This is a genomic window from Corynebacterium sp. HMSC073D01 (assembly GCF_001815555.1).
Lineage (GTDB): Bacteria > Actinomycetota > Actinomycetes > Mycobacteriales > Mycobacteriaceae > Corynebacterium > Corynebacterium glucuronolyticum.
Window position 1 is genome coordinate 1 of record NZ_KV821070.1, and the last position, 55,860, is coordinate 55,860.

Below are 55,860 nucleotides of genomic sequence, written 5' to 3' on the forward strand. Positions count from 1 at the left end.
ATTTTTAAGCTCCGCATCTGGTCCTGCGGAGGGCTCCCGGGCCACCCATGAGGGTGGCCCGGGAGTTTTTGTCTGCACCGGCTACTGTTAGGGCTATGACACAACCAGCCGGACGCTACGCACCGAGCCCCTCGGGTGACCTGCACATCGGAAACCTCCGCACGGCACTGGCCGCATGGTTGGATGCGCGGGCATCGGGCAGACGCTTCCTCGTCCGCATCGAGGACGTCGACGAGCAGCGCAGCTCGCGGGAGGTGGCGGCCAGGCAGCTGGAGCACCTGGCAGCCCTCGGCATCGACTGGGACGGTGAGCCCGTCTACCAGCAGGACCGTTACGGCCTCTACGAGCAGGCGCTCACGCAGCTGGACACGTTCCCGTGTTATTGCACGCGCCGGGACATCCGGGAGGCCGCCCGCGCGCCACACACCCCGCCGAGTTTCTACCCCGGCACATGCATCGGTCGCACCGACATCCCGGAGATGGGGGATCGGGCACCCGCGATCCGCTTCCACGGCGGCGGGGAGATGACGCTTGTCGACGATCGTCACGGCACCGTCACCGGTCCGGTGGACCACTGCGTGCTTCGGCGTGGCGGGCGGGAGCCGGGGTGGGCATACAATCTGGCCTGCGTTGTCGACGATATAGAGCAGGGCGTGGACCGCGTCGTCCGCGGTGATGATCTACTCGCCTCAGCGCCGACGCAGGTGGCGATCATTACCGCCCTCGGCGCGACGCCGCCGACATACCTCCACGTGCCCCTCGTCGTGGGGGAGGACGGCGAGCGCCTGGCCAAGAGAAACGGTGCGACGACGCTGCCAGAGCTGACCCGCCACTGGTCCATCCGCGAGATCGTGGCGATGCTCGGCAGGTCGCTCGGCATCGAGGGAGCGAACACGGCCCGGGAGATGGTGGCGCGGTACAGCCCGCAGGCTATTCCCGCTGAGCCGTGGGAGTTTAGCGCCCCGCAATAAGGGCGTAGGCCAACCTGTGCAGCGGCACCGCTACGCCGTGTCGCTCCGCCTCGCGGATGACGGCTCCCACCTGGGCATCGAATTCCCCGGTAAGGCCGGCCATCCGGTCGCGCTGCATTGAGGTGGTGGAGCTGGCGGGCATGGCATCGGCGAAGGCGAGGGTGCGGGCGACCGCATCCTCCGGTATCGGTACTCCCGCACCGATACCGGCGTTGTGTACCTCGGTGATGAAATCCGTCAGCGACTCCCGGTACGTGGTGCGCAGGGTGCCGAGGTCGGCATCGGCGATGAGGCCAAGCGCGCCGCAGGGTTCGACGAACATGGCCTTCTCCCAGACGTCGACAAGCTCATCGTCCCGGACAGTGACGGTGATGCCCGTGGACTCCAGCGCCCGGGCAAGCGTCGGGGCACCGGGGCCCATGGTGAAGGAGCCGGGACCACCGTGCGTGGTGACCTCGGCGGGGCCGACATGGTGGAAATAGCCGCGCACCACGCCGGGCACGGTCCGTTCTTGGCCGACGACGGCGGCGATGAGCCGTGGAGCCTCGACGGAGTTCTGCGTCATCACAATCGGTGCATTCGTTCCGTCGAGGATTTCGGTAAGCGGCGCGCCCGTCGCCTTCGTGGCCAGCACGATGGCCGAGGCCTCCACCTCAGAGGCATGTGTCGCCACGGCAACCGGAACATCCACGCCGTCGGCACGGACCCCGCGCTCCCGCACCGCGCGGAGCGCCTCGCCACGGGCAACAACAGTCACATCCGCACCAGCCGCGGAGAGTTCGCTCGCCATTCAACACCCGACGGCCCCGGCACCAATAATCGCAATCGTCATAGCTGCCTACTTCAGCGTGGCGTACATGATCGCCTTGATGGAGTGCATGCGGTTTTCCGCCTCGTCGAAGACCCGGGAGCGGGGCCCCTCAAACACCTCGTCGGTGACTTCCATCTCGGTGAGCCCAAACTTTTCGGCGATCTCGGCACCGATGGTCGTCTTCGTGTCGTGGAAGGCGGGCAGGCAGTGCATGAAGATGGCGTTGTCGGCGGCCTTCTCCATCATCTCGGTGGTGACTTGGTACGGTGACATCGTCGTGATGCGGGATGCCCACAGCTCCTCGGGCTCGCCCATGGAGACCCAAATGTCGGTGTAGATGGCGTGGGCACCGGCGACGGCTTCGTCGACATCGCTGGTCAGCGTCACACTACCGCCGGTTGTGGAGGCGATCTCCGTGCATGTGTGCACGAGCTCGTTGTCGGGCATGTTCTCCGTCGGCCCACAGGCGACAAAATGCAGGCCTAGCTTGGCGCACACGACCATGAGGGAGTTGGCCACGTTATTGTGGGCATCGCCCATGAACACGAGTTTCTTGCCGGCGATGCCGTCGGGGAAGTTTTCCTCCAGGGTGAGCATGTCGGCGATCATCTGCGTGGGGTGGAACTCGGTGGTGAGGCCGTTCCACACGGGAACGCCTGCGTATTCGGCGAGCTCCTCGACAATCTCCTGCCCGTAGCCGCGGTACTCGATGCCGTCAAAGAAGCGCCCGAGCACGCGGGCGGTATCCGGCAGGGATTCCTTCTTACCCATCTGGGAGGAGCCGGGATCGAGGTAAGTGACGCCCATCCCCAGGTCGCGGCCGGCAACCTCGAAGGAGCAGCGGGTGCGCGTGGAGGTTTTTTCAAACAGCAGGACGATGTTCTTGCCCTCGAGGTAGCGGTGCGGGGTGCCGGTGAGCTTGAGTTCCTTGAACCGTCGCGAGAGGCGAATGAGGTAGCGGATTTCTGCGGGGGTGAAGTCCAGCAGTTTGAGGTACGACCGGCCGCTCAGGTTCATGGGCATGGGGTGGGAGTCCTTTCTGTTTCGTGGGTAAAGCATCATTGTACGGCGAAGATCGTGCTCCCGGTAGAGCTTCTGTTGCGCGCCCTGCGGGTCTATACTTAATCCTCGGCACTATCCTTTAACGGACCGCACAGAGAGGCGGGGAAGGAGGCGCTCGATGGTATCGGTTGTCGGTAGTGAAGAAATTTCACGGATGATCACCCACATCGCGCACCAGATTATTGAAAAACGTCGTTGCGACGGTGGCGAAGTAACCTTGTTGGGCATTCCCTCTGGGGGCGTGCCACTCGCGCAGCGCCTGGGGGAGGCCATCGCGGCCGAGACGGGGGTGTCGGTTCCGCTTGGGTCCCTCGATGTCACCCCCTACCGTGACGATCTCCGTCGTCGCCCGCACCGGGCGCTTCAGGAAACTGTCTACCCTCACGGTGGGGTGGAGGACAAGGTTGTTGTGCTTGTCGACGATGTTTTCTCCACCGGTCGCACGATTCGTGCGGCTCTTGATGCACTTGCCGACGTCGGTCGCCCCCGCCGCGTCGAACTCGCCGTTCTCGTCGATCGTGAGCAGCCCGAATTCCCCATCCGCCCCGACTATGTGGGCACCGCCGTCGCTCACCTGCCGGAGGACGCAAACGTCGTTTGTGAGCTCCAGCCACTCGACTCCGCCGACCGAATCACCTACTCCGAGGAACACAAATAATGAAGCACCTAATCAGCACCGAAGATCTTTCTGCTGAGGAAATCACCTACCTTCTGGATCAGGCGGACGAGTTCCGCAACACGCTGTCCGACCGCGAGATCCGCAAGCTCCCCACCCTCCGTGGGCGCCGGGTGGCCTCCCTGTTCTACGAGAACTCCACGCGCACGAAGAACTCCTTTGAGACAGCCGCCAAGTCGCTGAGCGCCGACGTGCTCAGCATCTCCGCCGCCAGCTCCTCGGTGAAAAAGGGCGAGTCCCTGCGCGATACGGGCCTGACGCTCACCGCCATCGGCGTGGAAGCTTTCATCCTCCGCCACCCCTCCTCGGGTGCGCCGCAGCTGCTGGCCGGGTGGGTTGCCCCCGACGGTGTCGGCCCCTCCGTTATCAACGCCGGTGACGGCTCTCACCAGCACCCCACCCAGGCGCTTCTCGACGCCGTCACCATGCGCCAGCACCTCGGCGACGTGAAGGGCAAGACCGTCGCCATCATCGGCGACCTCCTCCACTCCCGCGTCGTGCGCTCCAACGTGGATGTCCTGTCCATGCTGGGTGCCCGGGTGATCCTCGTCGCCCCGCCCACCCTCATGCCCGCCGGCGTGGAGACGTGGCCTGCCGAGACCTCCTATGAACTCGACCCGATCCTGAAGGATCTCGACGTGGCGATGCTGCTGCGCGTCCAGGAGGAGCGCATGCACGGTGGCTTCTTCCCCTCCGACCGCGAATACCGCGCCCTCTACGGCATGACCGCCGAGCGCCTAAACAAGCTGAACAAAAACGCCCTCATCATGCACCCCGGCCCGATGATCCGCGGACACGAGATCGACTACGCGGTTGCCGATGCCGAGCAGACCGTCGTCCTCGAGCAGGTCGCCAACGGCGTCTACCTCCGCATGGCGGTCCTCTTCGCGCTTCTTTCAGGAACGAACGAGGTCTAAAGCCGCGCTGGAATCTAGCGGTAAGAACTCGGATGCGATCCAGGATCGGTCCGAGTTTTCTTTTCTCTGCCCTTCCGAACTACCGCGCCGCCGAGCAACAACAGCGCCGCTACATCGGCGCAGGCAAGCCCGATGGCGATGGCGAGAAAGCCGAAAATGTTGATCGCGGTCTCCCCGTTGAGGACGAAGAAAGAGGCGACACCCGCCACGAGCAAAGCGATGCTCAGCACATACGAATACGTGAGGGGGCTGCGGCCGGGTAGTTGCAGGGCGGTGAACGTTCCCCACGACGCGAGGACCGCGCCGAGCACCAGAAAAACGGGGTAGAACCAGGGGGCAGCGAATAGCGGCACGACAGAATCATCGGAAAAGGCCGTCGCCACCACCGACGCCCATAGTCCGCCAAACATCGCGGTGAGCAGCAGTGAAGAGATGAGTGGAACGGCGAATCGAAACATTGGTTGCTCCATGGGGTGTAGAAATGTCGTGCCCGCCTCGATCCCTCCCACGAGCGTGAGGCGGTGGCGTGTGCGCCCAAGGATACACGCACACGCCATAAGTCCGCTGCGCCCCGAATAGAAAAAGGGGACCCCACACACCCGGTAGAGCTCGTTGACCCTTGCTGCATTCCTGCCCTGGGGGAGTTCACAAGATAACCGCCGTGCGGGATCCTGGTTCGTAAGTGTAACGGATTAGGCGAAGAAATGAAAACAGGCCATCCTTGTTTCTCCGGCCTGCCGTCTGCGGGGCGTTGGCCAGGCGTTTTGTGTTTTACCCCTAACATCGTCTACTCTTCTTTCTCGGAGGATTCGACTAGCGGCCTATGTCGCACGCCTGGAACGCGTGTTGGGAGCAATCCCTCAGGGGTTCAAATCCCCTATCCTCCGCAGTGAAAAATCCCCGGTTCTTCGGAACCGGGGATTTTCGCATGTCGAATGGGGTTTTCTGCAACTCGCAATGTTGGAGCTAAACCGCACGCGTGGGGATTGAGGGTGTGAATCCCACTGTCGTGGGTTTGATGAGGTAGTCGATGTTGCGGAAGCTTTGGCATCGGCGTGCGTTGTGCTCCGTACGTTGTTTCAAAAACGGGTTTCATCAAACGGAACAAAACCTGGGACACTTCATATCCCACCCCAGGCCTAATGACTTGGGTGCAGCGGCAACGCTCATCCGATTTAGGCAGAGTCGTTGCAGGATCCAGTGGGTCACCTGGTCCGTGGTCTTTGAATTGTCGGGCGCGCAGGCAAGGCCAGCACGGAAGATCTTCTGCAAGCAACGCTTGTTGGTGCACCGGTAGCGTGGAAGGCGCACATGAAGTTGTTGGGTGGCCGACGATGGGCAGATCGACCAGGCTGCGGATGACGTGGTCGCGGAATACTCCAGGCTGCCCGCAGGTAGGGCATTCATTGATCGGCTCGACGGGTTCGGCTTCAATAACAGTGACGTCACCGTTTTCTGTGGCACCGGTGATAGTAGTTCCTAGTTTTGCGGTGCGGCAGATGGTATCGACGATGACATTTCCGTTAGGCTGCACAGTAGGTCCTTAGTTTTGTACGGATGGATTAGATACCTTTTTCCTACAAAGCCAAGGACCCCAATATCTTGTGCCACGCCCGAACCCCCGGCGAACTAATCAATGCACTCTAAAACCGGAAGAGCCCTTTTAGTACTACTGGTGGATTTCGGTTTTGGTGGGGATTAACGCCGCCGGCTTCGGTTTTTCCGTTGAGGAGGTCGTTGACTACTTCCCGATGGTGAAATGGGTCGATGGTGAGGTAGAGAGGAACCAGTCACCTGGAAGAGATCGATCCAGTCGTTGGTGTGCAATCTGGGAGGTAGGGTCGCGGGGTCGATTCCTCGCGAGCGCAACCATGATTGTGTTTCTGAACGTGATGAAAACAACCCTGCCCTTCGGAGAATTTCCCCTATCCCGCGTCCCCGGGCGGTGAAAACGGTGTGCACCATCGCCTGAAAGGCTTTGCGTTGCTCTATCGGGATCTTCGGGTCACCCACCCGGCGGATCACTAAGATCCCCCCGTCAACGTTTGGCTGTGGCCGGAAAGCAGACCTTGGTACTCGGGAACCAAGGTGAAACGTGAACCATGGGGACCACTGAGCTGTCATCATCGTGCTTGCGCCTACCCCGGCCCGGCGGCGAGCGACTTCCCACTGCATGAGGAGTACAGCGTCAGTCCATGCTGGCGCATGCAGCAACTTTCGAAGAATGGCAGTGGTGAGGTGAAAGGGAATGTTTCCCACAATGACGCAGGGAGTGGCGGGTAACCGGAAGTTAAGGAAATCATCATGGACCACTTCGACCGCCGCCGAGGAGGTTTCTTGTGTGATTTTGGCAGCTAGTTTTGCGTCCACTTCAACTGCCGTTATCGCCCTCCCCAAGTGGGCCATCGGGTGAGTGAGGGCACCGCTTCCTGGTCCGATCTCAATGATGGGGCCGGAGGTTTGTTTCACAAGGTCGATGATGGAGTTGATGATCTTGTGGTTGGTGAGAAAATTTTGGCCATGCTCGTGACGGCCGTGTCCGTATGCAGACATCAGGTGTGCTCCTTGGATTTGAAAGGGAGCCGGGCATGACAAATAGACGCCCGGCTAAAGGACCGGAGCGGTTTTTAACCTACGGGGTAGGAAACCGCCTTAGCGGTTGGTGCGCAACCGCAAGAAAGCGGTACCTGAAATCAACATGGGTCTAATTATATCCAATATTGCTAGATTTTCCAGAATGATGCCACCGCCGCGCAGAATGAAGACGTACAGCTGGTTCGTCCCGCCCGCGCCGCCAGCGGACGATCCGGCGCGGCTCCACCCGGCGCGCTGGAGCAGCGGGAACCGCGTGGTCAGGGACATGGTTGGCGCCTACCCGGGCGTGCTGGTGCTGCACATTCTGAGCTACCTCATCGGCTCCGGCATCGCCGCGTTTGTGCCGGTGGTGGTGGGCATGATCGTGGACGGCCTGGTGGGGGAAGAAAAGTTCAACGCATGGTGGCTCTTCGCGGTGCTGGTCGGCATCTTCATCATCCAATTCATCGGCGAGGCCACCGGCGACGGCCTGGCCACAGCCTCGGTGCGCCGCGTGACCCACAACGCGCAGCAGCACCTGTCCTCGGGCGTGCTGCGCCGCGGGGCGGGAGCGATGAGCCCCGGCACCGTACTCAACACCATCGACGCGGACGCGAACACCGTCGGCCGCTACCGCGAGCTGCTGTCGTTTCCGCTCATGGCCATCGGCTACGCGGTCTGCGCGATGGTGGCGATGTGGTCGGTCTCCCCGTGGATCTCACTGGCCATCCCGGCCAGCGCGCTGATCATCGCTCTGTTCGCCGCGTGGACCGCGGGGCCGGTGACGCGGGTGTCGTTGAAGCGTCGCGCCGCGGAGGCGGATGTCGCTGGCTTGGCCACGGATGCGTCGCAAGGCATTCGCACCGTCAAAGGCCTAGGCGCGGGTGCAACCGTGGCAACACGTTTTCACGCCGAAACGGCGAAGGCGAAGCGCTTGATGCTCACGCACCTGCGTGTGGAGGTGTGGCTCGGTTTCGCCAGGTTTTGCGTGGCGTGGCTGTGCAACCTTGGCATCGTGGGCTTGAGCGCGTGGATGACGCTGCGCGGGGAGATCACCCCGGGGCAGCTGACATCCGTGGCACTGTTGGTGCAGCCTGCGTTGACCATGGCGGGCTTCGCGTTCGGCGACCTGGCCAGCGGGTGGGGCAGGGCCGTCGCGAGTGGCCAGCGCATCGAGCAGCTGCACCACGCGGGCGACGACACCGCGGGGCCCGAGCTAACAGACACACCGGTCCCAGGCGCGGGGCTGTGGATTCTCGAGCCGGCGGAGCGTTCCTACGCCACCGCCGCCGCGTGGGCGCAGCGCGCAGACGTGCTGTTCCCGCCGCACACCGTCAACGTGTTTGAGGGCACCATCGCAGACAACGTGAACCCGCGCGGGGATGTGCCGGAGGACGTCGTCAAGCAGGCGCTCGCCGCCGCCCACTGCCAAGACATCCTCCGCAGGCTCGGCGGTATCAACGAAGCAGGCGAGTTGCCGGACGCGCCGCTGGGGGAGGCCGGCCTGAACCTTTCCGGCGGGCAGCGCCAGCGCGTCGCGCTTGCCAGGGCGCTCGCCGCCGACCCGGAGGTGCTCATCCTGGACGACCCGACCACGGGGCTCGATTCCGTGACACAGGCGGACGTCGTGGCAGCCGTCGCCGCGCTCAGAGCAGACAAAACCACCGTGGTCATCACCGGAAACGCCGCGTGGCAGCACGCTGGAACCGAATTGGAGGTGGCGTAGATGGCGCCCGATTACGCACGCACAGACGCGGTCGCACCCGCAAGTGTGAAGGAGACCTTCGCGTACCTCTCGGCGCTGCCCAACGCGCTGGACAGACGCTGGTGGGCGGGTCTGCTGCTCATCCAGGCGCTCATCGTCGCCGTGTACACCACGCAGTCGAACCTGTTCGGGCGCAGCGTCGACCCGCTCACCGGAGGCGAGGTGCCGCTACTGGGCACCGGCACCCGCGCCTTTGTGTGGACTGTTGGACTGGCGTTGGCCTGCATGCTCGTCGAGATGTTCCTGCGCGCCCTCGGTAACTACGTGGTGGGCCTCAAGGTCGCCCGCGCGTCCATCGACTTGCGCCGTCGCTGCCTCGACGCGATCCTGCGCGCACCTGTGCCGCGGGTGATGGAGCTCGGCACCGGCAACGTGATCACACGCATGACCAAGGACATCGACGACGTCGTCCAAACCATCACCGCCATCGGCTCGCGCGTGCTCACCACCGTGTTCGTCTTTCCGATCACGTTTATCGGGCTTTTGCTTATCGACGTCCGCTTCGCCTTGATCCTGCTTTTGATCTGCATCTGCACGTACCCGTTCGCCCGCGCGGTGGTCCGCGCCATCCCGGATGCCTCCAACGCGGTGAGCGTGGCGGAGGCGCGTCGCAACGCGGTGCTGCTGGATACCGTCCGGGGCCTGCCCACGCTGCGCGCCTTCGACTTGGAGCGCTGGGCGTTGGCACGGATGCGGCGGACCTCGTGGGGCGCGGTGGAGGCGGAGATGGACCGTGTGCCCTGGTTCATCCGGCTCACAGGCATCGGCCAGGTCGCTTTCGCCGCGTGGGTGCTGCTCACGCTTGGCGTCGGCGCGTGGCTCGCGTCGGCCGGAGTTGTCACCCCGGGCCAGGCGAGCGCTGCGGTGTTCATGGTCATCCGCGCAGAGGTCATGGTGTTCAACGCGCTGTTCTTCGTCGGCGAGTTGCAGGGCGCTGCCACCGCCGTGGGTCGCGCGGTGAGCTTGGCCAAGCTCGCGGACGGACGCGACGCCACGGCCGTGCCGGCGGACCTTGCTGCACTCGTGGATGTGGAGGTGGACCACGTCTCGTTCGCCTACCCGGGCGGCGCCAACGTGCTGGAAGACCTCTCTGTCACGCTCGAGGCCGGAACAACCACCGCGCTGGTGGGCACTTCGGGCGCCGGCAAGTCCACGCTCGCCGCGCTCATTGCGGGGCTGGTGGAGCCCACAGCTGGGAGCATCCGGGTAGGGGCCGTGGAAACCTCGCAGGTCAGCGACACGTGGACCGCCAAGAACGTCACCCTGCTCACCCAGGACGTCCACCTGTTCGCCGGCACCCTGCGCGAGGACCTCTCGATGGCCGCACAGGATGCGACCGACGCGGACCTGCTGCGGGCGCTGGCAAGTGTCGGGCTCGACCCTGAAGGCACCCAGTTCGCGCGCCTGTTCCCGAAGGGGCTGGACACCGCCGTCGGCGCAGGCGCGGAGGACATACCCCCGGAGGTGGAGCAGCAGCTCGCGCTCGCACGCGTGGCGCTGTCGGGCCCGAAGGTGCTCATCCTGGACGAGGCCACAGCGGAAGCCGGCAGCGACGCCACGAACGCGCTGGAGGACGCCGCCGCGCGGATCACCGCAGACACCACGGCACTGGTGGTGGCGCACCGCCTAGACCAGGCGGCGGCCGCGGACCGGATCCTGGTCATGGACGCCGGGCGCATCATCGAGGACGGCACCCACACCGAACTCGTCGCCGCCGACGGGAGATACGCGCAACTGTTCGCTGCGTGGAGTGGCGGCGGTCACTAACTCTCCGGTAGGAATGGGGACATGACTGCAAATTATGTTTCCGACCGTTTCCCCGGCCCCGACCCGTACGCCGCGCTGGCGGACGTGCCGTCCTTCGACATCACGTCCGAGGACATCGTCGACGGCGAGCGCCTCGCCGACTCGCTGGCCGGCGACAATGCCACTAGCCCGCAGCTGTCCTGGTCCGGCGCCCCGGAGGGCACCAAGACGTACGCTGTGACCTGCTTCGACCCGGACGCGCCGACCGCCTCCGGGTTCTGGCACTGGTCCGCGTTCAACATCCCGGCTGACGTCACCGAGCTGCCCGCCGGCGCGGGCGCGAAGGACGACCTCGGCGTTGGCGCTGTGGTGCTCACCGGCGACAGCGGCGTCAAGGGCTACTACGGCGCGAACCCGCCGGCCGGCCACGGCCCGCACCGCTACCTGTTCGCCGTCCACGCGGTGGACACGGAGCTTCCCGCGGACGAGATTGCCAACCCCACCCAGCTCGGCTTCAACCTGAACTTCCACTCGCTCGGCCGGGCAATCATCTGGGGCTGGTACGAAAACCAGTAAGATTCGCCGAATGGTTCCAGTGCAACTCCGCGTCGGCGGCGCGTTCATGGGCATCGCACTCGTGCTCGTGCTCTACGCCGTGCTGGCGCTGCTTCGAGGCGACGCCGCGTTCCCCGTCACCCCGCAGGTGCTCTCCATCATCGTGGCGGTCGCCATCGTCGGCGCCTTCGCCACCTACAACACCAAGCAGGAAGGCTCACGCACCCAGGTCGGCGCGCTAATCGTGGCCGTGGTGCTCATCGGGCTCGGCTTCATCGCGCCCGACACCGAGCTGATGGCCACCACGCCGTTCTGGCTGATCGGCTGGGCGCTCGCCGCCGGCCTCTGCGCGGTGGTGCTGCGCCGCAGCGCAGCCGGACACGCTTAGAGCGCCTTCCACTCCAGCCCGCTGCCCACGGCCTGCTCGATCGAGTCCAGGCCGTGGGCTTTGATCTGCGCGGCGATCCCGCGGTGGATGCCGCGGATCCAGCCCAACCCGCCGTAGATGAACGGGGTGTAGCCCTGCAGCAGGCTCGCGCCCGCGGTGATGCGCTCCCACGCCTGCTCGGGCGTGGAGATGCCGCCGACGCTGACGAGCACCAGCTTGTCGCCGACTCGCTCGTGGAGGCGCTTGAGCACCTCAAGCGAGCGGTTCTCCAACGGGGCTCCGCTGATGCCGCCCGCGCCCATCTTCTCCACCTTGGAGGCGGGTGTTTTCAGCCCGGAGCGGGAAATGGTCGTGTTGGTGGCCACAATGCCGGCCAATTCCAGCTCGACGGCGAGGTCAGCCACGGCGTCGATGTCTTCGTCGGAAAGATCCGGCGCGATCTTCACCAGCACCGGGGTGGTGGTGGATTTCTTCACCACTTCCAGGATCGGGCGGAGTTCCTCCACCGCCTGCAGGTCGCGCAGGCCCGGCGTGTTGGGGGAGGAGACATTGACCACCAGGTAGTCCGCAAGCTGACCCAGAAGCGTCGAGGTGGCGCGGTAATCCGCCACGGCGTCCTCGGAGGTCTTGTTCTTACCGATGTTGATGCCCACCACGTCGCGGGAGCGCCGCGCGCGGAGGTTGTCGGCGACCACGAGCGCGCCCTTGTTGTTGAAACCCATCCGGTTCAAAATCGCCTTGTCCTCCGGCAGGCGGAACAGCCGCGGCGTGGGGTTGCCCGGCTGGGACTTCGGGGTCACGGTGCCCATCTCAGCGTAGCCGAAGCCGATCGCGCCCCAGGAGTCGATCGCCTCGGCGTTCTTGTCAAAGCCGGCCGCCAGCCCCAGCGGGGCGGGGAAGTCCACGCCGAAAACGGTTTGGCGCAGCACCGGGTCGTGCACGCGCACGGCCTTTTCCATCACGCGGTTGACCGGGGTGGCCAGGTGCAGCGTCTGCAGCGCGCCGCTGATGATGCCGTGGATGCGCTCCGGCGGCAGCAGGAACATGAGCTTGAGTGCGCGGTCGTAGAGCGTCATGGGTTTTTCTCCTAGTTGCTCTCGGTTTGGTCGGCGGGGGAGACGATCTGGATGCCGTCGCCGGATGCGGAGGCGGCGACCACGGTGCCGTCGTCAAGCGTAATGATGCTCTGGGCATCTGCGACGGTGGCGAAGTGCTTGCGCTTCACCGGAATGCCCTGGGAGATGTCGTAGCCGGTGGCGGTGTTGCTGGCCAGCGAGCTGACCCAGGCGAGGCGCTGCGCGGGGTCCCACGCGGCATCCCAGGGTCCTTCCGGCACCGGCGCGGACTGCTGGAGGCGGATGATGCCGTCGGTGGTGTAGACGTGGAGCTGGTTGCCGGTGGAATCCGCAGCCAGCACCAGGCCGTGCTCGCCGCCGCGCACCTTGCCCACTCCCAGGCCGACGCGCAGGGTGCCGCCTTGGCGCGAGCCGTTCCAGTCGATGTCCTGGATGGTGGTGTCGAAGCGGTTGGTTCGCACCACGGAGTCGCGCTGGCCGTCCACCTGCACCGCTTGGAGCTGATCGGTCTCGCGTGCGACGTCGATGGTGTCTTTCAGCTCTCCGCCGTCGAAGACCCACACCTTGCGCTCAGTGTCGCTGCCTGCGAGCACCTCGCCTGTCGACGCCACCGTGGCCACCGTGACCGGCTTATCCGTGGCGATAGTCTCCTCCCGGTCGCCGAAGAGCTTGATCTCGCCCGCGCAGGCAAGCGCGAAGGTGCCGGCGTTGGCGGATGCCTCGCCGCAGGATTGGTCCAGCTCGTGGCGGGCGGCCTTGCCTTGCTGGATCTCCTCGAGCGTGCCGATCGTCAGCGCGTTTTCCGTGCGGACGCCGATGCGGCCGTTCGTGACGTCCACATCGCTCACTGGCTCGAAGTCCACCACCGCGCCCGCCGGGTCCGACGACTGCGGGGACTGCACAGGCTTAGCGCTGCCCATGTTCGCAGCGGCCTCACCGCCAGCTTCCTCGATCTTGGCGGAAGGAGACGCGCCGCAGGCGCTCAGCGCCAGGGCAGCCGAGACGGCACCGGAAACTGCGGCAAAGCGGAGGCGGGAACTGGGGGCAAACAAACGAGCATTCACAAGGTCAAAGCCTAGCAACGCGCCCGTCGCGCACCGCGATGGCTAAGTAGGCGGGGTAGTGTCTTTCGCCATGACTGATCCCGCCACCACAATGTCCTGGGTTCAGGTGATCGTCCTGTCCATTGTCCAGGGCCTCACCGAGTTTCTGCCCGTGTCTTCCTCGGGCCACCTGCGCATCGTCTCCCAACTATTTTGGGGCGAAGACGCCGGCGCCAGCTTCACCGCTGTGATCCAGCTGGGCACGGAGCTGGCCGTGCTGGTGTTCTTCGCCAAAGACATCTGGCGCATCCTCACCGCCTGGTTCGCCGGCCTCGCGGACAAGTCCAAGCGGAACTTCGACTACCGCATGGGCTGGATGGTCATCGCCGGCACCATCCCGGTCGGTCTTGCGGGCGTTTTACTCAAAGACCTCATCCGCGAGAACTTCCGCAACCTCTGGATCACCGCCACAGTGCTGATCCTGTTCTCACTGGTGTTCATCCTGGCCGAGCGCCGCGGCAAAAAGACCCGCGGCTTCGAGGAACTGACTATGAAGGACGCGGTTGTGATGGGCCTGTGGCAGTGCCTGGCGCTCATCCCGGGTGTGTCGCGCTCCGGCGGCACCATCTCCGGCGGCCTGTTCCTCAATCTGGACCGCGAAGTGGCCACCCGTTTCTCCTTCCTGCTGGCCATCCCGGCAGTGCTTGCCTCCGGGCTGTTTTCCCTGCCGGACGCCTTCGACCCCCAGGCAGGCCAGGCGGCAAGCGGGCTGCAGCTGCTCGTCGGCTCCGGCATCGGGTTTGTGGTCGGCTACATCTCCATTGCCTGGCTGCTGAAGTTCGTGTCCAACCACTCGTTCGCGTGGTTCGCCGCCTACCGCATTCCGCTGGGCCTTCTCGTGATGGCGCTGCTCGGCACTGGCGTGATGGCCGCCTAGTTGTAGGGTTGTCCGCATGCATGCATGGCCCGACCCGTCCGTACCCGCAGTCGCTGGCACCCCGGTGCCGCTGAAGCTCTTCGACACCGCCGATCAGCGCGTCAAGGAAGTAGACACCACCCCGGATGCGAACGGGGAGGTGGGGATGTACGTCTGCGGCATCACCCCGTACGACTCCACCCACCTCGGCCACGCCGCGACCTACCTCACCTTCGACCTGGCGCAGCGCCAGCTGCTCGCCAACGGCCACAAGGTCCACTACGTGCAGAACATCACCGACGTGGACGACCCGCTGTTCGAGCGCGCAGAGCGCGACGGCGTGGACTGGCGCGAACTCGGCACCAGCCAGATCAACTTGTTCCGCAGCGACATGGAGATCCTGTCCGTGATCCCGCCGTGCGACTACATCGGCGCGATGGAGTCAGTCGACGAGGTGATCGCAATGGTGCAGCAGCTTCTCGACGCCGGCGCGGCCTACGAGCTCGACCAGGGCGACATCTACGCTTCCATCGACGCCACCGAGCAGTTCGGCTACGAGTCCAACTTGGACCGCGCCACAATGGAGGAGTACTTCGCGGAACGTGGCGGCGACCCGGACCGCGAAGGCAAGCGCGACCCGCTGGACGCGCTGGTGTGGCGCGGCCACCGCGAGGGCGAGCCCGCCTGGGACTCGCCGTTCGGCCCGGGCCGGCCGGGCTGGCACGTCGAGTGCTCCGCGATTGCCACCAACCGCCTGGGCAGCCACTTCGCCATCCAGGGCGGCGGATCTGACCTGGCATTTCCGCACCACGAGTTCTCCGCCGCGCACGCGGAGGCCGCGCTGAAGGTCGAGCGCATGGCCGGGCACTACGTCCACGCCGGCATGATCGCCCTCGACGGGGTGAAGATGTCCAAGTCCCTGGGCAACCTCGTGTTCGTGCACAAGCTCTCGGAGGCGGGCCACGACCCGTCGGCAATCCGCCTGGCCGTTTTTTCCGGCCACTACCGCGAGGACCGGGACTTCTCCGACGCGATCCTGGCTGAGGCCGAGGAGCGCCTCGCGCGTTGGCGCGAGCAGCTCGCCGGCGAGGTGAGCGAGGCGGGGGCGACGGATGTCGTCGATAAGCTTCGCGCAATTCTTGCGGACGATTTGAACACCCCGGAGGCACTTTCGCTTCTCGACGGCGCGGCAGGCGACTGCAATCAGATCATCGCCACCGCCCTCGACGGGCTGCTCGGGGTGCGCATTTAACGCGTCTCACGCACAATGGGGCGCATGAGCGCACCTGCGGACAACTCGATTCGGGCCCAGTTTCAGCCCGAGGTAGACGAATTCATCGACGACCTGACCACTTTCGCCACCGGTTCCTACCTGCAGGATGAGGACAAGGAACTGTGGGAAGAGCCCTTCGACCCGGCGGTGCTGCCGGATTTGAAGAAGCTCCTGGAGATGTTCCTGGACGCCCTCGACCTGCTCGGCGACGACCCTGAGGGCGATGCGCTGGTGAAGGTCGTCGCGCCGTTCTACGAGAACCTCGAGGCGTTCAACGAGAAGCACGCCAACGCGGTGCTCGAGCCGGAGGAGAAGGCCGACATCGAGACCCTGGTGTTCCGCGCGGCGGCCGCCACCGGCGCCACGGACGAGGCTCTCAACGAGCTTCCGGAACTTGAGTAGGCCCAAGGCCGTCCTCTGGGACATGGACGGCACCCTCATCGACACCGAACCGCTGTGGGGCAAGGCCACCTTCGAGCTCGGCGAGCTGCTGGGCCGCCCGCTCACCCCGGAGGTGCGCGCTAAAACTATCGGCGGCAGCTTCCCCAACACCTTGAGCGTGGTGGCCGAGTGGGCGGGCTACGAGCTTAAAGACGGCGACCTGGAGCGCTACCGCACCTGGATGTTCGCAATTGTGAAGTCATCGGACACCGGGTGTGTTTTTAAACCCGCCCGGAACTCGCCTCTGCAGCCACAACGCGTACGCACCTACGAAGACCGTGATGTCGATCAATACCGGTACCACGTACTCGTTCGCTAGGTCGTTCTCTCGGTCCTCGTTGGCAACGGCGTGGACGATGCCGTGGACTGCGATGTGCGCCCACACCCTGCCCCTTTTCTAGAAGATCGTGACAAAGAGGAAACCGCTGGCGGTGGGGTAGAGCACCTGGCACGGATTCTCCGTACGTCTCATGTCGCCGCCGTGGATCAGGTTCACCATGCGCCCCAGGCTGAACGTGAGCGAGGAAACGAGCATCTCAATTGTAGGTGCGCATCGCCTGGAAGAGGAGACCGTGGAAGATCAGTTCCTCAAGAAAACCTCCACGCACAGCATTGCACCTATAGAGCAGGCTATTTCACTGCCTGGGCGGTTGAGCTGAGCCCCGAACTACAGTGGACCGTGAACAGGATAATGAAGGGGACGTAGTGGAGGAACTGCGTGGCAAACACGCGGGGAGGGCGCAAGCCGTAGTGCTTGCGCCCATTATTTCTCGCACGAAGATAAGGAGCATGCAGGAGAGGGTGGCCAGGACTGGCAGCGTGATGCCTTTCTCGACACTGAGGGACCGCGAGAGCTCGTCGCCAAGAGAAACTGCGACACCGTAGATTGCAATCCACATCAGTGCGAAGGCAATCTCGTTTTTCGCTGTAGTTTCTCTGCGTTTCACAATCGTTGCACAGTGAGGCGAATCCACGTTGAACCTTTTTGACGAATGGCCTTGAGGTCAGAGCTTTCCTGCAATCTGGCGCAGTGGAGTCGCCTAGCGCATACGCACCTGCGGCGAGCTGTTGTAGATTTTCTTAAAAGTAGGAAGGCTGAGCAGTTGTGCGAGGAAAAGCAGGATGGTTCCGATAGCGATAGCGCCAAGGACTACCAAAGGACCCCCGACAGATTCTGGGTCTTCGATCACATAATCGGTACCAGCGCTGAAGGCACTGCCAGCCACCGTTCCCAAAGCCCATGCGCTTAACGTCGCAAGGACAAAGGGCACGATGTTTTCGATCCAATTCACTGAGATGATCGGTTGGGGACTAACTCCCATACGGTGAAGAGCTCGGATGTTTTGCTCACGGCTAAACTCTGCTGCGATTTGTGAGATCATGACAGACACCGAGTTGATGATGCAGGTGATGACGATAACCAGAAGCAGTCCCAGATTCAGGTCAGGCTTGAGGGCTTCCGTGACCGATTGAGCCGCCTGGGAGAGATCATCACCGGGAGCAAAGCGCATAAAACCAACGAATGCTGCCAGGAAAATCAAGAATGAAATTCCGGAGATCCGGCGCCACACCGTCCGGGGATTGTGCAGGACATTCCGGAAAGCCCACGACACCGTGACGCTTGGTATGCGTACCAATGGGCGAGCCAAAAGCTGCAGGATAAAGGGGCCCGCGATGTCGTTTGTCAACATCAGCAGTGCCACGACCGCGCAGCTGAAGAACAGCTGATTAAGAGTACTCTGCTCGTCTATAAAGCGAGGGAGAACATAGGCAACCGCCAGAACAGCAATCAAAATGAGCAAACGCCAGGCTCGCAGGCGTTTCGCTGCACTACGGCGTACTACTCCCAGTGGCGAAATACTCACCTGGATCAATCCCACGAATGTTGCCACGAGCGTGAACGCGACCAAGATGGCATCGATAAGTGGATAAAAATACCAGGGCATATATACTTCGTCGATGCTTACAGGCATCGATTGAAAGCTCAGACCAGTAAACAAAGGGGCACAAAGTAGCGCAAGAACTTGCCCCAACACGATCCCCGTTACGGCTTGCACGAGCACTTCGCAGGCACCCATGACGTTGACCTGGCGGCGATTCAAGCCGATAAGGCGCAGTACCGCAAGCCGATAGTGTTGCGATTGCGCTGTCACCAGGGCAGCTTGTGAGGCCAAATTGCAGGCGGGAATCACAATGAGAATACAAGCAAAAAATGCGAGACTGAGGTAGGTCTGGGGAATGATCGCGAATGTAGGATCGAGCTCCAAAGCGTCGGCTAGATTGCCATACGGGTGGTGATAGCGTTGGTAGAACATGTACGTTCCGCTGGCGGTGATCGTCGCAATGGAACTTACTATTGCAAAGGCAAGAACGCTTAAGAAGATGAGCAGACTGTCACGGTTCTTAGTGTGGGAACGTTGGATGGCCAACTCGGTGGTCAGACGCGCCAAAGAAGGGGTAGCCATCAGTTTTCCTCCTCGTGGCGGCGAAGCGTCTGATCAGAGTGAATGAATCCATCTCGGATTTCAACAAGTCGGTCACACCAGCGCGCCACCTTGGTGTCATGAGTGACCAAAACCAAAGCGCCACCGTAGTGCGACAGTGTCAAGGTAATCAGTTGCATTGCCTGGTGCCCGGAGGCCTGATCCAGTGCACCGGTAGGTTCGTCGGCGAAGACCACGCTCGGCTGGTGGACCAAGCCACGAGCTATCGCGACTCGCTGTGCCTGCCCACCGGAGAGCTCCGCAGGCAATTTGTGGGAGTGCTCACCCAGCCCTACATGGTGGAGGAGGGCATCCGCGCGATCGAGTGCGTCAGAAGTTTTCACTCCAGTCAGGCGCAAGGGCAGAGCCACATTTTCGCGAGCCGGAAGCTCGGGGATAAGCATGCTGTCTTGGAAGATGAACCCGAAGTCTCGCAGCCTGAGTGTAGAACGTTGGGCGTCGGAAGCTGAGGAGATGACCTTGCCTTGAAATGTTACCGTGCCCGAGGTCGGCGTCAAGATTCCGGCCAAACAATTGAGGAAGGTAGATTTGCCAGAACCCGAAGGCCCCATGATGGCTACTTTTTCTCCGGGGGCAACATGCAGGTCGATGCCACGCAGAACTGTGGCGCTATTGAATGCTTTTGTTATCTGTTCTGCTGCAAGTACGGGTGTTGTCATAGATGTTTATTTAAGTTGGTTCGCCAGCGAAGATGAATGGTGTTGGTTATAGAGTCACGGTAGACCCAGCTCTACCCCCACGCACGGTGGCATCAGTTAAAGTTAACGGCATGCGTTGGTTCCGGAAAAACAGCCACACCCGCAACAAGATGGAACATCAGCAGCTCCTCGAACAGCTAGTAACCTCGCAACGTGCTCTTGTCCATGCATACGAAATAGAGCGGCGTCGCATTGAGCGTGACTTGCACGACGGAGCACAGCAGTATTTGGTCAGCGCAGCATTAAAAATCGGGGAGGCTCAACTCACCGCTACTGGGCAGCAGGCAGAGCTGCTCGCAGAAGCTCGCGCTGCGCTGCAGCAGAGCTTAGACTCCCTGCGTGCTACGGTCCGCGGAATTCACCCGCAAATTTTGCATGAACGTGGACTTGTCGCAGCGCTCGAGGATGCTTGCGATAGTAAATACGTTCGCATTCGTTGTCCCATCCCGATTCCTCAAGTGCCGGAGGGCGTGCTAGCTGCCGCGTATTTCTTCACCCTCGAGGCAGTAACAAATGCACGCAAATACGCTTCAGACAGTTTGGTAGAAGTCTTAATTACCGTTGGAGAGGGCTTGAACATTTCAGTCGTTGACCACGGCCAGGGCGGTGCACGAGTGGTGCCCGAAGGAGGATTAGCAGGAATGCGTGAACGCATCCATGCAGTCGGGGGAACGTTGGAAGTCTATTCACCGCAAGGCGGCCCGACCCGCGTAGCGGCGACAATTCCGCTTCTTTTACACCGTGATGAGCCAGGAGTGGTGCTATGAAAATAATGCTGGCGGAAGATTCCGGTTTACTCCGTGATTCGCTTTCTGGAATGCTCAGGCGCCAGGGGATTGAAGTAATTTCCCAATGCGATAGCGCCACTCAGCTTCTGTCCGCAGTTGCAGGGCACCCGGATGTAGATGTTGTAGTAACAGATATCCGTATGCCCCCGCAGATGCGGGACGATGGCCTCCAAGCCGCAGCCACAATTCGCAAGGAATACCCGCACATTGGGCTGCTGGTGTGCTCCCAATACGCCACGCCGGCGTATGCGCGCGCCGTCCTCGAGCTGACGTATGGCCAGGCCAATGCTGGCGGTGTGGGCTACATCCTCAAAGACTCTATCGCGGATGTAGCAGAATTCCTGGACACGCTGCGTGCGGTAGGCCAGGGCAGGGTGGTCCTGGGCAGCGAGATTGCCGAAAACCTCGCCCGCCATGACCACCAAGGCGCCGCCATCGAAAGCCTGACGGTGCGCGAACGCGAGGTCCTTGAAGCGATGGCGCAAGGTTTGTCCAACTCCGATATCGCTGCTCACCTCTACCTTTCTGAAGCAGGCGTATCGAAGCATATTGCCTCCGTATTCCAAAAACTCGGCTTCGATGCTGCTGAGCCTAACCGCCGGGTGAAGGCGATTTTGCAGTATCTGGCGTATACATATCAGCGCCCGTTGTAGGAGCGTTTTGTTGGATCCTCGGCCGAGTCCCTGCAGACAACGGTGCTGACTGATACCTGCGCCACGTATCGGCCGGTGGGGTGGGGCATGAACGATGCCTTTTATCCTCAGCCTTTGTCGGAAACCGTGGAAGAGTTCGTTGACGCTGGCTTCGAGCTTGTCCGCGACCTCTCGGTCGCCACGTTCCAGATCTACAACGGTGGCCCGAACGGGGTGCCGGAGCTGCCGCCTTTGCTGGTGCCATCAGTACTTATTTGGCAGCATCAAATTTTCAGCTGAGCGTAGCGAAAAGTAGCTATGTGTCTACTAGAGTTTTTCTTCGAGGTGAGCGCACTTAGTAGGTGGTTCGAACGAACCGGTGGTTTCGTGGGGACGTCTCCCCGTGGGCGTCGACAAGCATCCTCGATCATGCGGTGCCGGGCAGGGGAGCGAGGGGGTAAGGTTGTCGGTGGACATAACCGGATTCATTTTGCTGGGAGGACAGCATGACCCACACTCTAGATTTAGCTGCACTCAAAAAACAGTACGACGAGCTCAAGGCCAAGAACCTGGACTTGAACCTCACCCGCGGCAAGCCGTCGACGGAGCAGCTCGACTTCTCCAACGCACTGCTGAGCCTGCCCAACTCCGTGAAGGATAAGACGGGCACGGACGTTCGCAACTACGGCAACCTCCGCGGCATCCTCGATATCCGCGAGATCTGGGCGGAGCTCCTCGGTGTCGATGTAGACAACATCATTGCACAGGATTCCTCCTCGCTGAACATTCAGTTCGACATCATTAGCTGGACCTACATCTTCGGCAACCAAGATTCCCCCAAGCCCTGGTCGCAGGAAGAAGACCTGAAGTGGCTGTGCCCGGTGCCCGGCTATGACCGCCACTTCACCATCACGCAGAAGTTCGGATTCGAGATGATTCCGGTGCCGATGAACGAGGACGGCCCAGACATGGATACCGTCCGCGAACTGGTCAAGGATCCGGCCGTGAAGGGCATGTGGTGCGTACCGATGTTCTCTAACCCGGGTGGACAGACCTACTCGGAGAAGGTCTGCCGCGAGCTCGCCGAAATGGAGACTGCCGCCCCCGATTTCCGCATCTTCTGGGACAACGCTTACGCCATCCACATCCTGCGCGGGGACTTCCCGGAGGTGTACCCGGTTCTGGACTACGCCGCCGAGGCGGGTCACCCGAACCGCTTTAATATCTTTGCCTCCACCTCGAAGATCACCCTGGCCGGTTCCGGTGTTTCCTTCTACGCCTCCTCCAAGGAGAACCTTGATTTCTGGGCATCCGTTGCTGGCGTACGCGGCATCGGCCCGAACAAGGTCAACCAGCTTGCCCACGCGGAGTTCTTCACTGATGCCGAGGGCGTGAAGAACCACATGCGCAAGCACACCGAGTCGCTGGCCCCCAAGTTTGAGAAGGTTGTCTCCATCCTGGACAACCGCCTCGGCGAGTACGGTGTCGCTAGCTGGACGAATCCGGACGGTGGCTACTTCATCTCCCTCGATGTTGTCGACGGCACCGCCTCCCGCGTCGTTGAGCTCGCCAAGGAGGCTGGCATCGCCCTCACCGGCGCCGGCAGTTCCTTCCCGCTGCACAAGGATCCAAACGATCGGAACATCCGCCTGTCCCCGTCTCTTCCGCCTATCGACGAGCTGGAGGAGGCCATGGAGGGTGTGGCCACCTGCGTTCTCCTCGCCGCCGCTGAGAAGCAGGCCTAACGCGCTTCAGCGTTAACGCCCTTTCAGCGTTAGCGTGCCCCCGCTTAACACGCGGGGGCGTTTTTATGTTGGGAACTTTCGGCTTCGAACTACCAAACAAGTAAACGGGGGTAGGTCAGGGGGAGACTAAGGGTTGGCTAAAAACGTGGTAAGGTGGGTAAATAAAAAACATCTGACATTTCGGGTGTAAGTACTCGGGCGTTAAGATTGCTCAACATGTTGTTTTATGGTGGGCGAAGTCACTAGTTTTTGTGGCATGAATTACACCGATGACTCGCAGACCCCCATGATCAGCATGGACGGCGTGAATAAGTACTTCGGCGATTACCACGCCCTCAAGGACATCCACCTTGAGGTACCAAAAGGGCAGGTCGTCGTTGTGTTGGGCCCAAGTGGCTCCGGAAAATCCACGCTGTGCCGCACCATTAACCGCCTAGAAACGATCGACTCCGGCACGATCGCCATCGCAGGCACCCCACTGCCAGAGGAAGGCAAGGAACTCACCGCCCTGCGCGCCGAGGTCGGTATGTGCTTCCAGAGCTTCAACCTCTTCCCGCACCTCACCATCCGCAAGAACGTGACACTCGCACCGGTGAAGGTGAAAGGGGTCGATGCCGGCGAGGCGAACGCCCTGGCAGACAAGCTCCTCGCTCGCGTCGGCATCGCCGAACAGGCCGACAAGTACCCGGCACAGCTCTCCGGCGGCCAGCAGCAGCGCGTCGCCATCGCCCGTGCGCTCGCCATGAAGCCCAAGGTTATGCTTTTCGACGAGCCGACGTCGGCTCTTGACCCGGAAATGGTGGGGGAGGTCTTGCAGGTGATGAGTTCCCTCGCCGCCGACGGCATGACCATGCTTGTGGTCACCCATGAGATGGGCTTCGCCCGCGAGGTCGCCGACCGCATCCTGTTCATGGCCGACGGCACGATCGTCGAAGACACCGACCCCGAGTCGTTCTTCACCAACCCGCAGTCGAGCCGCGCCAAGGACTTCCTGTCCAAGATCCTGGGGCGCTAATGATGAGAAGAATTTTCGCCATCATTTCCGCCCTGGCGGTCGCCGTCACAGCCACGGCCTGCGGATCCACAGAGCCCCGCAGCCTCGTGCGCTCCGTCGACAGTGGCCACGTGATCCTGGGAACCAAATACGATCAGCCGGGTCTCGGCATGCGCAACCCCGACAAGACCATGACCGGTCTTGACGTGGAAGTCGCCACCTACGTGGTCAACCACATCGCCGACCAGCGCGGTGTCGCTCACCCCGAGATCACCTGGCGCGAAACGCCATCCGCCACCCGCGAAACCGTCATCAAAAACGGCGAAGTAGACATGATCGCCGGCACGTATTCCATCAACGCCTCCCGCGCGAAATCCGTCAACTTCGGTGGCCCCTACTTGCTCACTCACCAGGCGCTTCTCGTCCGCAGCGATGACCACACCTTGCAGTCACTGCAGGACCTGGACAAGGGCAGGAAGCTGTGCTCCGTCACCGGCTCCACCCCCGCGCAGAAAGTGAAGAAATCCCTGCCCGGTGTGCAGCTGCAAGAGTATGACTCCTACTCCTCATGTGTGGAGGCGCTCCACCAGAAGAAGGTGGATGCCATGACCACCGACGCCACCATTCTCTATGGCTTTGCTCTCCAATACCCGGGCGAGTTCGAGGTTATCGAGATGACGAAGGAAGACGGCAAGCCGTTTACCAACGAGCACTACGGACTCGGCCTGGCCAAGGACGATGCCGAATCCACTGAGGCGATCAACGATGCCGTCCGCGCCATGCAGGACGACGGTTCGTTCCAGGCCATGGTGGATAAGAATCTCGGCGAAAACGCCTCCGTGGTGGAGGCCGATGAAGCCGGCAACCTGGACTTTGTAAAGGAGTAGACAGCCAATGACTGAACTGTGGGCAGACCTGTGGCCGGGACTCCTCGGAGCCTTCTGGGTCACCATCAAACTGACATTCTTCTCCGCCATCGGCGCGTTCATCCTCGGGGTCATCCTGACAGCGATGCGCGTCTCCCCGGTGGCGATCCTTCGCGGTATTGCGCGTTTCTACATCGAGACGGTGCGAAACACCCCGCTGACGCTCATCATCCTGTTCTGCTCGATCGGCCTGTACCAGAACCTGGGGCTGACGCTTGCGCCGGAAAACGACAACTTCATCAAGAACAACAACTTCTGGCTCGCCGTCCTCGCGTTCGTCCTGTACACCTCGACGTTCGTCGCAGAGTCCCTGCGCTCCGGCATCAACACCGTCCACTTCGGGCAGGCCGAGGCCGCGCGTTCGCTGGGCTTGAGCTTCACACAGACGTTCCGCTTCGTCGTGTTCCCGCAGGCCTTCAAGTCGGCTGTGGTGCCACTGGGGAACACACTTATCGCACTGACAAAGAACACGACGATCGCCTCCGTCATCGGCGTTGCCGAGGCATCGCTGCTGATGAAGTCCACCATCGAAAACCACGCTAACCACACGATCCTGGTGTTCATGATTTTCGCCCTCGGCTTCATCATCATCACGCTGCCGATGGGCCTGCTGTTCACCCGCTACACCCGCAGGAAGGCGGTGGCATAAAAAATGACAGTACGTGCAACAGTCCTTTACGATGCCCCGGGCCCCAAAGCCCGCCAATTCAACCGCATCGTCACCATCGCCACCTTCGTCATCGCTATCGCGGTGATCGCCTGGGTGCTCAAGGTTCTTGGCGATAACGGCCAGCTCGCCGCCGAGAAGTGGACCCCGTTCTTGAAGTCCACCACGTGGACCACCTACATCCTCCCCGGCTTGTGGGGAACGCTGAAGGCGGCACTTGTCTCCATCATCCTCGCCATCATCATCGGTGCGCTGCTCGGTGTGGGGCGCCTGTCCAAGAACAAGGCCATCCGCTGGTTCTGTGGCATCATCGTGGAGTTCTTCCGCGCCATCCCGGTGCTGATCCTCATGATCTTCGCCTACTCCGTGTTTGCCACGTACGCCATCGTCCCGTCCGCCCAGTTGGGGTTTGCGGGCGTGGTCTTCGGCCTGACGATGTACAACGGCTCCGTCATCGCAGAAACCCTGCGCGCAGGCATCCTCTCGCTGCCCACCGGCCAGCGTGAAGCTGCCGAAGCACTGGGCCTGTCCCACCGCCAGACCATCTGGAACATCCTTCTCCCGCAGGCTGTGGCCACGATGCTCCCGGCGCTGATCTCCCAGCTGGTCATCGCCCTGAAAGACACGGCACTTGGCTACATGATCCTCTACGTCGAGGTCGTCCGCTCCGGCCTGATGAGCGCGTCCTACTACCGCAACTACCTGCCTGCCCTCGTTGTCGTTGCGATCATCATGATCGCCATCAACTTCGGCCTCAGCCGCCTTGCCGAGCGTATCGAGCGTCAGCTCCGCGCCGGCCGTGCCCGCAAGAACATCCTTGCCCACGTCCCCGAGGTCGAGGACCAGGGCATCGAAACCAAGGACACCGATCGTCTCGACTGGCGAGATCCCTACCACCAGGATCTGCGACTCAAGTCCGAGTAGGGAGAAAATTTTCCAAATGCAATGCTCCCCGTTAGTTAGACTGAGAAATCAGCTTCTGGCTAATGGGGATTTTCCATTCTTGGACTTTAGCTTCGCTTAAAGCCCTGGTCTTTCGCAGAACTGGCTGCTTATGCAGAGAAAATCCCCTGAGTTGGAGACCAAGGATATGCTGAAACGGTGGAATCAACTCCAATTGTCTACGTGGACGAATCATTGATGCTTCGAGGTGAAAATTGCCAGGAGTATATGATCTGCGCAACTGTTTTGGAGCTTGACCAGTGTGAGAGAATACGCGACGCTCTGGTTCCTTTACTGTTACCCGGGCAAACAAAGTTGCACTGGACTGATGAGCAAAGTAAAAGACGTCGTGAAATAGCTAAGTCAATTTCTGCTCTTGGTTGTCACCATGTAATTGTTTCTACGCTCAGCCAAGAAAGTCGCAAAACGGAACGGTATCGGCGCAAATGCTTGGAGCGACTCTACTACGAGGTCTCGGAAATGAAGATTTCTCGCGTTACCCTCGAGAGTAGGCAGAAAACCCAGAACCAAAAAGATATTGAGCATATTGTTGCGTTGCAGGGCTCTGGGCTTTACAGGGATATTCGGCTTAAACATATCAATGGCAGCGATGAGCCACTTCTTTGGATTCCGGATGTGGTCCTTGGAATGTACAACGCAACTTTTCGAGGTGAACAGCAATACTGGAGGGAATTTGAGAGGAAGGTCGTCTGCCATGCGATCTAGACGCACGAAAGCCCTAGGTCCAGTCGTCCGGCTGGAGTTCTAGGGCTCTCTTCCTTTCCTGTCGTAACAGGCGGTTCAAAGTCACTGTACCATGGTTTCCAGAAAACCGGTAGGGCTTGAGAAAGCTCGATGAGGCTACGTCTGGCTCGTTAATTCTGCTTAGGTGTATGGGGCATTCGGCGCTGATGTATTTAGTTCTTTGGTAGCGTTCTGTTCTTGGTTCGCACTTAGCCCCCACAATTCCTCCAACTGGCTACACTGTTTCGTACCGGCACATGTTTTCCACCCAGGGGGTTTGCCAATGGATATCCAAGCCACGCAGTACTGGCTAAACACGCTTTTCACCTCGCCGTTTAACTTCCACTCGCTCTCTCACGGTTCCGACGAAGGAGGAACCGACGAAGGAGGGACCTCCGACGAAGGAGGAACCGACGAAGACGCCACCATCGGCACGAACGCGGACGGGGTCGTAGTCACGGCTGGCCTGGCGGAAAAGGACCTGGGGCTTGTCACCGGCGCGCAGGTGTGGGGGATGACGCAGAAGGAGGTCCGCGTGGAGCTCTTCAGCCTCGAGCTCTCCGCAGACGAGCTCGCCGAGCTGTTCACCCTCGACCTCACGGGCCTCCAGCCGGGCGCCCGCCTGCACGGCTACGTCTTCACCGCGCCGACCCTGTGGGAAGCGGGCCTTCCCCAGCTGACCGAGGACGACCGAATCACAACTCTCTTGAGTGTGGGTAGGGGAAGGTAGACTCTCTAACCGTGGCTTTATATCACAAGTATCGTCCGGCAACGTTCGCAGAAGTCCGAGGTCAGGAGCATGTAACGCGGCCGCTGTCCGTCGCGCTCGACAGCGGCAACATCGGCCATGCCTACCTCTTCTCCGGCCCGCGTGGCTGTGGTAAAACCAGCTCCGCGCGCATCCTCGCCCGGTCGCTGAACTGTGAACACGGCCCCACCTCCACCCCGTGTGGTGAGTGCGACTCCTGTCGGGCGCTTGCGCCGGGTGGCACCGGCAACTTGGATGTCACGGAACTTGACGCGGCCTCCCACGGTTCCGTCGACGATATGCGTGAGCTGCGCGAATCCGCCGTTTTCGCGCCGAGCGAGTCCCGCTACCGCATCTTCATCATCGACGAGGCGCACATGATCACCCCACAGGGTGCAAACGCGCTGCTCAAGATCGTCGAAGAACCGCCGGAGCACCTCGTCTTCATCTTCGCCACCACGGAGCCGGAAAAAATCATTGGCACGATCCGCTCCCGCGTTCAGCACTACCCATTCCGCCTGCTCACGCCGCCTGTTATGCGCGGTCTTTTGCAGGATGTGTGCGCGGGCGAGGGCGTCGAGGTGGAGGATTCCGTCTTCACCCCCGTCATCCGCGCCGGCGGGGGCTCGCCCCGCGATACTCTCTCCATCCTCGATCAGCTCCTGGCCGGCGTCCCCGCAGGTGAGAAGCTCAGCTACGAGCTCGCGGCACCCCTTTTGGGAGTCACGGATTCCACGCTCCTCGATTCCGCCGTCCGCGTCATCGCCACCCACGACGCGCCGGGCGCATTCTCGCTCGTCGGTCAGGTTATCGACCGTGGCATCGACCCGAAGCGCTTCACCAGTGATCTTCTCGACCGCTTCCGCGACCTCATGGTCCTCCAGGCCGTCCCGGATGCCCTCTCATCTGGGCTTGTCGACGCTCCTTCGCTCCTTCACTCCGAGCTCACCGAGGAAGTCCAGCTCTTCTCGGGGCAGGGGCTGCCCCAGATCACCGCACTTGTCAACACCGGCCTGGAGGACATGCGTGGCACCCTCGCCCCCCGCATCCTTCTTGAGGTCCTCATGGCCCGCCTCCTCTCCGTCGGCACGGGTGCCCCCGTCATCGATCCAGCTTCCAGCCCTGCAGCCCTTGCGCCCCCGGCCCCGGAGCAGGTCAGCGAGGCAGGCAAGAAATACCTCCGGCGCTCCCAGCGACCGGCCGCCCAGCCGCAGGCTCAGCAGCCTGTCCAGCCACAGCAGCCAGCGCAACCACAGTCCCAGCAGCCTGTACAGCGACCTGCCCAACCGCAGGCTCAGCAGCCGACCCAGTCGCAGCAGCAATCTGCACCGTCTGTGCCGGTGGAGGAAAAGCAACCCCGCCAGTACCAGGAATACGGCCAGCCGTCGCAGCCTGAACAGGAAGAACACGAAGTTCCGGAACCGCGGCAGCAGTGGGAGGCTGGGCGCGACGAGCAGCCACAGCAGGTGGAGTCTGCTCCCCAGGAGCCCGAAACAAGCACCGTGGACGTGGAAACCGTGCGGGCGAAGTGGGTCGATATCCTCAACTACATTTCGCGGGAAAAGAAGAACACGACCGCACGGATCCTGCTCCGCGGTGCGACGCTCCTCGACGTCCGCGATGGCACCCTCTACCTCGGCATCCTCACCGGGGCGATTGCCAACCGGCTCAACGATGCGAAGCACAACGCCGACATCGTCGATGCCGTGATGGCAGAGACCAACGCGTCGCTCGCCGTCGAATGCGTGCTGGGTAACAAGATCCCGGCATCCACGAAATCGACGGCTGCGCCTGCACCAGCGTCCGTGCCCGGTTCCGCTTCCACGGATGCGCCCGCGTCAGCGGACGTGCCTGCTTCCGCCCCCACGGGCGCGACGGCGCCAGCGCCAGCGCCCGCACCGGCACCGGAACCTGAGCGCCCGTCGGCTCCGACCGCGCCTGCAGCGCCTGCTCAGCCGATGCCCACGGTGACTCCGCCGGTGCCCACGGCGGGGCCTGCGGAAAGGAACAGGGAACCGGAGGCACAGGCGTCGGAAAGCACAGACGAGGAGAGCCACCAACCGGAGGCCTCCATCCCGCACTGGAAGCAGCGGATGAACGCCATCGTTGCCAAGAACAGGGAACCGGAGCCCGGGAACTATCCGCCGCCACCGCCCGTTCCACCAGAACCGGACATTCCGCTTCCTCCTGAACCCACTGACGAGGAGATGGAGGAAGAGATGGCCCGCGCCGCAACGGAGGACCCGGGCAACTTCGACCACCGGACACCGAAGGACATGGCGATGGACTTGCTCCAAACGGAGCTTGGCGCCAGGCCAATGTAGAATGTAACAAGCTTAGAAACTACAAGGAGAAACAATGACTCAGCCCGATATGAACCAGATCATCCAGCAGGCCCAGCAGATGCAGGCGAAGCTGCAGCAGGCGCAGGAAGAGATCGTGAAGTCCAGCGTCGTCGGCGAGGCCGGCGGCGGACTCGTCACCGTCACCATGCGTGGCTCCGGCCAGATCTCTGACCTCACCATGGACGAGCGCGTCGTCGATCCGGAGGACATCGACGGCCTCAAGGACCTCATCATCGGTGCCTTCGCTGATGCCCACCGCAAGGTGCAGGCCATGGCCCAGGAGAAGATGGGTCCGCTCACCCAGGGTCTCAACGGTGGCGACCTCGGGGGCATGCTCGGTTAATGTTCGAAGGTCCGTTTCAGGAGCTTATCGACGAATTCTCCCGCCTCCCCGGCATCGGACCGAAATCCGCTCAACGCATCGCCTTCCACCTCATCAACGCGGAAGACGACAGCGTTGAGCGGCTTATTTCTGCGCTCACCGGGGTAGTCGGCGGCGTCAGCTTCTGCAGAATCTGCTGCAACATCTCCTCCGACGAGGTCTGCACCATCTGCGCCAACCCCGAACGCGACGCCACCACCATCTGTGTCGTCGAAGAGCCCAAAGACATCCAGGTCATCGAGCGCACCGGCGAATACACCGGCCGCTACCACGTCCTCGGCGGGGCACTCGACCCCCTCGGCGGCATCGGCCCCAAAGAACTCAACATCACCCAACTGGTTAGACGGGTTGGAGGAACGCTTCCCGACGTCTCGTCGGACGTCCCCGACATCGCCGAGGTAATCCTCGCCACCGACCCCAACACCGAGGGGGAGGCCACCGCCAGTTACCTCGCCCGTCTGCTCAAAGACTTCTCTGGGCTCACCGTTTCTCGGCTTGCCTCCGGCATGCCCCTCGGTGGGGATTTGGAGTTTGTCGACGAGCTTACGCTCTCCCGCGCTCTCTCCGGTCGCCTGAAAATCTAACGGCTGCGCCGGCACTGTCGGTGTGAAATAATTCAAGAGGATAAGTTTTTCCTCTTGGAGGCAGCGATGGGCACCACACGGCAGGCCGCCGCGCGCGCAATCAACCTGCGCAAAATTTACGGGCAGGGTGAGACCACAGTCCGCGCCCTCGACGGCGTGACTGTTGCCATCGAGCAGCACACGTTTACCGCCATCATGGGCCCGAGCGGCTCCGGCAAGTCCACCCTCATGCACTGCATGGCGGGCCTGGACAAGCCCACATCGGGTCAGGTGTTCATCGGCGACACTGACATTTCCACACTGTCCGATAAGAAAATCACCGCCTATCGCCGCGACCGCCTAGGCTTCATCTTTCAGGACTACAACCTCGTCCCCATGCTCACGGCCAAGGAGAACATCCTGCTGCCCCTGGCCATCGCCGGCCGGAAACCGAACCCCAAGTGGTTCCGGCTTATCGTCTCCCGCCTGGGGCTGGACAAGCGCCTCGACCACCGCCCGAGCGAGCTTTCCGGCGGCCAGCAGCAGCGCGTCGCCTGCGCCCGCGCCCTCGTCACCCGCCCCGAGTTGATCTTCGGCGATGAGCCAACCGGCAACCTTGATTCCACCTCCTCCCAGGAGGTGCTCACTATCCTGCGCGCCTCGGTGGATCATTTCGGCCAGACCGTCGTCATCGTCACCCACGATGCGCACGCGGCAAGCTTCGCCGACCGCGTCATCTTCCTTGCCGACGGCAAAATCACCGCCGACCTGAAAAAACCCTCCAACGAGGAGATCATGTCCACCATGGCCACACTTGCGGAACTGTAGCCATGCGCACCTTCGCCCTCATCAGTTGGCGGTCAGCACGCAGCCACCCCGTGCGCATGCTCATGTGCATCCTCGCGGTGGTGTTGGGCACGAGCTTCGTCTCCGGCGCGTTCATGCTCACCGCTACCATGACCAAAGCCTTCGACGACATCATTTACGCCGAGTATGAGGGCGTGGATGTCGTCGTCACAGGCACAAAGGACTACCAGCTCACGCTGTCCATGCTCACGGATCTGGAGAACATCGACGGCGTGAAAGAGGCCCACCCGGTGGACACCGTCCCCATCATCCTGCTGGATAAGGACGGCGAGGCCGTCGGTTCCGGTGGCGCGGGCACGTGGATCATCGCCGACCACAAGCACCCCGACGAGTACGCCATCAACACCGACGCCGCCGCACGCACCGGCATCAGCCCGGGCGACACCGTCACCGTCATGTACCCGGGCGGGCGCCAGGAGATCACGTTGGAATCGACGGTTGAGGAGGAGTTCGCCACCGGCGGCTGGGTGGGCATCAATGTGCCCCGCGCGGACATGGAAAAGATCTACACCGACGGGATCCATACGTCCACCATTGAGATCGTCGCCGAAAACATCCCCGCGTGGGAGCTGCGCGACATGGTCAAACATAAATTCCCGGAGGCGAAGGTGAAAACCGGGGTAGAGGCGGCCAACGACGAGTCCCAATCCTTGCGCGAGCAGCTCTCGTTTATCACCTACATTGTTCTCGCCTTCGGCCTTGTCGCCATGTTTGTGGCCACGTTCCTCATCGCGAACACGTTCTCCATGCTCGTGGCGGAGCGCACGCGCGAGTTCGCGCTCCTCCGCGCGATCGGCGCGTCCCGTGGCCAGGTTACAACTAGCGTCCTGTTCGAGTCGGCGCTCATCGGCATCATCGGCTCTGCTACGGGCATCGGTTTCGGGATGGTCATCGTCCGCGTCATCTACTCGCTCATGAACAGCGCGGGCTTCGGCCTGCCCGACGCCGGGGTCGGTCTCGACACCGCCAGCGTCGCCGTCCCGTTCCTCGTCGGCATCCTCGTGACCTGCGTCTCCGCTCTCGCCCCGGCGATGCGCGCCGGCCGTCTCCGCCCGATCCAGGCGATGAACACCACCGCGCCGCGCCCGCTCCGGGTCCGCACAGCCGTCGGCATCGTCCTGCTGCTCGCCAGCGTCGCGTTCCCGCCCCTGACTCTGGTTGCTGTTCTGCTTGTCACTCCCGCCCTCTTCAAGAGGCTTTTCGACGTCCGGGGCGGTGGCATCATCGGCCTCCTCGCCCGCACCAACCTGAGCCGCAACCCCACCCGCACGGCGACGACGGCCTTCGCCCTCACCCTCGGCGTCGGCCTCGTCGCGGCGGCGAGCGTGTTCGGCCAGTCGATGGCGGCGAGCACCACCGGCACGGTGACCACGAAGCTGGCCGCCGACGTCGTCGTCACGCCGGCGAGCCTCATCTCCTCGTCGGGCGTGCCGGAGGCCGTCAACAAGGACCTCCGCGATGTCATCGGGGTCGAGGCGATCTACGCGGATGCCTCCGTCCCCGTCCGCATCGCGGGCACCGGCACCGGCTCCAACGGCGAGCACCCGCTCAACTCGGTGCTCACCAGCGACCCCTCCCAGCTCATGGAGATTTCGCTTGTCGACGGCTCCTTCGACGAGGTGTCCTCAGAACTGGGTGTCGGTCTCAACACCATCGCCGCACACGACCTGGGGGTTACCGTCGGCGACACCGTGCGCGTCGATTCCGACCACTCCTCGGAGGTGCTCGACGTCCCCGTCCTCGCCATCTGGGAGCCGGGCTCCGTCCTCCCCAAACAGGCGGTCACCTTGCCCGTGGCGGAACGGCTCGTTTCTGACCGCAAGGATTGGTTCAGCTCCGCCACATATGTCAAGCTTGACGACGCGTCGGAGGCCACCCGCGCCGACATTCAGGACATCATGGACGACTACAAAGTCGTCGAACAGCTAACGCTCGACGAGTACGCCGACGCCAAAACCGAGCAGATCTCCCAGTTCCTCTACGTCGTCTACGCCCTCCTCGCCCTCGCCGTCATCATCGCCATCCTCGGTATCGTCAACACCCTGGCGCTGTCCATCATCGAGCGCGGCCACGAGTTCGCCATGCTCCGTAGCGTCGGGCTGCAGCGCACGCAGATGTGGCGCATGGTGACCACCGAGTCGATCCTCATCGCCCTAGCCGGTTCGACAATCGGCGTCGTCGTCGGTGGTGTCATCGGCTGGTGGTTCGTGCGCTTCATGGCCACACGTGGCATCGATGTCCTCGTCATCCCCTGGGGCACCCTCGCCCTCCTCGCCCTCGCCGGTGTTGGTGTGGGGCTGTTCGCCTCGCTGGTGCCCGCTGCACGCGCCGCGCGCACCGACCCTCTGACCTAGAAGCGCTCCATTCGCTTGGCTGCCAGCCGCTCTTTCCGCAGCTGCTCGACCTCCGGCAGGTTGAGCGGCTCCAGCTCCATGCCGGTTGCCCGCTCAAGCAGGACATCCGCCAACTGTGGGTTGCGTGCGAGCACCGGCCCATGCAGGTACGTGGCGATGACGTTGCCCTGCACGACACCTTCTGCCGATAGTTGCGCCGAGGGGTCGGCCATGTCGTAGGTGCCGGACGAGTCGGAGTTGCCCACGCCCACGAGCACCGTTCCCAGTGGTGCGGCATCGGCACCCAAAAGCGTGGCACCCATGTGGTTTTCGAACCCGGTGAGCGTCTCCGTCAGCCCTGGCAGGCCCGTCGGCCGGGTGCGGATCTCCCCGATGGCGCGTTTCTTAAGCGTCGTCGTGGTGGCGTCGATAAGCCCGACACCGTCGATGACCCGACCGTTAGCGCGGAAGCTTTCGCCGAGCACCTGCAGCCCGGCGCAGATGGCCAGGATCGGGGCGCTCACGCGCGTTAAGTCCGCCAGGTGTTCGACAGCGAGCGTCTGCGCGGTGTCCTCGCCGCCACCCATGAGGTACACGTCGAGGCCGAGCGGCACGGGGTCGCCGAGTTTGACTTCCTTAATCGTGGCCGTCAGGCCACGCATTTCGGCGCGGCTGCGCAGCACGAGCGCGTTGCCATTGTCGCCGTATGTGCCGAGGACGTCGGGGAGCAGAAGACCGATGGTGAGTTCACTCATTTGTTCAGCGCTTTCTTGAGGTCGCGGAATGCGGTGTAGTTGGCGAGTACCTCTACCTTGCCGGGCGGGCACGCTTCGATGGCGGCGATGGGGTCGGGGATCGTTTCGTGCTCGATGCCGCCGTACAGCAGGCGCACGCCCAGATCGGCGGAGCGCTCGCCGGCGGCCTTGACGGCAATGCCCTCGAAGGATTCGAACCGCACGTCCCACAACCAGGAGAGGTCCTCGCCATCGGCGACCTGCCCGTTCACCGCAATGACGAGGCCATCGGCGGAGCGGTCGACCATGGACAGGGCTTCCTGCCAGCCGGCGGGGTTCTTCGCCAGCAGCATGTGCACCTGGTGCTCACCGTGCGTGATGGTGGAGTAGCGTCCGGCGACATTGTCCACGGTGCCGGTGGCGCGGGCGGCGTCTACTACGGGGATGTCGTAGCAGGAGACCGCCGCGGCGATCGCCTGGGTGGCGTTGCCGCGGTTGGCGTTGCCGGGCAGCTGCAGCTCCAGCGGTGTCACGTTTCCGGCGTGTGTGACACCCTCGGGCGTGATGAGCCACGAAGGCTCCGGCCTGCGGAATTCTTGGCCGTTGGGGAGTTTCTTCACGGCGTACCAGTCCCAGCCGTCGCGGATGACGGCGCCGCCGGTGCGCGGGCAGCTGACGGAGTCGCCGAGCCAGCCAACGCCGGCGGAGACCCAGATGACGTTGGGGGAGTCCCACGCGACGGAGGTCATGAGCACATCGTCGCAGTTGGCGATGACGGTCATGTCCGGCCGGGCGTTCACGCAGGCGCGCAGGGCGCGTTCGATTTTGTTGATCTCGCCGACGCGGTCGAGCTGGTCGCGCGACAGGTTGAGCAGCACCAAACACCCTGCATCCAACCGTTCGGCCACGTGGGGAACGTGCAGCTCGTCGCATTCCAAAACCACGTGCGTTGCGTCTTCGCCCGCCAGCAAAGCGGAGATGATGCCGGCGTCCATGTTGTCGCCGCCCTCGTTCGACACCACCGTGTAGCGGGTGCGCAGTGCCGCGGTGAGCATCCGGGTTGTCGTTGATTTGCCGTTGGTGCCGGTGACGAGCGCCACGGGTCGGCCGCCGCCGAGGTCGTTCATGATTGAGGGGTCGATGGCGTTTGCGACGAGCCCGCCGATCATCCCCCCTGCGCCTCGTCCTGTCGCGCGCGACGCGGTGGTTGCGAGGTTCGCGGCAGTGCGGGCTAGACGGCGACGGTACGTGCGGACGGCCTTAGGCAGCTTCATGGGTTCATACTAGCAAGGCGGAGAAATTCCTCGTCTGTAATCAGGGGGATGCCTTTCCGGTGTGCGTGCATTCCTTTCCCACGCCTCGGGCGTTTCTCGTTGCACACCACTAAAGACGTGGTGCGGGTGACTTTTTCGGAGTATGCGAGTTCCCCGTCGACGACGGCGTGGATGATGTCGTCAGGGTCGCGGGCGATCTCAGGCGCGACGACGACCTCCATCCCGGGTTTGAGTTCGCCGGCGAATTGTCCGGGGTTGGGCTTCTTAGCGGCCGCAGCGGCATCGACGCGGATGAGGGAGCGTTGCAGACCGAAGCGGTCGGCTTTGAGTTCCTTGGGGTCGCTGACTGCGTGCGTGTCGCGGAAGCGTTCGAAAAAGAGGCGCGCCAGGAGGAGGGTGTCCTCTCTAGTCAGCTCTGCTGCTGGTTGCTGTGCCCTGCTTATCGACGCTTTTTCGCTGACGTTGTACCCCAATTGGTGCGCGAGGCTTCGCAGCCGCGTGTCGGTGACGAAGATGCCCTCACGACGGGCGGCTCCTAGCGTGTCGACGACGGCGACCGGCCGTGGCACGTGCCCCACCCCGCGCCGCCTGCGCCCACCGCGCTTGCGACGGCGCGCCTTGAGGGTGCGTTTCGACTCACTGACGATGAACCCCCAGGTTTGCGGGGCGTTGTGGGTGATGAGCGTCCGACCGTCGAGAAGCGTGCAGAGCTTTTTGAGGAAGTGCCCGAACGGACGAGCAGCCTCGACCTCCGCGCGCGGGACCCCGTGCAGGTGGCGGGGCCCCGGGTCCGTCACAGGGTTGACCATGGTGAAGAACGTGTCCACGGGAGTGCCCTCCGCGTCGAACGTCACCGCATCGATGGTGACGATGCGGGCGGTGGAGGGGTGGAGGCCTGTCGTTTGGATCGTCAGGGCAATGAAAGGATCCTGCATACCAACAAACCTTACATTCCCCCGTCTCCCGTCGGCTCGCTTCGGCAGACGGGGGAATCGGGCCTAGGCCCTGTAGGCGCGGTTGATGGCGCTTGTCACTGCTTTGACGGAGGCGACGGTGATGGAGGAGTCGACACCGACACCCCAGAACCTACGGCCGTTGATGTCGGCGTGGATGTAGGCGGCTGCCTCGGCATCATCGCCGGCGGTGCGGGCGTGCTGGGTGTACTCCTGGATCTCCACATCAATGCCCACCTTCTCTAGGGCATTGGTGTAGATCGCCAGAGGACCATTACCGGTCCCCGTCAGCTGCTCCTCCTTCCCGTTCACCGTGACGCGGACATCATTGCCGTTGACGCTGGGCGTTGCCAGCGGGCCGTCTGCGCGGAGGAATTCGCCCTCGAACAGCTCCCACATGGTGGCGGAATCGACCTCGCCGCCCTCGGCATCGGTCTTCTGCTGGACGATCTGGGAGAAGTCCACCTGCACCGGGCGTGGCAGATCCATGCCGTGATCGGTCTTCATGAGGTAGGCTACGCCGCCCTTGCCGGACTGGGAGTTGACGCGGATGACAGCCTCGTAGGTGCGGCCGAGATCCTTCGGATCGATGGGCAGGTACGGCACCTCCCAGTGGTCTTTCTCCTCAATGTGGCGCAGGCCTTTATTAATAGCATCCTGGTGGGAGCCGGAGAAGGCGGTGAAGACGAGGTCGCCGCCGTACGGGTGACGCTCGTGCACGCCGATCTGGTTGCAGTACTCCACGGTGGAGCGAATCTGGTTGATGTTGGAGAAGTCAATCTGTGGGTCGATGCCCTGCGTCAGCAGGTTCAAGCCGAGGGTGACTAGGTCGACGTTGCCGGTGCGCTCACCGTTGCCAAACAGGCAGCCCTCGATGCGGTCGGCGCCGGCGAGGAAGCCGAGCTCAGCGGTGGCAATGCCGGTGCCACGGTCGTTGTGCGGGTGGAGACTCAGCACGATGTGGTTGCGGCGCTTGAGGTTGCGGTGCATCCACTCGATGGAGTCGGCGTACACGTTCGGCGTGGTCATCTCGACGGTGGAGGGCAGGTTGATGATCATCGGGTTGTCCTCGGTGGGATCCATGATGTCCACCACGGCGTCGCAGACTTCCTTGGCGTAGGCGACCTCGGTGCCGGTGTAGCTCTCCGGCGAGTATTCCCAGCGCCAGTTGGTGTCCGGGTAGTCGGCGGCGATCTCCTTGATCAGGTGCGCGGCATCGGTGGCGAGCTTCTTCACGCCCTCCTTGTCCTTCTTGAACACGACCTCGCGCTGCAGGATGGAGGTGGAATTGTAGAAGTGGACGATGACGTTCTTGGCACCCTCGCAGGCCTCGAAGGTGCGGCGGATGAGGTGTTCGCGGGCCTGGACGAGGACCTGGATGGTGACATCGTCGGGGATCTTGTCGTTTTCGATGATGTCACGGATGAAGTCGAAGTCCGTCTGGCTGGCGGAGGGGAAGCCAACCTCGATCTCCTTGTAGCCCATCTGCACGAGGAGGCTAAACATGCGGCGCTTGCGCTCGGGGCTCATCGGGTCGATAAGTGCCTGGTTGCCGTCGCGCAGGTCCACGGCGCACCACAGGGGGGCGTGAGTGAAGCGCTTGTTCGGCCACGTGCGGTCCTCCAGCTGGAAGTCCTCCACCTCTTGGTGGTAAGGGAGGTACTTGTCAAAGGGCATGGATGAGCCCTTCTGCTTGTTCCAGGCCGGCTGGTCTGCCGGTGCTGGTGCCGAGGGGGTAGTAATGGCTGCTGGTGCGGAGTACATAGAGATAAGTCCTAACGTTTGTGAAAAAGCGAGATGCGGCTTAAAGGACCGGCCCGAAGTGAAAATGAGGTTAAGATGAGACCCGGTCGGCAATGACAAACTCCGCGACGGGCCGCCGACCGAAATGAGATCCTACGATAACCCGCCGCGGCAAATAAGAAGAATAATGTTCATTGCCGAAGCCATGGGTTCATACTAAACCAGGAGAGGAGACTTTGTGGCAGAAACAGTAGCCCCACCCACAACGCCGGAAGGAGCATCCGAAAGTTTGAGGGTTGCAACTGCGGCCGCTGCGGGCACGGGTAAACGCTTCTCCCATGTCATCTTCCCTGGTGTTGCCGTACTTTCGGTGGCCTTGGCCGCCGCTGCCTTTGTTGTCAACATCACGGTCCTCGCCCTCTTTGGTGAGCAGTACGGTTTTATTGCTGTCGACTTCCTCGGCGTGTCCTGGGGTAAGTTGGCGCTCGCCGTGGTGGCGCACGCCCTGCTCATCTACGTTGTCTTCATCTACGGGCGGATTGCTTTCAAAGACAGTTTCATAGCGCCGATGGTGGTGGCAATGGGCTACCCCGGGGTGACAGCGGCATATGCGGATCCCAGTGAACTGGTGGGCACTGTGTGCATGTTCGGTGCCTTCTGTGCGGGCGTGTTGGATAAGCATCTCATCAGCGCGTTGTTTGGTGTCGTGGCGACGTTCTTCACGCCCTTTGCGTGGGCGCTGTGGATTATGTACGCGATGTTCATCCTGCAGAAGAAGTTCAAGAGCTGGGCCTGGTTGGGGATCATCACTTTGTTCACCCCCGCCCTCCCGCACGCTGAGACACACCGTCTCATTTCTGAGGGGTTGTTCGGCAATATTTCCCCGCTGGGGCTCTTCCTCATCATCACCACGATCGTCTGGCTGTGCAGCAGAAAGGGGATGTGGCCCCCGGGTTTCGTCCTCTATGCGCTCGTGCTGTGGAAGATGTGGGGTGGCTACACGGTGGCGCTGAGCTCCTTGTTTGTATGGTTGCCGCTAGCGTTGGCCACCAAACGCAACATGCGCCCGCTGCCTTTCCTTCTCGTCTGCCTGGTGTGGGTGTTCTTCGGCGCGTGGGTGTCGGCCCATGGTCTAGTTCAGGGACTGGCGGGATAGCGCGAACGTGGACACCACCATCGCCGCAGCCGCGAGCACCATGAGCAGCCATTCGAAGCCGGCAACCTGGAACCGCTCGTTCAGGACCGCGTAGCCCAGGGCAAAGGCCACGAAGGGTTCGGCTACGGTCATCGCGGGGAGGGAATGCTTGAGGGCGGCGGCGTTGAAGCTGGACTGCTGGACGATGGTGCCCAGCGTCGCCATGCCGATGAGGGCGTAGCCCTCCCAGTTGAAGATGAGCGCGTCGATGCCACCCGTCATGAAGAGGTTCACCGTGGCCTTCGAGAGCACTGCCACGTAGCCGAAGATTGCGCCGGTGACGACACCGAGGAAGAACGCCTTCTCGTGGCGGATCCGCGTGTAGGCGAAGCGGTCCAGCGCGATGAGAACCGCGCCACCAATGAGCAGCGCCGGGATCCAACGGCGCAGCGTCGGCTGCACGTCGCCGTGCGCGGGGTTACCGACAATGACAATGATGGCGACGGCCGCTGAGAGGACGAACGCCCAGAAGAGCTCCGCTTTACTGATCCTCTGCTTTTGGTAGATCGAGGACAGGGGCAGGGTGAACATGAGGGAAAGGCAGAGGATGGGCTGCACGATAAGCAGGGGGCCAAAACCCAGCGCAACCACCTGAAAACCGTAACCCAAAAAGGCCGTCGACAAGCCAGCCCACCACAGGGGACGCCGAATGACGCGCAGAATGGGGGAGTCCCGGAGCTCCCCCGAAGCGTCGGGAGCTTCCTCGGCGATGCGATGCCTGACCACTGTGCCCCACGCAATGGTCAGCGCGGATGCGAGGGCAAATAGAACGGCGAGAACGTTAGACACCTAAACCAGGATAACCGCGTTGCTTCACATGAACCGGTCTGTCTAGGTACAATTTATGCACACTGACAGTTTTACTGTGTAAAGGAGCAATGGTTCATGGCGCTAGTAGTGCAAAAATACGGCGGCTCCTCGCTGGAGTCAGCCGAACGAATCCGGAAAGTAGCGGAACGAATTGTTGCCACCAAGAAGGCCGGTAACGAGGTTGTTGTGGTGTGCTCAGCCATGGGGGACACCACCGATGATCTGCTAGACCTCGCCCACGAAGTTAACCCCGTCCCGCCCGCCCGTGAGCTCGACATGCTGCTCACCGCCGGTGAGCGCATCTCCAACGCGCTCGTAGCCATGGCTATTGAGAGCTTCGGCGCACACGCGCAGAGCTTCACTGGGTCGCAGGCCGGCGTGCTCACCACCGAGAAGCACGGCAACGCGAAGATCGTGGATGTCACCCCGTTCCGCATCCGCGAGGCCCTGGACAAGGGCAATATCTGCATCGTCGCGGGCTTCCAGGGCGTGAATAAGGAATCCAAGGACGTCACCACCCTCGGTCGCGGTGGCTCGGATACGACCGCCGTCGCGCTGGCGGCGGCGCTCGGGGCCGACGTGTGCGAGATTTATTCCGACGTCGACGGCGTGTACACGGCGGATCCGCGCATCGTGCACAACGCCAAGAAGCTGGACAAGCTGTGCTTTGAGGAGATGCTGGAGCTCGCCGCCAGCGGCTCGAAGATTCTCGTTTTGCGCAGCGTGGAGTATGCGCGGGCCACGGGCGTGCCCATGCGCGTGCGCTCCAGCTACAGTAATGACCCCGGCACACTTGTAACAGGAACAATGGAGGAAATCCCAGTGGAAGAAGCAGTACTCACAGGTGTGGCTACCGACACCTCAGAAGCAAAGATCAGCGTTCTCGGCATCCCGGATACGCCCGGAAATGCCTCCGCTATTTTCCGTGCCATTGCCGACGCGGAAATCAATATTGACACGATTCTGCAGAACATCAGTTCTCTTGAGGACGGTCGCACAGATATCACGTTTACGTGCCCCCGCGCCGATGGCCCCCGGGCTCTTGAGGTTCTCAAGAAGATCCGCCTTGAGCAGGGCTGGGAGAACGTGCTTTACGACGATCAGATTGGCAAGGTATCGCTCGTCGGTGCCGGCATGAAGTCCCACCCGGGCGTGACGGCTGAATTCTGTGAAGCTCTTCGCGATGGGGGCATCAACATTGAGCTCATCTCCACCTCGGAAATTAGAATCACTGTGATTATCCGCGAGGACGACGTCGAGGCTGCGGCTCGCGCCATCCACGAGAAGTTTGAACTCGGTGGCGACGAGGAGGCCGTGGTGTACGCGGGCACCGGCCGCTAAAATTCCACCATATCGGGCATATAACCACATGGCTACAGGGCAATAACCTGCAACCATGTGGTTTTTTTGTGTGATTTTGCTCACCCCTATATTAAGGGAATCTGCATAAGGGCCGGTTGCGTACTGTATGAAAAAAATTTGCTGAAAATTTCATGGGAAAACCATTTGAGTACGAAACGATTGCTACATATAATCACAGGTGACAAGACAGTCAACAGCTGGAAAACGTAATAGCGGGCCAGCAGAACGTTTGAATGCCGTGACGGTCTTCTCGAGAACCCTGTATTCCTTTTCTCTTGGGTGCAGTCTCCTCGGCTGATCGTGGGCGAACTCGCTATGCAGTTATACCGATGGAGATGACATGTACAAGTTAAAGAAAATGGCAGCGGCCGTAGCAGCGTCCGCTCTCATCGCCACGGGCACCGGGTTTGCAACCCCCGTGGCTTTGGCGCAGGGAACCGCCACGAACGAGACCGCCGTGGCCCCCGCTGCAATCCCCGCTACTGGCACACTCACCATTCACAAGGTGATTGGGGAGGCAAACAAGAATGTGCGCAGCGATGGTACGCAAAAGGACGTTAAAGGCGAGCTCGGTAACGGCATCACATTCACCGTGACCCGCCTGGGCACGGACGCGAGCACCCCGATCGACCTCACCACGCAGGACGGTTGGGCCGCCATCTCTGGTAAGCAGATGAAAGGCACGGCGCTGCCGGAAGGCCTGGTTAAGACCTCCACCGTCAAGTCCAAGGCAACCGAGAATGGTGCCGTCAGCTTCGAGAGCCTCCCTGCAGGCATCTACCTCGTCGAGGAGCCTGCAAACCAGGTCACCTCGGAGGGTCAGGCCGTTGTCGGCTCCGCCCCGTTCCTCGTCACCGTCCCGATGACCAATCCGAATGGCACGGGCTGGCTGGATACTGTCCATGTCTACCCCAAGAACCAGGTTGTCCAACAGCCGACGAAGCAAATCACGGAGGTTGAAGGGACCCAGCCGGGTGTCAATATCGGTGAGAACATCGCCTACACCATTGAGGCACCGATCCCGACGGCGAACAATGCCGACGGCGACAAGGTGCTGCCTGCCTCCTTCACCGTCACGGATAAGCTGCCCGCAGGTCTGGGCGCTGCCACGAACATTAAGGTGAACCTGGACGGTACGTCCCTGACTGCTGACCAGTTCACCGTCATCCCCGGCCAGGTGGGTGACCAGCACACCGTCCGTATCGTGGTGAAGCCGAGCAAGCTGACCGATAAGACAGACGGCGTCAAGCTGACGGTCTACCTTGAGGCTCCGGTAGAGAAACTGGACAAGGCCCTCAACAACACCGCGTGGGCAGTACCGGAGGACTTGTCTTCCGCAGACCCGACGTGGGATCCGGCAAAACCCGGTGAGGGGCCGAAACCCGGTACGAGCACGGGCGATAAGGAAGCAAAGGCCACCTTTGCTGATATCACGATCACCAAGAAGAAGGCGGGTGCCGAGGATAAGCTCGCCGGAGCCAAGTTCCAGCTCTACCGCTGTGAGGGCGGTGCCAAGATTGGTAACCCGATCAATGTGAATAAGGCGAACACGTGGGAGACCGGCGCAGACGGCACGGTGAAAATTAGCGGGCTGAGCCTGACTACCGCCAATACCCAAGGCACGATCACGAACCCGTGGGATAACCAGGGCGATTCCTTCTGCCTGGTGGAGTTTAAGGCACCAGACGGCTACGCACTGCTGTCCAAGCCGGTCGTTCTTGACACGATCAACGACGAGGCGCTGAAGACCACGTCCCAGGACGATAATGTGCTGGTCACCCCCACCATCGAGAACGCGGCCGATGCGGGCATCCTCACCCGCCTGCCGCTGACCGGTGGTATGGGTATCTGGCTCATCCTGGCCGCTGGCCTCGCGATGATCATCGCCGGTCTTGCCTACTCCCGCAAGCGCGTCTAACAGTCGCACGAAAAGCCTGCTTGCGCTGTGACCTGATCAGAGCGTGAGTTTTGGGAAAGGAAATGGAAAGGGTCACGCCGTGGCACACGCAATAAAAACGCGCGACGAGTCCGCTAAGACTCAGCCGTCGCGGCGTGACCTCATTCCCCTCCTCCTGGTGCTGCTCGGCATCCTTGTCATGTGCTACCCCGTTATCGGCACGTATTACAAGAATGTGCAGCAGTCGCACGTGGCGGACGCGTACCGGCAGTCTGTGACCTCCAACCCGGAGGATTACACGCCGCTGCTGGATGAGGCGCGACGCTATAACCAGGAGAATACGGGCGCCCCGATCCTTGACCCGTGGCTTGCCCGCGTGAGTAAAGACAACCGTCCGTATCAGGACTATTTGGAAAAACTGAATCCTACTGGGAACCCCGCCGAGCCGATGGCGGCGTTGGCGATCCCCTCCATCGAGTCGGTTCTGCCCGTCTATCACGGAACGGATCCCTCCACGTTGGAGCACGGCGTCGGCCACCTGTACGGGTCGGCGCTGCCCGTGGGCGGTGACGGCACGCATACTGTGCTCACCGGCCACTCGGGTTTGACCAATGCGACGCTGTTCGATCACCTGGACAAGGTGAAGGTGGGGGACAAAGTGTTCCTGACGGTGTTCGGTGAGCAGCTTGCCTACGAGGTGGATGCTATTGATGTGGTGCTGCCGACGGAGATCAGCTCCCTCCAGCCGGAGGATGGCAAGGATCTCCTCACGCTCATCACGTGCACGCCGTACGGCATCAACTCGCACCGCCTGTTGGTGCGCGCCCACCGGATTCCGCTGGATCCGCAGGAGGCCGACGAGGCTTTCCAGTCCCAGTCCAACTGGCAGTGGTGGATGACGCTGGTCGTCGCCATCATTCTCATCGCATTACTACTACTTGCATTAAGGAGGCGGAAAAATGTTAAAAAAACTGGCGCCCATCGCGCTGGCCGCCGTCCTTAGTGCTACCCCGATTGTCGCCGTCGCCACCGATGTCACGGTGGAGATCGACCCCGGCAATCCGTACAGCCAGACGGCGCAGCCCCCGACGGAGAATGTGCTCGTGACACTCACGGGGCCGGTGACGCGCTCGCAGCGCACGGTCTCTGGCAAAACAACGTTTTCTGAGCTTCCCGACGGCTCGTACCAGGTCACTTTCCCCGAAACGGAAGTCTTTGCGAAAGGTCGCTTCGACCTTCCCTACATCGACCCGGTGCGAAACAAGCCCGCCGATGAGCTCATCGTGAACCCCAAGTTCACGCCCGGCACCATCAATCCAAGCATCATTGACAAAATCGCCACCATCGTCGGCATCCCCCTCGTCGGAGGCATGGTGTATCTGTGGCTCGCCGCCCTGGGCCTCGTCCCGGGGCTTGGCCTGCTCTCCTCGGATAAGACGCAGGCCCCTGAACCTGCTGCAGAGCCCCCGGCTACCGCCACCCCCGCTCCGCCGCAAACGCAAGCTCCGGCGCCGGGGTTACAGGACACCATCCGTAGAGGTTTGGCCTCCACCGGCGCGAACGTCTGGTGGGTCATGGCCCTCGGCCTGGCCATCATCCTCGCCGGTTTGATCCTCCTCATTGCCCGCCGTAAGAAAGAAAGGAACGCCCAATGACTCGTCGCACATGCGCCAGCATCACCGCTGTGATCATGCTTGTTCTGTCCGTCATCGGCGTACCTTTCATCGCCCACGAGACCGCCACCCCAACGGCGCAGGCCCAGACGACGGGCCCCGCCTTCGGTGCCAACGAGCAGTGCGTGGAGAACCCGCAGGGGCCACGGCCGTTGCGGGGAGTTGCTTTCCTCCTCGATATCTCTTTCACTAATAACGGGCTTTATCACATCTTTGATGCTGGCCTTGACGATATACGCGATCAGATGCGCGTGATGGCGGAGGCATACAGTGAGCAGGGAGGCGACTTTGCTGCTATCTACGTGTACGATTCCACGTCACCGTCAGCTCACGTTGAACGAAATCCAAATTGGGAAACTTCCCCGACGGATATCCGGGGAGCCAACTTTGTCTTTAAAGATCCCGATTCGGCATGGAACAAATTCGATGATCACCTCCGCGAAAATTTCCCCTTAGGTGACCGTAAGAATCCGAGTGCTCACCACAACTGGGCAGCTGCAATGAAGCGTGTCGCTGATGATCAGGCAAACGGTTGGATGTACACAGACGTGATTAACATGCCGTTTGCTGCTATGACCGAAGGAACCAGTGGCATCCCAAACCCCACAAGGGGCGAACCTGAGTATCGCGAGATCGACTTCCGGGATTACATGGAGTGGAAGAATGTCGTAGAAAAGAACGGTGCAACCATCCAGACCGTCGGTCTAGGGGATACGTTTGTTGTAAACTACTCAATTACCTGGAAGGATCCTCAGGGGAACAAAACGGTCCGCAAGCCTGATCTTCCGACTAGGCACAAAGACCTGATGAAGGTCACATCCTCAGAAGGAACGAATACCACAGCAAGGCCACTCACCAAGATGACCTACGGGCTGACAAATGTTTTACATCGCGCCAGTCCGATGGAAAATAGCGAATACCATTACATCAGTTCTGGCGGATTTCCTGGTATTGCCGGTCAACAGAAATCAACGTGTCTGACGATCTCCGTCGGCAAGGACGATGGGGATGGGAATGTCACGCTCGATACGACGGAGCGTACTTTCCACCTGGACACGTCCGTACGGACCGGTTTTTCTGAAGGCGCAGATAAAGGTCTTGACGTAGCTACTGAGCGTGGCTTCGCCAATACCCAACTGCCCAGAATCGAGCAGAAGATGTCCACCGCGCTTCCGGGCGTGCCAGACGACTACAAGAGCACGACGATGCCCGTGTGCTACGCCTCTCTGGATGGTAAGACGTGGGAAAAGCTCGAGGTAGGTAAGGATTCCACGCCAACGAAGCTCGATGTCGATCTGCCTGCGGCTGCCAAGGTCAACTGCCAGTTCACCGTGCGCAAAACCACGTCGGTGACGCTGGCGAAGAACGTCATCGCGGACTCCAACATCCAAAACGAGCTGGACAGCGACCGCTACGGCCAATACCACTTCGCCTACATGTGTGAAGACAAGTCAACTGGGTTCTCTGTTTCCGGACTGTTCTCACCGGTGCGCCGGAACAAGACCGGCAGCGACAACAAGCCACTGCCACCACTTGAAGGCGACATGCAACTTCCCGCAGAGATCCCCGCAGATCCGAACAATCCCTCCGCAGGGCCTGCGCGGATCCCCGTCGGGGCGACGTGTACCATCACGGAGCTCCAGCCACGAACCAGTGAAGGCTACTTCAGCCATACCACCTCGTGGGACTCCGACAATGCCATCGCCATCACAGCCGGGTCAACAAGCTCCTTCCCCTACCCAACCGTGAAGGAACGCGAACCGATCGGTGTCTGTGGCCTGGTCAGGTGCGACCGCAAGTGGATCGAGCGTGACACATCGGTGGAGAAGGAAAACCCGACAGCGACGTTCGTCGTCAAGCCACAACAGGGTGCCGACGGCGTGACCGTAACATCGACGAACACCTACAAGTCGCCGAAGACCCTCTTCAAGGCCTCCCTTTCGGTGACGAATCCCGACGTGCTGGGCAAAGATGAGCCGGAATACGTGGACGTGACGTTTTCCTGCCGCTATATTCCCAGCGCGGATAAGCGGCCGGAGATAGCCGCTAACCCCGAGCAGTACCCCGTCGTCGTGGGCTCTGGCTCCCAGAGCGTTCCCGTGAGTAAGGATGGAAAGGCCGAGGCTGTCCTCGGCGAGTTCCCCGTCGGCACGCAATGCGAGGTGAACACCATCGCACCCGACAAGAAGAAGGAATCGCCACTCATCCCCGGCTACTCCTACAAGGCGGCGTGGTCGTCACGGTCCTGTATGAAGCAGAAACCGGAAGACCCCGGCTACACCGATACACCGCGAGAGTGTAAGGGCAACTACGTCTACGCTTACTCGGAATCCGACTCTGGTCAGCCGGTGGAGACCGAAACCGTCGACGGCGCACCCATGGACGTTCATAAAGTGCACGCCGACCTCACTTTCACCAGAAACACGCGCATCCTCGATGTCACGAAAGAGCTCGCTGGCAAGGCAGGAAGTGACGTCCTGGCCAGGGAATTCAGTGCGACACTGACCTGTAAGGATACAAAGTACCCGGACGTGACCACGGTGCAAGACCAGAAGCTCACCCTGAAGCCGAATACCACCCAGCACATTGACGTGCCTGTGCGCTCCTCGTGCACGCTGACGGAGGACAATCCGAACACCGAGGATTCCCTCCTACAGATCACACCACCAGCACCGGCGACGGTAAATGTAGACGTGGGGTCTACTGCGACCATCCCTATCGATATCACAAACACCGTGGAGGATAAGTACGCCGAATTCTCCTGGACGTACACACCCAACACGGCTGGCGGAAGCGACCCGCTGCCAGCGGAGACACAGGCACAGTTGCAGGAGCTCCCCATGGACTTCAAGACGGTGTGCGTGCTCCCCGATAATGATCGCTTCGAGGTGGTTAACGAAGCGATCCCTCCCGGTGGAACGTTTAGCATCGGCATCCCCGACACCGCGAAAGTGAGCGAGCGCTGGGAAAAGAACGGAAAGCTTCCCTACGGCACCCGGTGCCGCACCACGTACGTCCCTCCGAACCTCAAGAAGGCGGGAATCGAGGCGCAGGCTAGGCCCTCCGGTTCCGAAACCAAGCTTGGCAAAGAAATCCCCATCACAGGTGACGAGAGAAACGATGCCGTCGTCAGCTTCGAGCGCATAACCTCATCTGTACGCGTCAACGTCAGCCACGTCCGCCCCAACGTGCCCGATGTCAGTTTCTATATGCCGGAGAAGTACTTCGTGGACGTAGACTGCTCGCGTGCTGGTGTGGGAGTCTACGGCAGCTACCGCAATCCGGTTACTACGGAGCAACCGTGGGCAGAATTCACAGGTGTACCGGACGGTGCCTTGTGCAAGGTGAAGGTCTACGACGCGGCGGGTACAACATGGCAAGATGCCTTTACTCGGAGCACAACCATCACCACCGGCCCACCGGCCAGCCTGCGGGTGTCGGTTCCTCCTGCCGAGGGCGATTCCACGGAAGTCAGCGCCACGGCGAGCGCCGACGGCCACGCGGTGACCTTTGAAGGTGAGCTCCAGGTGAGCGACGGTGCGGCGACACTCGATGTTGTCCACACCTACATCCCGATTACCCAAACGCTGACGGTGAATAAGCAGCTCACCGTCACAGGTGCCGATGGCGAAACAGTTACCGATGACAAGCTTCTCCGCGCGCTTTTCGGCGCCGACGAAACCTGGAATATCACTGCTAGCTGCACCCGCAACGAGCAGACGATCGAGCGTGGCGCGCAGGTCAGCCCCACCGCGCCGGCGGTGTTCCAGGTGCCCGTCGGTGCAGAGTGCTCCGTGACAGAGCACGAGCAGACTTACGCCGGGCTCGATGGACCAACCATTACCTACAACGGAGTGGCCGATGCGACACCGTATAAAGTGACGCGCGGCCAGGACCACACCATCGATGTGGGCAACACCTACGCCGTGCAGCTGGGTCAGATTAACCTGAAGAAGAAGGTCGACGGCACCGGTGTCCAGACCGTGAACGGCGGGCGTAAGTTCAAGGTGGGCTACACCTGTCGCCTGGGCGAATGGGAAAAGAGCGGGAATTTCGAAACTACCCGCTTTGACCAGGCACCAAACTTCGCAGTGCAGGATGTTCCCATCGGCGCAGCGTGTACCTTCACCGAGGATCCGGCGAGCTCTCGCAACCCGGAGGACATCTCCGGACCGAATAAAACCGGCGACCCCGCGAAGGAAAACGACGCGTATTACTCGCACTGGGAGACGCGCTGGAATGTCACCGAGGACAAACTCGGCTTCGACACCGAGCAGCTGTGTTCCGGCTTGGCCAACTGCACGGTTACAAGCAAGGAAAAACACGAAGCCCAGGCGACCTTCACCGTGAAGGATAAGGGCTTCAACGGCACCGTCGTGCTGTGGAACACCTACGACTACACCAAGGTGCCACTGGTGCTGCAGAAACAGGTTGCAGGCGACGGCCAACGCCTCCTCGATGGCGGCAAGCTGGAGCCCATCACCGTGGACTACTCCTGCACACACCCCGACTGGGCGACTTCGAACTTGAAGGAAAAGACCTTCATCCCCGATCCGACGATTAACGGTTCGGTCACCTTCGACCAGACCGTCGGTGTGGTGCCTGCGGGCAAGGACATCCCCGGCAACTTCGTGTGTACGGTGACAGAGCACCCCGTTAAGACCTTCGGTGGAACCGTGACGGTTGGCTACTCCGGCACCGATAACCCGGTGACTACCTCCACCACCGAGGATTCCGCCGGCATGGTGAATAACAGGGGCGTGTTCCAGATCGACCGGAAACTGGCGGAGTCCAGCAAGAAGGAGGTGCGCGAAGACGGTACCCACGAGTGGGTGAGCACCGAGACGCAAAAGCTCACGCTCACCAACGATTACCAGCGCCCCCGCGCGCCGCTGACGGCAAACTTCGGCTACGAAACGGGAATGGCAGGCGATGTGTCGCCGTGGATTACGGATCCAGACGGTGGTATCTCCGTGACCGGTTCCTGTGAGGACCCCGACGTGCCCGGTGTGACCGATCCGATTAATGGCACGCTGAGGCCGGGGGAGGACGTCCTCCTCAACGGCGATGTCATCGCGGGATCCCAGTGCGTATTAGAGACGACGGCTAAGGACAAGGCCCCGGACCCGGTGATTAACGTGACGGAGACATACACGCAATCTGCAGGCGACCCGCTGAACGTCATCGGCAAACTGTCGGAACCAGGCAGGGTGCAGTTGCGTCCAGGGCCCAACAAGCTCGATATTCGTGCCTCCTATGTTGTTCCGCAGGTAAACCTCAGCCTGACCAAGGAAGTGGTGGGTGACGATGAGAAGAAGATCATCGGCGATGCAGATCCCATCCCGTTCGACTACACGTGCACATTCGCCAACCTCATTGGCGAGCAACCGGAACCATTCGCACCGCAAGGTGCCTTCGACCTCACCCGCTCTAGAACGTGGTCGCAACTGGTTCCCACGGGCAGCTCCTGCACGGTGACGGAAAAACAGCCGGCCCCGGCGGTAGCAAAGAAACTCACCGACAAAGGCGCGCAGATGTCGCCATACACCGTCCAGGGTGAGGACAAAATCGCCACGTCCACGGCCACGCTGGATAAGGACCATCCGCAGCTGACACTCGTCAACGCCATCTACCGCGCTGACGCGGAGGTGCAGGTGCAAAAGGTGCAGGCTGATCTCACGACGGCCCTTGAAGGCTCCCAGTTTGCCATCTACGAGGCGACGCAGGACGGCATGGCGGCAACGCCGGTGGCTACGATGGCCTCCGTCGCCGGCGAGGCCGGAAAACCTGGCCCTGCGGGCCGATTCACCGCGCGCCTCAAGCCGGGCACGTATTACCTCGTAGAAACCTATGCTCCTGCGGGCGCGGCACTGCTACCCGGCGCGTGGAAGTTCACCGTCAATGCGGTCAACGATCCGAAGAGGGAGTTCGCGGATCTGCAGATCGAGCTGGCTTCCAGGACAGAGAGCTCTGGCCTGGTGACGATCACGGAGGCGAAGCCCGAAGCTGGTAAACCAGCGATGATCCAGGTAGCGAATATTCTGCAGGGCAAGCTTCCGCTGACGGGCAGCTACGGCGTGTTCTGGTGGATCCTCGGCGGTCTGGTGCTTATCGGCGCAGGTCTTGTGTGGAGGCGCCGGTCAAACGAAAAGCACTAAACCTGGAGAAACCACTAGACACAGTGGAGCGATGGGCTAGAATAATGGGAAATTAATCCCACAGGAAGGAACGCTATGACCACTGTTGCTGTTGTTGGTGCTACCGGGCAGGTTGGGCGCGTGATGCGCTCTATTCTGGAGGAACGCAAGTTCCCGGCTGATAAGGTGCGTTTCTTCGCCTCCTCCCGCTCTGCGGGGCAGACCCTCGAGTGGAAGGGGGAGGACATTGAGGTTGAGGACATCGCCCAGCAGACCGTCGAAACGCTCCGCGGCATCGACATCGCCGTGTTCTCCGCCGGTGGCGCGGTGTCCCGTGAGTGGGCTCCGGTGTTCGCCGAGGCCGGCGCGACGGTGGTGGACAACTCCTCCGCATGGCGCAAGGATATGGACTGCCCGCTCATCGTGAGCGAGGTCAACCCGGACGATGCGCACAACACGTCGAAGGGGATTATCGCCAACCCGAACTGCACGACGATGGCTGCAATGCCGGCTCTCAAGGCGCTTCACGACGAAGCGGACCTTCGTGTCCTCCACGTCTCCTCCTACCAAGCGGTTTCTGGCTCCGGTCTCGCCGGCGTGGAAACGCTCGCCAAGCAGGTTGCGGACCTCGGCAACCACAATGTTGAGCTCGCCCACGACGGCTCTGTGCTGCAGCCCGACGATCTTGGCCCCTACGTCAAGCCGATTGCGTACAACGCCCTCCCGTTCGCCGGCAACCTTGTCGATGACGGCTCTCTTGAAACTGACGAGGAGCAGAAGCTCCGCAACGAGTCGCGTCGCATCCTCCACATCCCGGACCTCAAGGTCTCCGGCACGTGCGTCCGCATCCCGGTCTTCACCGGCCACCTGCTCACGGTCCACGCCGAGTTCTCCCGCTCCATCACCCCGGAGCGCGCAAAGGAAATCCTCGCCGATACTCCCGGTGTCAAGCTTGTCGACGTCCCCACCCCCCTCGATGCGGCAGGCATCGACGACACCCTCGTGGGACGCATCCGTCAGGACCAGACCGTCGACGACAACCGTGGTCTCGTTCTCGTCCTCGTCGGCGACAACCTGCGCAAGGGCGCAGCCCTCAACACGGTGCAGATTGCTGAGCTGCTGGTCTAGCTAGCCAACAACCTCTTTTACACCCCCTGCTGGTCCCCACCAGCAGGGGGTGTCGGCTCTATGGAGCGAAGGAGGACGATGAACCCTGTGCCAAGCATGAGGCCGACACCCGCCGGCCGAAGATCGGTGATTCCGATTGCGGTGATGGCAAAGAAGACGATCGCGACGCAGAGTGTCTGCAGCTGCGGTATGCAGCGTGACTGCTTGTTCCTCCAGGCGAATCCAGCGCCAATAAAAACCAATCCGAAAGCGCCGAGAGTTAACAGGTCAAGACCGTGTTGTGCAATGTCTATTCCGAGAGTAAAGACACCAAGCACAATGATGAGAACGGTGAGGGAATGCAGGTTCTTCACGGCTTCTATCCTATGAGATCCTTGCGGGCGCGGGCGACGCGGGAGCGGATGGTGCCCACACGGACACCGGCGATTTTGGCGGCCTCCTCGTAGGAGTAGCCGAGGACCTGGGTGAGGACGAGGGCCTCGCGGCGTTCTGGGGGGAGGCTGTTGAGGAGGAGGCGGACGTCGACAAGCTCAGACCACTCGGGTGGGGTGGCGTGCTGGACGTCCTCGTACTCGGTGGAGGACTTCTTCGGGCGGGACTGCTCGTGGCGAATCTGATCGATCCACACGCGGCGGGCGAGCGTGATGAGCCACGTCTTCGCCGTGGAACGCCCCTGGAAACGGGGGAGGGCAGAGATGACGCGCAAGTAGGTTTCCTGCGTCAGGTCGTCGGCTTCCGCAGGGGAGGAGAGGTGGGCGAGGAGCCGCCACACATCTTTCTGGGTGAGCTTGATGAACTCGGTGAGCGCCTCCCTGTCGCCCTTGCCCGCCGCGAGGGCGAGGCGCGTCACGAGATCATCTTTGTCCATGCCCTAAATCATACGGGGGTCGTCCTCCAGCTCATGTTCGGCGGGGTCCTCGTTACGCGTCGAGAACAGAGCCCTGCCCATGTAGAAGCTGGAGACGGAAGCCACAACAAGCATGCCGGTGATACTGAGCACGGCACGCACGGTGTCATTGGGGTCGAAGCCGTCGGTGACCCAATCGTGCAGCAGCTTCGCCATGAGCAACACGGGAATGGCGATACACGTGGTGGGGCCGAGGACGTTCGCGCGGGTGAGCGCATCCGGTGCGACCCAGATCGCCCGCGCCGAGGCGAGCGCCATGAGCCCCGCGAAGATGACGGCGATGCCGACAATGATTTCGGTAATCATTAGCGCCTCCCCTGGGACAGGATCCGCGCATTACTGACAGTGGTGATGAGCCCGAGCAGGGCCGCCAGCAGCGCAACCTCGTAGATGATGGACGTGTCGGAAATGAACGTCCAGATGACGTACATTCCCACCATGCAGTAGAACACGAGGTCGCTGACCACGGCTCGCGACCGGTCACCCTTCTTCAGCATGAGGGCGAGCGTGGCGATGAGTGCCACGGCAAACATCCCCATGCCGATGTACATGACAACGTTAAACATCTGTCTTCCTTTCCCGCTCACCGAAGGCTTTCGACGGCCCATCGAAGGTCTCCGTCGGGCCGTAGTTGTCGTCGGAACGCCCAGCGATAAGCGTCGAGCGCAGTGGGTTGCCAGGACCTTGGCCGGGAGCACCCCGGTCGATGTCCCTCACCGATGGGTTGAGGCGCTCCTCCATCTCCGCCAGCCCCGCGAGCACCTCGTCGGGGTCCTGGCCGTACACGGCGTGGACGTCGAGAAACCCGTCGTGGAAACCGAGCGACAGCGTGCCCGGCGTCATGGTGACGGAGGTGGAAAACGCCGCCAGGTCGCGCTCACTCGTGATGCGCAGCGGGTAGTGCACCACCACGGGCTTAACGTTGGGGCTCGGCCGCAGCATGTCGACGGCGATGGTCACGCCACCGACGATGACCTGGCCAATGAGCCAGAAGAAGTATTTGATACTCATACCACTCCAATCGGGTCGGGGCCGAGGACGGCCTCAGAGTAGGTTGCGACGTCGAGAAGCGAGGCGGCGGCACCCTGCACCCAGTCGAAGACGAAGCCTGCGCCGAAGAACATGGCGAAGCTCACGGCGATGAGCGCAGCGCCCGGGGCGATCAAGGCTCCTACGCGCGCCTCACGGGGCGCGTTCCTCATCGGCGCACCCCAGAACGCCTCGCGGTAGGCGCGCAGCATAGAAAGCAGCGCGCCGAAGGAGGCGATGATGATGATCGCGATGACGAAGTACTGCTCGGCTCGGGCGGCCTCGAACACGACGAGGACCTTGCCCACAATGCCGGACAGCGGCGGGAAGCCGACGATGGAAAACGCACCGGCGGCGAACACGAACGCCGTAAGCGGCTCGCGTTCCTGCAAGCCCGACAGTTTCTTCAACCGGTCGGTGCCGTAGGCTTCCTCCACCGCACCGGAGGTGAGGACGAGCGAGCCGATGGTCACCATGTGGTGCAGCGCGTACATGATGCCGGCGGCAAGAGCGCGCTGCGGATCGTGGGTGCAAAACGCGAACACGATGAGGATGAACGGCATGCCGTTGACCATCTGGTAGCCGATGATGCGGCGCAGCGTGTGCTCACCCAGGCCACCGAAGCCGCCGATAAGCATGCTCGCCACGCACACGGTGATAATGAGCCAGTTCCAGCGGGCATCCATGTCGAACACGACCACCCAAATGCGGAACAGCATGTACACCGCCACCTTGGTGTGCAGGCCGGAGAAAAGCCCCATAACGCTGGCGGACGTAATCGGGTACGTGCGCGGCAGCCACGTGTGCACGGGGAACGTGCCGGCCTTGGCGCACAGTGCGATGACGATGATCGCCAGCGGGATCGGCGCGACCTCACCCGCACCGGCAAGTGCTGCCAGGTTCGCGGTGCCCACCTGCCCGTAGAG

General features: G+C 61.9%; 53 protein-coding genes, 1 tRNA gene, 1 other RNA gene and 3 pseudogenes (1 of these 58 only partly in view). 35 read left to right on the top strand and 23 right to left on the bottom strand.

Annotated features, from left to right (window positions below):
* The first annotated feature begins 95 nt into the window (after positions 1-95).
* The gene (gluQRS, locus tag HMPREF3044_RS09745) at positions 96-971 is read left to right on the top strand and encodes a tRNA glutamyl-Q(34) synthetase GluQRS (RefSeq protein WP_231286114.1); all 876 of its coding nucleotides are present in this window, start codon (positions 96-98) and stop codon (positions 969-971) included.
* On the opposite strand, the gene HMPREF3044_RS09750 is transcribed toward gluQRS, so the two are convergent.
* On the bottom strand, positions 955-1,761 hold the full coding sequence (locus HMPREF3044_RS09750; protein WP_246821007.1) for a ketopantoate reductase family protein: 807 nt from the start codon (positions 1,759-1,761) through the stop codon (positions 955-957). The genes gluQRS and HMPREF3044_RS09750 overlap by 17 nt on opposite strands.
* Before the next feature lie 48 nt (positions 1,762-1,809).
* Complete coding sequence (gene argF / locus HMPREF3044_RS09755) at positions 1,810-2,805, bottom strand: ornithine carbamoyltransferase (RefSeq protein ID WP_210400548.1); 996 nt, start codon at positions 2,803-2,805, stop codon at positions 1,810-1,812.
* A 157-nt stretch (positions 2,806-2,962) separates the two neighbouring features.
* Between argF and pyrR the strand changes: the two genes are divergently transcribed.
* Positions 2,963-3,502: a bifunctional pyr operon transcriptional regulator/uracil phosphoribosyltransferase PyrR gene (gene pyrR, locus HMPREF3044_RS09760; protein WP_070741260.1), complete on the top strand. Its 540-nt coding sequence runs from the start codon at positions 2,963-2,965 to the stop codon at positions 3,500-3,502.
* The gene (locus HMPREF3044_RS09765; protein ID WP_070741263.1) at positions 3,502-4,437 is read left to right on the top strand and encodes an aspartate carbamoyltransferase catalytic subunit; all 936 of its coding nucleotides are present in this window, start codon (positions 3,502-3,504) and stop codon (positions 4,435-4,437) included. Before pyrR ends, HMPREF3044_RS09765 begins: the two co-directional genes overlap by 1 nt.
* Positions 4,438-4,451: 14 nt before the next feature.
* Here the strand turns inward: HMPREF3044_RS09765 and HMPREF3044_RS09770 are convergent, their stop codons facing one another.
* Positions 4,452-4,907, bottom strand: coding sequence for a hypothetical protein (locus tag HMPREF3044_RS09770; RefSeq protein WP_168167248.1), 456 nt, complete (start codon positions 4,905-4,907; stop codon positions 4,452-4,454).
* 107 nt (positions 4,908-5,014) lie between these two features.
* An RNA gene (gene ffs, locus HMPREF3044_RS09775) (signal recognition particle sRNA small type) lies at positions 5,015-5,113 on the bottom strand.
* Positions 5,114-5,239: 126 nt separating this feature from the next.
* On the opposite strand from ffs, the gene HMPREF3044_RS09780 reads away from it, so the two are divergent.
* Positions 5,240-5,324, top strand: a tRNA-Ser gene (locus HMPREF3044_RS09780).
* Positions 5,325-5,553: 229 nt separating this feature from the next.
* Here HMPREF3044_RS09780 and HMPREF3044_RS13435 read toward each other — a convergent pair.
* From HMPREF3044_RS13435 to HMPREF3044_RS12975, 3 genes and pseudogenes are all read right to left on the bottom strand, one after another.
* Positions 5,554-5,971: pseudogene (locus tag HMPREF3044_RS13435) on the bottom strand (transposase family protein); the annotation flags it as partial.
* Between the two features lie 164 nt (positions 5,972-6,135).
* The gene (locus HMPREF3044_RS09785) at positions 6,136-6,990 is read right to left on the bottom strand and encodes a 23S rRNA (adenine(2058)-N(6))-methyltransferase Erm(X) (protein ID WP_011117480.1); all 855 of its coding nucleotides are present in this window, start codon (positions 6,988-6,990) and stop codon (positions 6,136-6,138) included.
* Positions 6,991-7,089: 99 nt separating this feature from the next.
* A complete protein-coding gene (locus tag HMPREF3044_RS12975; RefSeq protein WP_256381094.1) occupies positions 7,090-7,293 on the bottom strand; it encodes an erythromycin resistance leader peptide in 204 nt (67 codons plus the stop codon).
* Here HMPREF3044_RS12975 and tetA point away from each other — a divergent pair.
* The 5 genes and pseudogenes from tetA to HMPREF3044_RS09805 all read left to right on the top strand — a co-directional run bounded on the left by tetA (position 7,196) and on the right by HMPREF3044_RS09805 (position 11,465).
* The gene (gene tetA / locus HMPREF3044_RS09790) at positions 7,196-8,737 is read left to right on the top strand and encodes a tetracycline efflux ABC transporter TetAB subunit A (protein ID WP_070741268.1); all 1,542 of its coding nucleotides are present in this window, start codon (positions 7,196-7,198) and stop codon (positions 8,735-8,737) included. The two genes, HMPREF3044_RS12975 and tetA, sit on opposite strands and share 98 nt — an antisense overlap.
* A pseudogene (locus HMPREF3044_RS13665) lies at positions 8,738-9,624 on the top strand (ABC transporter transmembrane domain-containing protein); the annotation flags it as partial.
* Between the two features lie 219 nt (positions 9,625-9,843).
* Positions 9,844-10,543: pseudogene (locus tag HMPREF3044_RS13670) on the top strand (ATP-binding cassette domain-containing protein); the annotation flags it as partial.
* A gap of 21 nt (positions 10,544-10,564) precedes the next feature.
* Positions 10,565-11,098: a YbhB/YbcL family Raf kinase inhibitor-like protein gene (locus HMPREF3044_RS09800; protein WP_005390941.1), complete on the top strand. Its 534-nt coding sequence runs from the start codon at positions 10,565-10,567 to the stop codon at positions 11,096-11,098.
* A 10-nt stretch (positions 11,099-11,108) separates the two neighbouring features.
* Positions 11,109-11,465 carry a hypothetical protein gene (locus HMPREF3044_RS09805; RefSeq protein ID WP_005390939.1) on the top strand — a complete coding sequence of 119 codons (357 nt, stop codon included), beginning with the start codon at positions 11,109-11,111 and terminating at the stop codon, positions 11,463-11,465.
* Here HMPREF3044_RS09805 and HMPREF3044_RS09810 read toward each other — a convergent pair.
* Together HMPREF3044_RS09810 and HMPREF3044_RS09815 are read right to left on the bottom strand one after the other, a co-directional pair.
* Entirely contained in the window at positions 11,462-12,541 is a 1,080-nt protein-coding gene (locus HMPREF3044_RS09810) for a quinone-dependent dihydroorotate dehydrogenase (RefSeq protein ID WP_005390938.1), read from the bottom strand. The two genes, HMPREF3044_RS09805 and HMPREF3044_RS09810, sit on opposite strands and share 4 nt — an antisense overlap.
* 11 nt (positions 12,542-12,552) lie before the next feature.
* Positions 12,553-13,605, bottom strand: a complete 1,053-nt coding sequence (locus HMPREF3044_RS09815; protein WP_011116971.1) for a YncE family protein — start codon at positions 13,603-13,605, stop codon at positions 12,553-12,555.
* 70 nt (positions 13,606-13,675) lie between these two features.
* Between HMPREF3044_RS09815 and HMPREF3044_RS09820 the strand changes: the two genes are divergently transcribed.
* From HMPREF3044_RS09820 to HMPREF3044_RS09835, 4 genes are read left to right on the top strand one after another with little or no spacing between them, the layout of a single operon-like run.
* Positions 13,676-14,521 carry an undecaprenyl-diphosphate phosphatase gene (locus HMPREF3044_RS09820; RefSeq protein ID WP_005396288.1) on the top strand — a complete coding sequence of 282 codons (846 nt, stop codon included), beginning with the start codon at positions 13,676-13,678 and terminating at the stop codon, positions 14,519-14,521.
* 16 nt (positions 14,522-14,537) lie between these two features.
* Positions 14,538-15,752, top strand: coding sequence for a cysteine--1-D-myo-inosityl 2-amino-2-deoxy-alpha-D-glucopyranoside ligase (mshC, locus tag HMPREF3044_RS09825; RefSeq protein ID WP_005390932.1), 1,215 nt, complete (start codon positions 14,538-14,540; stop codon positions 15,750-15,752).
* A gap of 24 nt (positions 15,753-15,776) precedes the next feature.
* Positions 15,777-16,175: a hypothetical protein gene (locus HMPREF3044_RS09830; protein ID WP_034989679.1), complete on the top strand. Its 399-nt coding sequence runs from the start codon at positions 15,777-15,779 to the stop codon at positions 16,173-16,175.
* Positions 16,168-16,533 carry an HAD family hydrolase gene (locus HMPREF3044_RS09835; RefSeq protein WP_246821009.1) on the top strand — a complete coding sequence of 122 codons (366 nt, stop codon included), beginning with the start codon at positions 16,168-16,170 and terminating at the stop codon, positions 16,531-16,533. The genes HMPREF3044_RS09830 and HMPREF3044_RS09835 overlap by 8 nt, the downstream gene beginning before the upstream one ends.
* Before the next feature lie 78 nt (positions 16,534-16,611).
* Here the strand turns inward: HMPREF3044_RS09835 and HMPREF3044_RS13165 are convergent, their stop codons facing one another.
* The 3 genes from HMPREF3044_RS13165 to HMPREF3044_RS09845 all read right to left on the bottom strand — a co-directional run bounded on the left by HMPREF3044_RS13165 (position 16,612) and on the right by HMPREF3044_RS09845 (position 19,377).
* Positions 16,612-16,749: a hypothetical protein gene (locus HMPREF3044_RS13165; protein WP_168167249.1), complete on the bottom strand. Its 138-nt coding sequence runs from the start codon at positions 16,747-16,749 to the stop codon at positions 16,612-16,614.
* A 505-nt stretch (positions 16,750-17,254) separates the two neighbouring features.
* Positions 17,255-18,679, bottom strand: coding sequence for an FtsX-like permease family protein (locus HMPREF3044_RS09840; protein WP_070741274.1), 1,425 nt, complete (start codon positions 18,677-18,679; stop codon positions 17,255-17,257).
* Positions 18,679-19,377, bottom strand: coding sequence for an ABC transporter ATP-binding protein (locus HMPREF3044_RS09845; protein WP_070741277.1), 699 nt, complete (start codon positions 19,375-19,377; stop codon positions 18,679-18,681). Before HMPREF3044_RS09845 ends, HMPREF3044_RS09840 begins: the two co-directional genes overlap by 1 nt.
* A gap of 32 nt (positions 19,378-19,409) precedes the next feature.
* Between HMPREF3044_RS09845 and HMPREF3044_RS09850 the strand changes: the two genes are divergently transcribed.
* From HMPREF3044_RS09850 to HMPREF3044_RS09920, 15 genes are all read left to right on the top strand, one after another.
* Positions 19,410-20,183 (top strand): sensor histidine kinase, encoded by a 774-nt coding sequence (locus HMPREF3044_RS09850; RefSeq protein ID WP_005390920.1) that lies wholly within the window; start codon positions 19,410-19,412, stop codon positions 20,181-20,183.
* Positions 20,180-20,857, top strand: coding sequence for a response regulator transcription factor (locus tag HMPREF3044_RS09855; protein ID WP_005390919.1), 678 nt, complete (start codon positions 20,180-20,182; stop codon positions 20,855-20,857). Before HMPREF3044_RS09850 ends, HMPREF3044_RS09855 begins: the two co-directional genes overlap by 4 nt.
* Positions 20,858-20,944: 87 nt before the next feature.
* Positions 20,945-21,136: a hypothetical protein gene (locus HMPREF3044_RS09860; RefSeq protein ID WP_070741280.1), complete on the top strand. Its 192-nt coding sequence runs from the start codon at positions 20,945-20,947 to the stop codon at positions 21,134-21,136.
* Positions 21,137-21,342: 206 nt separating this feature from the next.
* A complete protein-coding gene (locus HMPREF3044_RS09865; protein WP_070741283.1) occupies positions 21,343-22,581 on the top strand; it encodes an aspartate aminotransferase type Ic in 1,239 nt (412 codons plus the stop codon).
* 286 nt (positions 22,582-22,867) lie between these two features.
* Positions 22,868-23,596 (top strand): amino acid ABC transporter ATP-binding protein, encoded by a 729-nt coding sequence (locus HMPREF3044_RS09870; RefSeq protein ID WP_210400549.1) that lies wholly within the window; start codon positions 22,868-22,870, stop codon positions 23,594-23,596.
* Entirely contained in the window at positions 23,596-24,462 is an 867-nt protein-coding gene (locus HMPREF3044_RS09875) for a glutamate ABC transporter substrate-binding protein (protein ID WP_005396284.1), read from the top strand. The genes HMPREF3044_RS09870 and HMPREF3044_RS09875 overlap by 1 nt, the downstream gene beginning before the upstream one ends.
* Positions 24,463-24,469: 7 nt before the next feature.
* Complete coding sequence (locus HMPREF3044_RS09880) at positions 24,470-25,150, top strand: amino acid ABC transporter permease (protein WP_005396283.1); 681 nt, start codon at positions 24,470-24,472, stop codon at positions 25,148-25,150.
* 3 nt (positions 25,151-25,153) lie between these two features.
* Complete coding sequence (locus tag HMPREF3044_RS09885) at positions 25,154-26,092, top strand: amino acid ABC transporter permease (protein WP_070741289.1); 939 nt, start codon at positions 25,154-25,156, stop codon at positions 26,090-26,092.
* A 201-nt stretch (positions 26,093-26,293) separates the two neighbouring features.
* The gene (locus HMPREF3044_RS09890; protein WP_246821011.1) at positions 26,294-26,836 is read left to right on the top strand and encodes a hypothetical protein; all 543 of its coding nucleotides are present in this window, start codon (positions 26,294-26,296) and stop codon (positions 26,834-26,836) included.
* A gap of 301 nt (positions 26,837-27,137) precedes the next feature.
* On the top strand, positions 27,138-27,584 hold the full coding sequence (locus HMPREF3044_RS09895; protein WP_070741293.1) for a hypothetical protein: 447 nt from the start codon (positions 27,138-27,140) through the stop codon (positions 27,582-27,584).
* Between the two features lie 11 nt (positions 27,585-27,595).
* Positions 27,596-29,926: a DNA polymerase III subunit gamma and tau gene (locus tag HMPREF3044_RS09900; RefSeq protein ID WP_070741296.1), complete on the top strand. Its 2,331-nt coding sequence runs from the start codon at positions 27,596-27,598 to the stop codon at positions 29,924-29,926.
* Between the two features lie 34 nt (positions 29,927-29,960).
* Positions 29,961-30,290, top strand: a complete 330-nt coding sequence (locus tag HMPREF3044_RS09905) for a YbaB/EbfC family nucleoid-associated protein (protein WP_005390907.1) — start codon at positions 29,961-29,963, stop codon at positions 30,288-30,290.
* On the top strand, positions 30,290-30,913 hold the full coding sequence (gene recR, locus HMPREF3044_RS09910) for a recombination mediator RecR (protein ID WP_005396279.1): 624 nt from the start codon (positions 30,290-30,292) through the stop codon (positions 30,911-30,913). The genes HMPREF3044_RS09905 and recR overlap by 1 nt, the downstream gene beginning before the upstream one ends.
* A 66-nt stretch (positions 30,914-30,979) precedes the next feature.
* On the top strand, positions 30,980-31,720 hold the full coding sequence (locus tag HMPREF3044_RS09915) for an ABC transporter ATP-binding protein (protein ID WP_005396274.1): 741 nt from the start codon (positions 30,980-30,982) through the stop codon (positions 31,718-31,720).
* 2 nt (positions 31,721-31,722) lie between these two features.
* Positions 31,723-34,113: an ABC transporter permease gene (locus HMPREF3044_RS09920; protein ID WP_070741298.1), complete on the top strand. Its 2,391-nt coding sequence runs from the start codon at positions 31,723-31,725 to the stop codon at positions 34,111-34,113.
* Here the strand turns inward: HMPREF3044_RS09920 and HMPREF3044_RS09925 are convergent.
* The 4 genes from HMPREF3044_RS09925 to leuA form a co-directional block, all read right to left on the bottom strand.
* A complete protein-coding gene (locus HMPREF3044_RS09925; RefSeq protein ID WP_005390899.1) occupies positions 34,110-34,847 on the bottom strand; it encodes a type 1 glutamine amidotransferase in 738 nt (245 codons plus the stop codon). The two genes, HMPREF3044_RS09920 and HMPREF3044_RS09925, sit on opposite strands and share 4 nt — an antisense overlap.
* Positions 34,844-36,100, bottom strand: coding sequence for a MurT ligase domain-containing protein (locus tag HMPREF3044_RS09930; protein ID WP_070741301.1), 1,257 nt, complete (start codon positions 36,098-36,100; stop codon positions 34,844-34,846). Before HMPREF3044_RS09930 ends, HMPREF3044_RS09925 begins: the two co-directional genes overlap by 4 nt.
* A complete protein-coding gene (locus tag HMPREF3044_RS09935; RefSeq protein WP_005390896.1) occupies positions 36,097-37,035 on the bottom strand; it encodes an exonuclease domain-containing protein in 939 nt (312 codons plus the stop codon). Before HMPREF3044_RS09935 ends, HMPREF3044_RS09930 begins: the two co-directional genes overlap by 4 nt.
* A 63-nt stretch (positions 37,036-37,098) precedes the next feature.
* Positions 37,099-38,817: a 2-isopropylmalate synthase gene (gene leuA, locus HMPREF3044_RS09940; protein ID WP_196793950.1), complete on the bottom strand. Its 1,719-nt coding sequence runs from the start codon at positions 38,815-38,817 to the stop codon at positions 37,099-37,101.
* A 217-nt stretch (positions 38,818-39,034) separates the two neighbouring features.
* Here leuA and HMPREF3044_RS09945 point away from each other — a divergent pair, with 217 nt between their 5' ends.
* Positions 39,035-39,952, top strand: a complete 918-nt coding sequence (locus HMPREF3044_RS09945) for a hypothetical protein (protein WP_246821013.1) — start codon at positions 39,035-39,037, stop codon at positions 39,950-39,952.
* Here the strand turns inward: HMPREF3044_RS09945 and HMPREF3044_RS09950 are convergent.
* Positions 39,929-40,780, bottom strand: a complete 852-nt coding sequence (locus HMPREF3044_RS09950; protein ID WP_005390888.1) for a DMT family transporter — start codon at positions 40,778-40,780, stop codon at positions 39,929-39,931. The two genes, HMPREF3044_RS09945 and HMPREF3044_RS09950, sit on opposite strands and share 24 nt — an antisense overlap.
* Before the next feature lie 96 nt (positions 40,781-40,876).
* Between HMPREF3044_RS09950 and HMPREF3044_RS09955 the strand changes: the two genes are divergently transcribed.
* From HMPREF3044_RS09955 to HMPREF3044_RS09980, 6 genes are all read left to right on the top strand, one after another.
* Positions 40,877-42,142 carry an aspartate kinase gene (locus HMPREF3044_RS09955; RefSeq protein WP_005390887.1) on the top strand — a complete coding sequence of 422 codons (1,266 nt, stop codon included), beginning with the start codon at positions 40,877-40,879 and terminating at the stop codon, positions 42,140-42,142.
* 361 nt (positions 42,143-42,503) lie between these two features.
* The gene (locus HMPREF3044_RS09960) at positions 42,504-44,081 is read left to right on the top strand and encodes a SpaH/EbpB family LPXTG-anchored major pilin (protein WP_070741307.1); all 1,578 of its coding nucleotides are present in this window, start codon (positions 42,504-42,506) and stop codon (positions 44,079-44,081) included.
* Positions 44,082-44,160: 79 nt separating this feature from the next.
* Positions 44,161-45,063 (top strand): class C sortase, encoded by a 903-nt coding sequence (locus HMPREF3044_RS09965; RefSeq protein WP_070741310.1) that lies wholly within the window; start codon positions 44,161-44,163, stop codon positions 45,061-45,063.
* A complete protein-coding gene (locus tag HMPREF3044_RS09970) occupies positions 45,020-45,715 on the top strand; it encodes an LPXTG cell wall anchor domain-containing protein (protein WP_070741352.1) in 696 nt (231 codons plus the stop codon). The genes HMPREF3044_RS09965 and HMPREF3044_RS09970 overlap by 44 nt, the downstream gene beginning before the upstream one ends.
* Complete coding sequence (locus HMPREF3044_RS09975; protein ID WP_070741313.1) at positions 45,712-51,891, top strand: DUF5979 domain-containing protein; 6,180 nt, start codon at positions 45,712-45,714, stop codon at positions 51,889-51,891. The genes HMPREF3044_RS09970 and HMPREF3044_RS09975 overlap by 4 nt, the downstream gene beginning before the upstream one ends.
* Before the next feature lie 75 nt (positions 51,892-51,966).
* Positions 51,967-52,998 carry an aspartate-semialdehyde dehydrogenase gene (locus HMPREF3044_RS09980; protein ID WP_070741316.1) on the top strand — a complete coding sequence of 344 codons (1,032 nt, stop codon included), beginning with the start codon at positions 51,967-51,969 and terminating at the stop codon, positions 52,996-52,998.
* A gap of 17 nt (positions 52,999-53,015) precedes the next feature.
* On the opposite strand, the gene HMPREF3044_RS09985 is transcribed toward HMPREF3044_RS09980, so the two are convergent.
* The 6 genes in view from HMPREF3044_RS09985 to HMPREF3044_RS10010 are tightly spaced (at most 5 nt apart) and all read right to left on the bottom strand, a layout consistent with a single transcriptional unit that may run on beyond the window.
* A complete protein-coding gene (locus HMPREF3044_RS09985) occupies positions 53,016-53,351 on the bottom strand; it encodes a hypothetical protein (RefSeq protein WP_005390881.1) in 336 nt (111 codons plus the stop codon).
* A 5-nt stretch (positions 53,352-53,356) separates the two neighbouring features.
* The gene (locus tag HMPREF3044_RS09990) at positions 53,357-53,866 is read right to left on the bottom strand and encodes a sigma-70 family RNA polymerase sigma factor (protein ID WP_005390880.1); all 510 of its coding nucleotides are present in this window, start codon (positions 53,864-53,866) and stop codon (positions 53,357-53,359) included.
* Between the two features lie 3 nt (positions 53,867-53,869).
* The gene (locus HMPREF3044_RS09995) at positions 53,870-54,211 is read right to left on the bottom strand and encodes a Na+/H+ antiporter subunit G (RefSeq protein WP_005390879.1); all 342 of its coding nucleotides are present in this window, start codon (positions 54,209-54,211) and stop codon (positions 53,870-53,872) included.
* The gene (locus HMPREF3044_RS10000; RefSeq protein ID WP_005390877.1) at positions 54,211-54,471 is read right to left on the bottom strand and encodes a monovalent cation/H+ antiporter complex subunit F; all 261 of its coding nucleotides are present in this window, start codon (positions 54,469-54,471) and stop codon (positions 54,211-54,213) included. The genes HMPREF3044_RS09995 and HMPREF3044_RS10000 overlap by 1 nt, the downstream gene beginning before the upstream one ends.
* Complete coding sequence (locus tag HMPREF3044_RS10005) at positions 54,464-54,916, bottom strand: monovalent cation/H+ antiporter subunit E (RefSeq protein WP_070741319.1); 453 nt, start codon at positions 54,914-54,916, stop codon at positions 54,464-54,466. Before HMPREF3044_RS10005 ends, HMPREF3044_RS10000 begins: the two co-directional genes overlap by 8 nt.
* Positions 54,913-55,860, bottom strand: the 3' portion of a protein-coding gene (locus tag HMPREF3044_RS10010; protein ID WP_070741322.1) for a monovalent cation/H+ antiporter subunit D family protein. Its footprint extends 498 nt past the window's final position; only the last 948 of its 1,446 coding nucleotides appear in the window; its start codon lies off the right edge, out of view; the stop codon is at positions 54,913-54,915. Before HMPREF3044_RS10010 ends, HMPREF3044_RS10005 begins: the two co-directional genes overlap by 4 nt.

Excerpts from the sequence above, each read along its gene's own strand:
- gluQRS (WP_231286114.1), top strand. The coding sequence starts at position 96 with ATGACACAACCAGCCGGACGCTACGCACCGAGCCCCTCGGGTGACCTG.
- HMPREF3044_RS09750 (WP_246821007.1), bottom strand. The coding sequence starts at position 1,761 with ATGGCGAGCGAACTCTCCGCGGCTGGTGCGGATGTGACTGTTGTTGCC.
- argF (WP_210400548.1), bottom strand. The coding sequence starts at position 2,805 with ATGCCCATGAACCTGAGCGGCCGGTCGTACCTCAAACTGCTGGACTTC.
- pyrR (WP_070741260.1), top strand. The coding sequence starts at position 2,963 with ATGGTATCGGTTGTCGGTAGTGAAGAAATTTCACGGATGATCACCCAC.
- HMPREF3044_RS09765 (WP_070741263.1), top strand. The coding sequence starts at position 3,502 with ATGAAGCACCTAATCAGCACCGAAGATCTTTCTGCTGAGGAAATCACC.
- HMPREF3044_RS09770 (WP_168167248.1), bottom strand. The coding sequence starts at position 4,907 with ATGGAGCAACCAATGTTTCGATTCGCCGTTCCACTCATCTCTTCACTG.
- HMPREF3044_RS09785 (WP_011117480.1), bottom strand. The coding sequence starts at position 6,990 with ATGTCTGCATACGGACACGGCCGTCACGAGCATGGCCAAAATTTTCTC.
- tetA (WP_070741268.1), top strand. The coding sequence starts at position 7,196 with ATGAAGACGTACAGCTGGTTCGTCCCGCCCGCGCCGCCAGCGGACGAT.
- HMPREF3044_RS09800 (WP_005390941.1), top strand. The coding sequence starts at position 10,565 with ATGACTGCAAATTATGTTTCCGACCGTTTCCCCGGCCCCGACCCGTAC.
- HMPREF3044_RS09805 (WP_005390939.1), top strand. The coding sequence starts at position 11,109 with ATGGTTCCAGTGCAACTCCGCGTCGGCGGCGCGTTCATGGGCATCGCA.
- HMPREF3044_RS09810 (WP_005390938.1), bottom strand. The coding sequence starts at position 12,541 with ATGACGCTCTACGACCGCGCACTCAAGCTCATGTTCCTGCTGCCGCCG.
- HMPREF3044_RS09820 (WP_005396288.1), top strand. The coding sequence starts at position 13,676 with ATGACTGATCCCGCCACCACAATGTCCTGGGTTCAGGTGATCGTCCTG.
- mshC (WP_005390932.1), top strand. The coding sequence starts at position 14,538 with ATGCATGCATGGCCCGACCCGTCCGTACCCGCAGTCGCTGGCACCCCG.
- HMPREF3044_RS09830 (WP_034989679.1), top strand. The coding sequence starts at position 15,777 with ATGAGCGCACCTGCGGACAACTCGATTCGGGCCCAGTTTCAGCCCGAG.
- HMPREF3044_RS13165 (WP_168167249.1), bottom strand. The coding sequence starts at position 16,749 with ATGCTCGTTTCCTCGCTCACGTTCAGCCTGGGGCGCATGGTGAACCTG.
- HMPREF3044_RS09840 (WP_070741274.1), bottom strand. The coding sequence starts at position 18,679 with ATGGCTACCCCTTCTTTGGCGCGTCTGACCACCGAGTTGGCCATCCAA.
- HMPREF3044_RS09845 (WP_070741277.1), bottom strand. The coding sequence starts at position 19,377 with ATGACAACACCCGTACTTGCAGCAGAACAGATAACAAAAGCATTCAAT.
- HMPREF3044_RS09850 (WP_005390920.1), top strand. The coding sequence starts at position 19,410 with ATGAATGGTGTTGGTTATAGAGTCACGGTAGACCCAGCTCTACCCCCA.
- HMPREF3044_RS09855 (WP_005390919.1), top strand. The coding sequence starts at position 20,180 with ATGAAAATAATGCTGGCGGAAGATTCCGGTTTACTCCGTGATTCGCTT.
- HMPREF3044_RS09860 (WP_070741280.1), top strand. The coding sequence starts at position 20,945 with ATGAACGATGCCTTTTATCCTCAGCCTTTGTCGGAAACCGTGGAAGAG.
- HMPREF3044_RS09865 (WP_070741283.1), top strand. The coding sequence starts at position 21,343 with ATGACCCACACTCTAGATTTAGCTGCACTCAAAAAACAGTACGACGAG.
- HMPREF3044_RS09870 (WP_210400549.1), top strand. The coding sequence starts at position 22,868 with ATGATCAGCATGGACGGCGTGAATAAGTACTTCGGCGATTACCACGCC.
- HMPREF3044_RS09875 (WP_005396284.1), top strand. The coding sequence starts at position 23,596 with ATGATGAGAAGAATTTTCGCCATCATTTCCGCCCTGGCGGTCGCCGTC.
- HMPREF3044_RS09880 (WP_005396283.1), top strand. The coding sequence starts at position 24,470 with ATGACTGAACTGTGGGCAGACCTGTGGCCGGGACTCCTCGGAGCCTTC.
- HMPREF3044_RS09885 (WP_070741289.1), top strand. The coding sequence starts at position 25,154 with ATGACAGTACGTGCAACAGTCCTTTACGATGCCCCGGGCCCCAAAGCC.
- HMPREF3044_RS09895 (WP_070741293.1), top strand. The coding sequence starts at position 27,138 with ATGGATATCCAAGCCACGCAGTACTGGCTAAACACGCTTTTCACCTCG.
- HMPREF3044_RS09905 (WP_005390907.1), top strand. The coding sequence starts at position 29,961 with ATGACTCAGCCCGATATGAACCAGATCATCCAGCAGGCCCAGCAGATG.
- recR (WP_005396279.1), top strand. The coding sequence starts at position 30,290 with ATGTTCGAAGGTCCGTTTCAGGAGCTTATCGACGAATTCTCCCGCCTC.
- HMPREF3044_RS09915 (WP_005396274.1), top strand. The coding sequence starts at position 30,980 with ATGGGCACCACACGGCAGGCCGCCGCGCGCGCAATCAACCTGCGCAAA.
- HMPREF3044_RS09920 (WP_070741298.1), top strand. The coding sequence starts at position 31,723 with ATGCGCACCTTCGCCCTCATCAGTTGGCGGTCAGCACGCAGCCACCCC.
- HMPREF3044_RS09925 (WP_005390899.1), bottom strand. The coding sequence starts at position 34,847 with ATGAGTGAACTCACCATCGGTCTTCTGCTCCCCGACGTCCTCGGCACA.
- HMPREF3044_RS09930 (WP_070741301.1), bottom strand. The coding sequence starts at position 36,100 with ATGAAGCTGCCTAAGGCCGTCCGCACGTACCGTCGCCGTCTAGCCCGC.
- HMPREF3044_RS09935 (WP_005390896.1), bottom strand. The coding sequence starts at position 37,035 with ATGCAGGATCCTTTCATTGCCCTGACGATCCAAACGACAGGCCTCCAC.
- leuA (WP_196793950.1), bottom strand. The coding sequence starts at position 38,817 with ATGTACTCCGCACCAGCAGCCATTACTACCCCCTCGGCACCAGCACCG.
- HMPREF3044_RS09955 (WP_005390887.1), top strand. The coding sequence starts at position 40,877 with ATGGCGCTAGTAGTGCAAAAATACGGCGGCTCCTCGCTGGAGTCAGCC.
- HMPREF3044_RS09960 (WP_070741307.1), top strand. The coding sequence starts at position 42,504 with ATGTACAAGTTAAAGAAAATGGCAGCGGCCGTAGCAGCGTCCGCTCTC.
- HMPREF3044_RS09970 (WP_070741352.1), top strand. The coding sequence starts at position 45,020 with ATGTTAAAAAAACTGGCGCCCATCGCGCTGGCCGCCGTCCTTAGTGCT.
- HMPREF3044_RS09975 (WP_070741313.1), top strand. The coding sequence starts at position 45,712 with ATGACTCGTCGCACATGCGCCAGCATCACCGCTGTGATCATGCTTGTT.
- HMPREF3044_RS09980 (WP_070741316.1), top strand. The coding sequence starts at position 51,967 with ATGACCACTGTTGCTGTTGTTGGTGCTACCGGGCAGGTTGGGCGCGTG.
- HMPREF3044_RS09990 (WP_005390880.1), bottom strand. The coding sequence starts at position 53,866 with ATGGACAAAGATGATCTCGTGACGCGCCTCGCCCTCGCGGCGGGCAAG.
- HMPREF3044_RS09995 (WP_005390879.1), bottom strand. The coding sequence starts at position 54,211 with ATGATTACCGAAATCATTGTCGGCATCGCCGTCATCTTCGCGGGGCTC.
- HMPREF3044_RS10000 (WP_005390877.1), bottom strand. The coding sequence starts at position 54,471 with ATGTTTAACGTTGTCATGTACATCGGCATGGGGATGTTTGCCGTGGCA.
- HMPREF3044_RS10005 (WP_070741319.1), bottom strand. The coding sequence starts at position 54,916 with ATGAGTATCAAATACTTCTTCTGGCTCATTGGCCAGGTCATCGTCGGT.